Genomic DNA, 54,347 nt, shown 5'->3' with positions numbered 1-54,347 from the left:
TACCTAATTGCTGATCAATTTTCTTACATTGCATAGTTGTTCTAGTGTCATTCCAGAGGATGGCGTTTCGAATTACCGCATTGTTTTTATCAAGCAACACCAATCCATGCATTTGGCCGGAAAAACTAAGCCCTTCAATATCAGCCGGATCCACTCCAGATGAACTGACGAGTTGTTTTAAAGCAGCAATTGTCTTTTCAACCCATTCTTCCGGATTCTGTTCACTGTATCCTGGTTGTTGGTGAATCTGGGGATAATCCTTCGAAACTTCCCCCTTCACAGTTCCTTCCTTATCAACTAGTAACACCTTAACCGAACTCGTACCAAGGTCTATTCCAATAACATATTTCATTGACCGTCTCTCCAAACTATTTTTAAATCTAAAAACTTAAGCGATGTGATTCCATTGCCCTTCCATTTCCTCAAGAGTTTTGCCCTTCGTTTCAGGAACAAATTTCCACACGAAAATAGCAGATAAGACACTCATTAATCCATAGAAACCATATGTCATTGCACCGCTGTATTCCATCATCATTGGATAAGTGGAAGAAATTAGGTAGTTGGCTGCCCACTGTGCTGCTACTGCAATAGCCACCGCACGACCTCGAATTTTATTCGGGAAGATTTCAGAAATAAGCACCCAGCAAATCGGTCCCCAAGACATCATAAATGAAGCAGTGTAAATAATGATAAAAACAAGCGTACTTACGCCAATCACATTGAAATACGCTAAGGTACTTACACCAAACATTCCGATTGCCATCCCAATTGAACCTACCATTAAGAGCGGCTTACGTCCCCATTTATCTACAGTCATAATGGCAACAATGGTAAAAATAACGTTAACTAAGCCCATCATAGTCGTTTGCAACATGGAAGCATCTTTTCCTGCACCCATGCTCTCAAAAATGCGTGGAGCGTAATACAATGCCACGTTAATACCTACGAACTGCTGGAACACCGATAATAAAATCCCAATGATAATAACAGTTTTGCCATAAGCAAACAGCTTTTCCGATGAAACTTCATCCACCGTTTCTTTAATTTGCTTAAGAATCAATTTTGCAGCTTTCATTCCATTGATTTTTGATAAAACCTTCAAAGCTTTATCATCTTGGTTTTTCAAAGATAAGTAACGCGGGGTTTCAGGTACTAGTAAAAGTAACAAACCGAACAAAGCTGCTGGAACACCACATGACAAGAACATGTATCTCCAACCAATGTCATTAACCCATGCCTGGCTTTCACCATTCGCAATCGAAAAATTTACAAAATAAGCAACAAGCATTCCTAGAATAATCATGAATTGGTTGAAAGAAACCAAGCGCCCCCGAACATGTGCTGGAGCCACTTCACCAATGTACATTGGACAAACAGCAGACGCCAATCCGACACCGATCCCACCTAAAATCCGATAAATATTAAACGCCAACAAAAGACCAACTGTTGGTTCACTCTTCTCAAAAAATAAAAACTCAGGGTACGCCGAACCTATTGATGAAACTAAAAAGAAGAGGGAGGCAATGATGAGTGAGTTTTTCCGACCAAACCGGCTAGCGAAATATCCGGAAATGACCCCACCAATAATACATCCAATTAAGGCACTGGAGACAGTTGCCCCATGAATAAACGCACCTAAACCTAAGCTATCAATTAAATATAGTCTTAAAGATTCCTCGGCACCGGAAATCACTGCCGTATCATATCCGAACAACAAGCCACCAATCGCAGCAACTAGGGTAATTCCAAGAAGGTATAATGAATGTGATTTTTGCTCCATAGTCTAATTAAAGGTAGAATTTCATTTTTGATTGACTACAAAACTACAACGCTTTCAATCCATCAAAAAATAAAAATCTACCTTTATCCTCCTTTTATTAATAGTAGTAGAAAATAGGGACCCGCTCTTTTATATTTCTCCATTTAGTTGTTCACGAGTCCATGAGAGGATATTACTAGAATAGAAGATTTAAACCATTTGAACTCCTAAAAGAGTCCATGTAATCCTATTTGAAAACAGAGCATTTGTATCTTTACACCTCTAAGAGGTATTGATTTAAAATGGCTTTTAAGTATTCAGTTTTTCCAGAAACATTTTTGATTTCATTGTTCAATGCATATGCTTCAAGCGTATGGAAATTTGCTTTTCCCTGAACGATGTCTAAGCCAATTCCCTCTGTGAAGCTTGAATAGCGTTTTGCGATAGCGTCTTCAATTACACGGTCTTCGATTAATTTGTGTGCCACCTTCAAACCTCTTGCGAATGCATCCATTCCGGCAATATGTGCATAGAACAAATCTTCTGGTTCAAATGAGGTTCTTCTTACTTTTGCATCGAAGTTTAATCCGCCTTTGCCAAGTCCGCCGTTTTGAAGAATTTCATACATCGCTAATGTAGTAGTATACAAATCGGTAGGGAATTCATCTGTATCCCAGCCAAGTAATGTGTTTCCTTGGTTGGCATCTACTGATCCGAGCATTCCGTTTATTCTAGCTACACGTAATTCATGCTCAAATGTATGTCCGGCAAGGATAGCATGGTTGGCTTCAAGGTTTAATTTGAAATATTCCTCTAGGCCGTATGTTTTTAAGAACGAAATTGTCGTTTGTGCATCCGTATCATATTGGTGAGTGGTTGGCTCTTTTGGTTTTGGTTCAATTAGGAATTGCCCCGTATATCCGATCTCTTTTGCATAATCCACTGCCATGTGCATAAATCGTGCAAGGTTATCAAGCTCTAGCTTAAGATCAGTGTTTAATAATGTTTCATAACCTTCACGACCTCCCCAAAATACATAGTTTTCAGCACCAAGTTCTTTAGCTGTCTCTAAACCTTTTTTTACCTGAGCTGCAGCATAAGCAAAAACGTCTGCATTGCAGGAAGTTGCTGCACCATGTACGAATCGTGGATGGGTGAACATGTTAGCTGTATTCCATAAAAGTTTCGTGTTGCTTGTTTTCATATAGTCTTTAATCATTTCAACGATTGTATCTAAATTTTTATTGGTTTCTCTCAATGTGTTGCCTTCAGGGGCAATATCACGGTCGTGGAAAGTGAAAAATGGAACATCAAGCTTTTCGAATAATTCAAACGCTGCCTCAACTCTTGCTTTTGCTAGGTCCATTCCTTTGTATTTGTCCCAAGGTCGTAACATTGTACCTATTCCGAATGGATCACTACCATCAGCAGTGAATGTATGCCAATAGGCAACTGAAAAACGCAGATGATCCTTCATCGTTTTTCCGCCAATTCGTTCTTCAGGATTGTAGTACTTGAACGCTAATGGATTTTTTGAATCTTTTCCTTCGAAAGGTATCTTGTTTACGCTTCCAAAATAAGTGTTTGCCATTGTCTGAGTCATAGTCTCTTCCTCCTAATAAAAAATCATATAGGTTTTCACAAAAGCTATTCATTTTGAACATTTTCTTCATTGTTTTCAAGTTAGTTTGTTGTTTGGATAAACTAACTTGAATTCATCATATAAAATGTTAGCGCTTTTTTCAAGAGGGAATTTTCAAATTTTTTGTACATATTAAGATAAATTAAGAAAGTTATAGTACAATATTTATAAAAACATTATTACACTTAATTTAATCAAAAAACAAACGGGGTGTTATGGAATGTATATTGCGGACCAGAACTTAGTGAAAAAAATTAACCAAAAAACAGTATTAAATCAAATCCTGGCAAACTCCCCTATTTCAAGAGCACGACTATCTGATATAACCGGATTAAATAAATCAACTGTTTCTTCTCAGGTTAATACCTTAATTGAAAAGAATCTGATTTTTGAAATCGGCCAGGGGCAATCCAGTGGAGGAAGAAAACCGGTCCTTCTCGTATTTAATAAAAATGCAGGATACTCAATTGGTATTGATTTGGGAGTAAATAATATCATTGGGATCTTAACCGATTTAGAAGGAAATGTTGTCCTTGAACAATTTGAGGAATTTAAAAATCCTTCCCCCGAGAAAACGATGGATTTATTATTGTCAATGATTCGGAGATTAATCCAGCAAATGCCAGAGTCCCCATATGGATTAGTTGGGATTGGAGTTTGCGTTCCTGGACTGGTTAATAACGATGAAAAAATTGTTTTCACTCCCAATTTAAAATGGAATGACAAGATAGATTTGAAAGGTCTGATTACGGCGGAATTTAATGTGCCTGTTTTCATTGAAAATGAAGCAAATGCAGGTGCATACGGTGAGAAGGTTTTTGGATCAGCCAAAAATTATGAAAATCTGGTCTATGTCAGTGTCGGAACTGGGATTGGGATTGGAATTATTATGAATAATAATCTTTATCGGGGCGTTAATGGGTTTGCTGGAGAAATGGGCCATATCACCATTGATTTAAACGGTCAGAAATGTAGCTGTGGAAATCGAGGTTGCTGGGAGCTGTATGCTTCAGAAAAGGCATTAATGAAGTCTCTTCCTGAAAAATATAAGGATTTATCAGTTAGGGAAATGATTGGTTTAGCTAATCAAAATGATCCAGAAATTCTTATGGAGCTACAGAATTTCGGTTTCTATTTGGGGATTGGGCTAACAAGTATTTTGAATACGTTTAATCCCGAGGCCATTATTATCCGTAACGAAATCGCCGAGGCGTTGCCAATGGTATTGAACTCAATCAGAAATTCAATTTCTTCACGAATCTATCATCAGTTAGATCACAACTATGAACTGCTGCTCTCAACACTCGGTCAAAATGCACCAGCATTGGGTGCAGCCTCCATTACAATAGAACACTTCTTGGAGACATTTACGGCGTAAAGTGTTCGGCAGATATGTCTAGAAATGCAACCCACCAAAAGTGGTCTTATGACGACTCCTTGGTGGGTTTTTGAAAATCTATGAAAAATTTAAAGAGCCAAAAAAAGACTACCTCTCACTTTATGAGAAGTAGTCTATTGATGATAAAACGTTAGTGACTGGCACTTGTTCTAATAATTCTCATAGAGAACTATTACATCATACCGCCCATATTGCTTTTTACTGTAACATCTTTCACGATAGTTTATAAAATAGCTTAACCATGCGGTTTTTCATGACTTCTATTGTAATATCTTTAACGCTGATTTACCGTTTTTCATGAACTTGCGTTACCCTTTTGTTACCCTGCTGTTACCCGATTGGTTTCCAACCATTTGTAAAAGTCTTTTGCAGCTACCCTTTTGGTATTGCCAATAGTGATTACTGGGAGTAAATTTGATTTAATAATTTGATTCGCTTCGAAATAAGAAATTTGTAAAATTTGCATGATGTGGTTAGCACTTAAAAATTTTGGTACATTTGATTTTATCATAGCTGTACTCTCCCTTTTTCCTGATTGAATCCTTGTATATTTAAAGATATAATTTAACCAAGTATTACAAGGAGGAAATCTATGGCACTCCGCAGAGGGAGATGCCGTTTACCTATACTTCTGGGTGACATGAGTCAGGCAGAGTTTGCCCGTCGGATGAAAGTTGCGGAATCTACAGTTTCGCGTTGGATCTCGGGCGAACGTGATATGCGGTATGAAAATACCGTATTAGCTGCAAGGATACTCAATTGTCACGCCGAAGACTTCTACGAATGGATCGAAGAAGACGAAGGTACACGGCATTAGGTGAAGCTTTTCACCCTCCCGCGGAGTGAATCTTGCCTATATGGCAAGGTTTAATGCAAAAACATTGGTATTAAAGTACTACTTTATATTTACCATAATAGTAGTGACAACGTTGTAGAATTTTGTCGAATTATGAACTTTTTAACATAAAGTTCATATCTCATTAAAAGTTTTTATTTCACACGGGAGTTTTTCGCATAAGCTGAGAAACTCTTTTTTAAATAGCGTTTCCCACCTGTTTTAAAACATTTAGAATAAGAGGAGATACTTGTATTAAAACATATCCTAGTCCAGCATTTTGAATACCACTCCATGCTTTATCTGTTTTACCAAACATAAAGAGGAAACACGATCCTACAATTACGACACTTGCCACCGGAAACGATAAGGCCACTAATATATCAACGACAGGGTCCAATACATGTGCCAACATGGATAAAGTTTGTTCTCCCATCCATTCTTTCGCACTCGCTTCAACTGCTATTGGTGCTGAAGCTGGGATATCTTTAGTCATAGCGAAAGCCTTCATTGTAAATCCTAAAGTACCAACTGCTCCACCACTCACTAAAGGTAAAACTGCCGCACTTGCTAATTTTGTAGTATTTTTTATTCTCCTCCTTTTTAATTCCTTTTCTTTAATTTTATATTCACCCGTCATGAAATCACGAAAATTTATTGCTTTTGATTTAGACATTTTCACACACTCCTCATTTAATGTCATTGGTAGTGTAAACGGCATGCGGTAAACCTTTACATAAATCAATTAATTTCTTCTTTCGAAACTCTGTAGTGGTAAACCAAATTAAAGTTGGTAGGTGTCCTAGTGATTCTTTTATTGCATTGTTTGAAAGTAATTTTCTGTATTTCTCAATCTTATTTCGGTTTTCTTTCATTGTTTGGTCTAAATCGACTTCCAATGCGTAATACTTTCCATTTACACGAAACCAAGCATCACAAATAATTTTTATTTCACCTAAACTTAACTCCACTTCATTTTTCCATTCTCGTGGAAATCCAGCATAAATATAAAAGTCGTTTCGCATTAAGACATGATTTACAAACTTTGTTTTCTTGCGTATTTTTTCTGAATTCACATATTCTCTGCCTTTATTGTTCAAATAATAAATAGTGGAATAATCTTCACGGTAACTAGAAAGATAAGGGGATAATTGTTTGAGGATGCGATTTGTATTGCGGATTGTGCCAAGTCTGTGGATTTTATTTATTTGATCCCGGTTAAGATAATCGAGTTTCTTTAATGATAAAAGAATTCTCTCTTGTCTTTCGTTCAACCGTTTCACTATCCAAGACCTCCTTTTTAATCATGTAAGGTTTTAATAATTCATCAATTAAACTATTTGTGATATAAGGAGTCTGAATAATATTGTGGCCGACATTTTTATAAATTCCTCTACCTGGTATTTCTGGTAAGTTTTCAGCCCCGCTCTTGTCTAATGCAGTCATTGATGCTGTAGCACTATCTAAAACAAAACACAACCTCGCAGGAATATTTCTTTTTATTTGCATTGGAATAGCTTGAGATGATGGATATTGAGTAGCATAAATAACATAATATCCTGCTCCTCTTCCCTTACGAACAATATCCGTTAAAATATCAATCGTGTCCTTGTCATCCATAATATCTGCTGCTTCATCGATCACAATGAAGTGTCTTTTAGGTATATTCGCTTCGGTAACATCTTCAAAACCTTCATCAACAATTTTTTTATAATCATTTTCCATTTTAATTTTAACTTCTTTAAGAATTTCTCTTGCTTCATTCGGATTTACTCCAAAATTTATTACTTGTTTTAGTTTTTTAAAGCGAGCAAAAGCTGATCCCCCCTTTAGATCAATTAATGAAAAGGTTACATCATTGGGTTTTGAAAGGACTAATGATACAATAATGGACTTCATTGTAACGGATTTTCCGAATCCTGTTGCTCCAGCGATAATTAAATGTTTCCGTTTGTCAAAGTCATGATAAAATGCTTCAGTTCGATTAAACCCGAGAATAACTGACCAATCTTGTTTTAACATTTCGTTGGTCCATTCAATTTTTATAGGCATAGGTTTATCGTAAACTCGAATTTTTAATAATCCATCATAAACCATTTCTACTTCTTTTTTATTAGTCAATTTTTTAGTGTAAATTTTTTTAAAACTTTTGATGAAATTTCGGTCAAATTTTATATCTTTTAAGTCTTTTAGTTCGATGACCATTGATTTTGTATTTAAACCAGCTTCAATAGCTTTTTGTTTTGCTAAATAATCTTCGAAACTTCTCCCCAACGGGATTCTATACCTGTATTCTGTTCCCCAGTCATAACTTTTTTTCTTGATCTGCTGCGCAGTTAAGGTGTTATTACCATCTTTAACATTCAAGCCTGCTAAACTAAAAATCTTATTAATTTTTTTTGAATCATCCCCTCCTCCGTTTTTACTCAAATATGCTTTTAATGAAATTGCTCCAAAAATCGTTGTTGTAACAATTTCAAATATCATTCGATATATATCCTCCCTTCCGCGCCACCTCTTTGTTAATTACGAAGTAATTAATTCCATTGATCTGGAATGGATAAAACATCGTCAAAAACCTTGATATATCTACTTCTGGAATATTCTCAAAAAGTATGTTGAGGTGGAAATTGAATTGGTATATTTAAACGGTATTTAGCATGGATTGTCCAATATTCCACTTTTTTGCACTAGGTTTAAAAACGGGATTTTTAGACAAGACTGTTATCAAAACTTGACTAGGGAGAGTGCAAGAAATGTTTGGAGTATTTTTTGGACTCGGAAAAACAAGAAGCAAATTTGGCAAATGGGTTGATAAAAAAGGGTTAACTCAGAAAGAAATTGCCGAAAAAGCAAATGTAGGAAGAACAACAGTTTCAAATATGTGCAGCGATCCTAATTACCGGCCGAGAATTGAAACATGGGTAAAAATCCAACGTGCGTTAAGATCAATGGGATATAATGTGGATAAGGATGACTTCTTCGGAATGTAACAAACCCTTCTCGCTGATTGGAGAAGGGTTTTATTATTCCGGAATATGAAGCCAAAAGAAGTGATTAAATATACCGATGGCTTTTAGGTATTCTTTATCCTTATCATCAAACCTGGTTTCATAAACAGTAAACAAGCCGAAATTTTGTTTAGTTGTAAAAGCACTAACTAAAGGACTCGCAAATGCTCCAAGAATAGGGTGTCCATCACTAGATATTTCCTCTTTTACAAACGAAACATAATCTGCTTTAGAAGGGTTGGATGTAAGAGCGATTAAACTAATTGTGAAAATAAGTATTAAAATAAATTTTTTCTTCATAAAATTCACCTGTCTTTTTTATAAGTATTTACTAGTGGTGATTTTTTTATTCAAAACCTTTCTTAAAAAAGGAGGATTTTCATTACATATGTCGAAATGAAATTATGCCACAAAAGTAAGGAGGAAATACCCGTGAAGAAAGTATTAATTTTATTAATGGTTGCGCTCTTTTTAACAGCATGCACACAAGAGTCAACCGAACCAGTAAACAAACCTAAAGAAGAGGAAAATATCAAAGCTAAAGAAGAACCTAAAAAAGAATCTAAAGAAGAAAAGAATAAGGATGAAGGAAAAAGCGAAAAAGAATCAACTAAAATAGATACCTCTGTATTTGCCTATGCTAAAAAGGTCGATGTTACGGATGCCATTGATATTAATCAACATGTAACAGTGTTTGTAACAATGAGCGAAGAACTTACACCAGGATTGGCCACTCAACACGTATTAAATCAATCGTATGACTTTTTACAACAGGAGGATATTAAAGGAGCCAAAACGGTCACTATTGCAGTTAAACAAGGTGATATTAAAATTGCTCAAATAACTGTTAATAAAGATAATTTTGTTCCTAATGACACCGAACCAATGGCTTCTGTTGTATTAAAAGCAGCAGAAATAGATATGATGAAACCTGAGATTAAAGATTTTATAAACAGCTTGTGAAAGTCCCTATCTTAGGGGCTTTTTATGTAGGAAGCGAGGTAGAAAAATACACTGGATTCGAACCTTTTGGGATTGGTTTTGGTATTTTCGTAAAGGTAAAATTAAATACCGTGTGTTAGATTTTGGGGATACATACTGCGCGTCAGCACATAATGGTAATATTTCAGTTTGGAATTGTTATGGAAGCACACCGGAACAGGCAATAGAAATAGCGAAATACAGAATGACACTAGCAGGAGGAAATCTAAATGAATGTAACGATTGATATACATTTCTCTGCGACTGGAGGTAAGGTACTGAAATCCGGCAGTTTCCCGCTGCGTGGTCGAAAGCCTGAATATATAGCTTATCAATTCTGGAAACAAATTCAAAAAGATCAACCGTTTGAGATACAATTAGAAAACATCATTTTAAACGGAGATCAGGATATCACGGATCTAGTATTGGATTTAGAGCAGCAAGAGCAAAATAAAATCATGAATACTGATTTACCTTTCTAAGCCCAAATACAGGGCTTTTTCTTTTGCCCGCTTTTGACTGAATAATTTTAACAAAATTACTTAAACTACTTTACAGATTGTATATCAAATGATATACTATAATCAAAGATAAAGAAACGGAGGTAATCAAAATGAGAAACAAAATAATCATGGCAAACGCTTGGGAATTTGCTCGCAGAGGTGCTAAAAAGTTCGGCGGTAAAGTAAAAGAGTACTTTGCGGAAGCGTTAAAATTGGCTTGGTCATTATACAAAGCCCAAAAGGAAATAAAAGGCGGACAGATCGCTGGAGTCGCTCCTTGGTTTTTACAAAAAACTTTTAACAATCCAAGTGTTGTACATCAAATCCAACATGAGTCTATTTACAAAATTAAAAAAGCAACAGAAAAAGCTTATCTAATTGAAGCAATTGCAATATTTGAAAACGGAAAACTAGAAGTTAAAAACGAATTTTGGGCACCTAAAAGTGTAGTAGTTGCATAAAAGGTGATGAAATGCCTAAAAAACGAATCGATTTAACAGGAAAAAAATTCGGGCGCTTGACAGTGATCGAAGAATTAGAAGAAAGAAAACAAGGTCGTATTGTATGGCGCTGCCAGTGTGACTGTGGAAATGAATTAAATGTACAAGGAATTTATCTTACTACAGGGCAAACACAGTCTTGTGGTTGTTTAAAAAAAGAATTAGATAATAAAAACTTGCGTGAAGAATACGAAAACAAGCGTATTGATGGTGTTGTCCTCCCTCTTTTTAAAGGGAAGAAACCAAGGAAAGATAGCTCCACTGGATATAGAGGTGTAGCTAAATACTATACACGCAAATCAAAGGAGGTACGTTATAGAGCTTGGATTACGGTTAATGGTAAGCAATATTTCAAGTCAGGATTTAAAACACCAGAAGAAGCCTATTACAACGGGCGTTTAAAATTAGAAGAACTATATTTACCAAAGGAGAATGAAAATGAAAAACGATAGCACATTTGTAGTTAGATTACCAAAAGAGGATCTGGAAAAGTTAAATGAGATACTCAAGAAAAAAGCAATTAACCGGTCAGAATTATTCCGGATTTGGGTAAGAAAATATATCGAAGAAAACGAAAAAAATCAATAAAAAGTGTTGATTTTGTATATCATATGATATACAATAAAGATACAGCAAGGGATTACAAAAAAAATAAAAATTAAAGGAGGAAACAAAAATGGTAAAAGTAATGTATGAAGACATTTTGGTAGGAGAGGTTTTAACAAACCGCAGCTTAACGGTGGATGAAGCATTAGAACTAATCAATTTTAACGAAGAAAAATTTATCACTGACAACGGATTCGATGACATCGATTACAACGATTTTAGATTAGTTTACTAAGTAACTTAGCCCCCTCTCAAGCGAGAAGGGGCTTTTTGTTATGCAAACAATTTTTCAAAAGTATTTTTGCCCACAATCGCATCTTGTGCTAGATTATGAGCCTTTTGGAAAGCCAAAACCGCTGCAGCAGTACCGCTACCGAACACACCATCAATCCCTTTAGGATCATATCCTTTGCAATATAAAACGGCTTGTACAATCCAAGTGATATTCCCTTTTGCTCCTTTTCGGACGGATACACAAGCCGCCTTTGTTTTAGGACCCCAAACACCATCTACAACCAACCTAGCACCGAATTGTTTATTTAACTCGGTCTGTAAGCCTTTTAGGAGTGCTTGTCTTGTTTTAGGACCATATAAACCGTCAGTCTTAATCTTGGCATTATAACGGCTGTTAAGTGTCTCTTGAATTGTAGCAATCACATTATTTTTAGCTGGTACCGGAGCTGGTTTAGGCACTTCCATATTTGGCGACTGATTGAATGTATCGGTGCCATAACCTTTGTAATTGTATTGAAGATGTGGCTGATCCTTAAAACTTTTCCAATCGCCACCCCATTCAAATCCTAGCCATTTTGCTTCTGCAATTGCCTTTTGAATTTCAGCTTTTCCGTACCAATCCCAATGTGTATTTCCTTTATCGTCTACCGGCACAAAATCCAAAGCTTGTCCAACAATATGATAAGAGCGCATCGTTTTAGATGCGCCCTCCCTTACATATTTTTGTTGTGTTTCCTTTGTACGAATAGTTTCGTAGATCAATACATTGATATTATTGTCCACTAAGTATTGATACCATTTAATAGCCGCTGCTTTAGTATGATCTGCTAACTTTTCGAGATTTTCACGGTTTCTTTTATCATAAAATAGAGCCATTTATTATCCTCTCCTTAATTTGATTTTCCTTTTAAAACATTGATTGCATTCTTGATTTGGTCTGGTACAGGCAAACCTGTTCTCCCGGCATTTTCTAAAATCGATAACAACTCATTACCCAAATAAAAAAAGATGATCGCATTTTGAATCATGCTACCATCTCCAATTGCTTTATCGATTAAATGACCAACCGCAACTAAACAAAAAATCATAATCTTTTTAGCAATTCCCTTAAATCCGACTTTGCTACTTAACTTGCCCTCAACTCCGCTAGCAAGTAATCCAGTAACATAATCGATAATGACAAGGGCAAGTAATATTTGTAGCAATACGCTCCACCCCCCGAATAAATAACCAACTACTGCACCTGTGCCAGTAAAAATTGTTTTATAAATGATTTCCCAGCTCATTATTTACCTCCTTGCTTTAATATTAAGAAAAAAAGCACCCCGAAGGATGCTTATATAATTTCTATTCCATTCCTAGCGATTGTTTTATCTGCGTTTTACCAAGTTCAATCAACATATCTATATATATGTCTGCTTCTTCTATCCCTTTTCTTTTAATGAAGTCCTTTGTTTTCTCCCACACACTATTATTCGAAAATGTTTGCAAGAATTCATTACCTTTCCACTCTAATTGTGCAGCAGACAATAGAACTTTGTCTTTAGTTGGAGTTTCTTTAAAAGAAATTAAATTTTCTTTTCTCATAATCTTTAAATGGTAATAATAAAGTTTATCTTCCTCTGAGTCCCATTTAATACTACTTTTGTATTTCCCTTCAGATAATTCAATAATGATTTCCCTAACTAGTTCCATATCTCTCTTCATAAACATATCCCCTTCCAACTATTAATATCGTAGCAATTTAGAAATAGGGGCATCATATATCCCTTTTCTAAAATTGCTTACACTATTAATATCGATTGAAAATTGGAAGTTCGGATATGTTTTAATAAAAAATTCACTTTAAAATTAATTGCCTGGATTCCATGTCCACTTTGTACTGCATAATGTCGATTTCATTAGGCATGTAAAAAAAATAATCATACTGCCTAGAGGGAATAATATTCACCCCAGCATAGGCATCAGTTATATTTCCTAGTTCGTCTGTATCACAGAATACTAAGTATCCCAATATTATCCCTCCTTGTAGATTCCTATTATTCTTGCAAGAGCTTCCGAACCATTTATGCCAGACCACAATTTGACATATAAACCTATTAATTCTCCCGTTGGTACTCCAAGATCAATGGTTAATATCTCTCCGTAATAAGCAATTCCACTATTAGGGTCCGAATGATTAGTAATTTTTTGAGCTAAAACAGTACCAGGGCCCCAATTGACCACTTCAAAACCTATATTGTTTCCAGATGGAGACAACATGCCTACAATCATTTTCAAGTAACGGCTGTCATGTTTAAACATATAAGCTTCGCAAATTTTATGGGTAGTATCACTATTAGACCACCACCATCCATTAATACTTATTTCAGAGTTTCTAAATGGTGGATTATGAGGCATTATCCCAAATTCATTTTGTAGAGCTCCACCTATGATAACTGGATATCCGTCATCTCTTTCCACTCTAATTAGTCCCCTGTGTACATCAATTCCCCCAGCTCCAATATGGACATATGCATTCGGATCTTCCGGTGAGATATACCAATCACCAGTATGATCGCTGTAATGATCACTGTTACGATAAAGTCGTTTAAGTTTCAGCGTTAAATTTCCATCATCATCCGTCAGCTGCTTTAGTGTCTTCGATGTTTGCTGAAAGGATGTCAATACCTTCGTCATGCTAGGTTTATAATTTGCCAAAACTATAGACGGCGATTTATAACTTTCCGGATAATCCGTGTATTCTAAGATTCGGACTGTTGCATCAATACCTAAACCCTCATGAATCAGGAAAATCGTATCGCCTAAATCATATTCATGTACAGGAATGCCTTGCTTTTTTAGCTCAATTACTTCGATATCAATAACAATATTTGGTGTGTCATTCAAGATCTTCTTCAAATGCTCTTTCAAACTGGTTACATTCGTAAATCGTTCATCCTTTACTGGTGGGGCATGGCGAATACCATACACAGACGCATTAGGAGACGTATATTCTACCGTAATATCTTTTCCAAACCCTTTGATATACGTGCTAACATTCGAGCTATCAATATCCTTATACAGTGTTTTGATGTTATGTTTGTATCGAAATTGTGCATCACGGAAGGCGCCAATTTGGTTTTTGAGTGTAACCTCTCGTGGACCTGTTATTTCGTATTCTGCCCCATATCGGTCAAGTATCGTTTTAAACAATTCTAACGCTGTACCATCGCCAAAATTTTCGAATTCTACACTATTAAATGCTCCGTGATTTACCCAAGTCCAATCTGTCACGCTAAACACATGATTGAGCGCTTGAACAATGTTTATTGATCCGGAAATTGTTTCGTATTGATAATCGTCAATAATATCAAAAAATACATGAGGAGCCGTTACTTCTTTAACCGGCGTGTGACCTTTGGTATATTCACGTACTTTCTTAATCCTGAATTCCTGACCATCATATTCCACTACAGATTCTTCTTCCACCAAAGGAAATGAATGTTTGTTACGCTCGGTTTGGAAAACAAAAAAAGAGAGGGTAAATTCACCATTCACCACTCTCTTTCGTTGTATAATTTTGTAATCTGTTAGCATTTCTGTTTGCCCATTTAAATTTGTGACAATCAATTAACCACCTCCCTTAATAAAGCTTCAGCATTGGTCTTTGAGGAATCAGGGTTCTCAAAGCGTTTTTCTCGCTCACCGTTTTGATGACGTATTCCTCGCCGTCAAATTCAACGATGGATTCCGTGTCGACCATACCGAAGGAATGCACGTTTGTTTCGTCGGGTATAACAAAAAAGGTCAACGACTTCTCGCTGTTAACCTTTCTTTTACGGATGAGTCCGCGTATATTCGTTAATAACTCCGTATTGCCTGCGAAATCTGTTATCGTTAGCAAATGCGGTTACACCTCCCGTTCTTAGTGCGCAGTTTGTTCCGATAGCGCTATAGATTAATCAGAGTTGGTTCGTGATAATAAAAGTGCCAGACCCCTGCTTAGTGTCAAATTGCGTGTTATCGACATACATTGTCGTTCCGGACATAGCGTAGAGATTGTACTTCGACCCGAAAGAGATACAAGCGTTTACCCACATCTTCGCACCGCTCTGTTGAGCGACGAAATCGCCGTTCGTGGCATCATCAAGACCGGTCAATGAGTCGAATGCGATACATCCGAGGTTGAGCGACTCTGTTCCGGGTTGAACATCTGCCACGTTCGCTCCCATGTTTTTGTAATATTGACCATTGACGCGAATACCCTGCGCTCCAGCGTGTGCTGTCGATCCATTGTTCGTGTTTGGCGAGAGTGTGTTCGGGATGCCGTTGTAAGCACCTACGCAATCAACTTCGATAAACTTCGGCGCTGTCACGAGCGCTGACGCGCTGTTGTATGCTGTGTAGTTGAATCCGTCTTTGCGGCTATGCAACGCCCGACAGTTTTGGAAAAACGCTTCGTCCGCCCCGTCAATGTTCACCGCGTCACCATCCACATTCAATCCGGTCGAGTGAAGGAAGTCGCAATTTTTCGCATAGACGCTCAATCCGTTCGACGCGTTGATTCGATCCAACCAAAGGTTGCCGTTGTTACCACCAAAAATGGTCAAATTTTCGAGATAAATTTTGACGTTTCCGAGTGAATTATTGACTTTGAAATGTTGTGCCGAGAGTAAAGGTAGTACTTTTTCGGGATTTGGAGAGTTCGAATCTAAGGAGTGAATGAATAGCGTGGTCGCATCCGTGTAGTAAGACCCCGGCAAGGCATCGCACTCCGCTAAGGTATTCTTCTTTTGGTATTTGTAGCCAACCGGGTCGAACGTCAAGTCGATGACTTCCGCAACGTTGGTACGAGCCGTTTGATAAACGTTTGTCTGTCCTGCCGTTTTGGTGTATGTGTGTTTGTCCGATAGAGGAATGATGACTGTACCTTCGCCAATGATGTTCAATGACTTTTGCAAGACCGAGATACTTTGCCAAGAAGAATCGCGGTAATAAATACCCGGCTTCATTTTAATTGTGTCACCGCTCGATGCGGTTTGATATGCCTTTTCGAGCGACTTGAACGGCGCGACTTCTGTACCAGCATTTGTATCTAGACCGTTAACAGGGTCTACCCAATACGTGTTCGTACTGACGTTTTTAAACACTGACACATCGAAATCTGTCGTGAACTTCGTCCCGTTCGTGAAAAGTTTGATTGGCGCACTCTGCCACGCGAATCCAGCAGGAAGCTGATAAGGTTGAAAACCACTCGAATCTAACTCTCTCCGAATTGCTTGTTGATTGCGCTTTCTGTCGGTCGTCACTTTAGAGTCGAGCGCGGTGACGGCGCTCACTTGCGCTTTTTCCGCCAACTGCGCATCGACAGAATCTAACCGATCTCGTAAAACAGGATGTCCACCACGTGCGTCAACGACCTCAGACGGCTGCGGCGTCTTAGTTATTAAATCGTCAACACGCTTTTTCTGCGTTTGTATATCCTTGTCAATATCTTCGAAGTTTTGGTTTAAATCGTTACGAAATACACGGTTAAATAGCGTACCTAGTGTTCGATATTTCCCCACGTATCATCACCGTCCTATAAGTAATAAAATCGAAAGTCGAATTTAACCGTAAAACTTCCGCTCGCCCCTACGACCGTAAAGTCGTTCCAACCCGGCGCAATCGTAATCAGTTTCCGGTTCGTATCGCGAAGAATGGATAAACCGTTTTTAATGGCGCGGACGCCCGTCAACTTGACGACATCACTTGCGTTGGTATTTCCCGTATATTTCCACATGTCGCCTGTTGTCTCGTTTTTGATCGTCAAATCGCTCGACGCCCCAGTAAACGTAATATCAAGCGTCATATTGCGAGGGTTTATCGCAATATCGCCCGCGTTGTACACACGAAATGACGGCGAATTAAACGTATAAATTAAATCGTCAGCCGTTAACCCTTCGCCAAATTGCCATAACTCCGCGTCAAAGGTAAAGGCGTCTTGCGTCGTACCGATAGATTCGGCAAAACCGCTATAAGCGATAAATTCGACGTCAAAAAAGCCGTATAAAAATTGTTGGTCGAGTCCGAATGTGTCCGCCACCTTAACCAGCCACCGCTTGCCTGGATTACGCGACTCGATTACGTAAAATGCCTCATCCGACAGAAACATTCGGAATATCTCATCACGCATTAGCGCATAATCATCGTAGTCCACCGCTTTTGCATAAAAAGAGGCGCTAATCGGGCGCGGGTCATAAACCGTACCCATGTCGATTGCGCCGTGCATACCTTCAACCTGTTCCGTATAGTGGCGGGGCTTCGGCGCTGACACGTTAAAATCACGCGTAAATATGCCTAGCTCCGCTAAATCGTAAGTCGTGCCATTTAGTCGCTGTATAATCGTGTTCATCGCCTACCCCCTATTTCCGTTCATATAAGTTCTTACGGTAAAGTTTTGCGCTTGTCTTGCGTCTAGGTACGGCTCAGTTACTCGTGCAAGCTCGTAGCCGTCGACTTCCCATACGTTGGTGATTACGATTGGTCGACTGTCGGATCGTTGTGTTTGTACGACCTGAACACTATTATTTTTTTTCGCTGCTTCACGTGCATATCGCATAGAAACATCATGAGGAATCACTTGGGCCCCATTAGGTAAGTTCACTAACTCACCACGGCCACCTTCGTTAATGTACGCAAAACCACCTTGCCAATCATCAGTACCATTCGCGAGATAAGGTATCTTTCCAATGCTTACACCAGGTATCTTATTAATTAGCCCAATTGCTGCATTGATTCCACCGATGACGTTATTGATGAAACCTTTAACTTGTCCAACTAATCTTTGAACTGCACTGGAGATTCCAGAAAACACATTAGAAACAAATCCGGTCAAACCTGACCATGCGCCTTGAATCGCAGAAAAAACTCCAGTTATCGCACTTGATACTCGATTCATGACACCCGTTACAATACTAAAAATAGTATTAAACACCCCAGAAACAATCGAACTCAAACCACTGATAACAGAGCTTATCGAGTTAATTGCTGATCCAATAAACGTAACGATATTTCTGAAAATCCCAGAAACTACAGAAAAAACAGTGTTAAAAATTCCGGTTACGACAGCGATAATTGGACGAATTGCTGCAATGATGTTCGCGATAATTCCTGCAACAAATGCAACAATTGGAGCGATAATCGCCATGATCGCATTGATAATTCCACCAAAAAATGCGACAAGTGGTGTAACTGCTGAAATCACATTAGCCACTACATTTACAACCACTGTGATAATACTCATGAAAACAGGTATTAAAGCTTGGACGACTTGCATTATCACGTTAATAATGGCTATAAATGCAGGCGCGACCGTCTGAACAATATTCATAATGGTTGAAATGATGTTTACAATGACCGGCAACAACGAACTAATCAACATACCTATCAAAGGCATTAATTGAGCTGCTGTCTGTGCAATTATGACCACAATTTGTGTGATAATTGGAACCAATTGGTTGATTAATGAAATCAATACTGGCAACACCATTTGAACAATATTCATAAATGCCATTCCTACTTGAATGACCACAGGAATCAATGTTTGCAAAGCACTCATAAACACAGGAATAATCGCTGCAGCAATTTCTCCTAAAGCCGTACCGATAGTTGATACAACCGGGATAAGCATAGAGGAAACCTGTTGAAACGCACTTACAATTTGTGGTCCAAAGTTTTGGAATAACAAGATGACGCCTTTAATAATTGGATTCAACCCTAGAAAAATTGAAGCTAACTGTATGCCGAATCCACTACCGATTCCTCCTGCAGATTGAAACCCTTGAATAATACTTGTAAAAAACGTTTGTACTACAGGCCAGACCGCTTGAACAATGCCGGATATCGTGGAAAATACGGCACTAAGTTTAGAACCAACAGAACTTAATACAGCTCCAAAATCAATGTTTGAAAAAGCATTACTAATCATGTTTCCGATATTCGCAATAATCGGTTGTAGGGCTGACCACCATCCCTGAATGATTGGGATAACCGTGTTAATAACACTGGATATTTTTTCTCCTATTTCTGTAAAGGCAGAAATTACATTGTTTCTAAACGCCTCATTAGTAGCCATTTGGTGACCGAAGACAGCTGCCAATCCAGCTAAAGCAGCAATCACCAAACCAATTGGGCTAATTAAAAAGCCAAATGCCGATACAAGCCCACCAAGTCCGATAGTCATAATACCTAAAACAGTTAATACCGGACCTGCTAACGCTGCAATTCCTGCAGCAAAAGCAATCATCTTCTTTGTTCCATCATCTAAACTATTAAACTTATCTATAACTCCAGTAACCCATTTGGCTATATCCGTGATAAAAGGCGACAACTGACTCATGACGCTGATTGTTGCTGATTCAATAGCACCAGATAGATTTTCAAGTGCCCCACCAATACCAGCTTTCATCTGTTCTGCTGCCGCCGCACTAGCTCCTGCTGAGTTTTCAAGCTCTTTTGTTAATCCTTGCAATTCTTCTTGGCCTGCTTGCAATAAGATCAACATGCCACTAGCTGCTTCTGTACCGAATATAGTGGAAAGTGCTGCGATTTTTTGAGCTTCTGTCATACCAGCCAATGATTTATTCAGATCGCCCACAATTTGATTCAACGGCTTAAAATTACCGTTCGCATCTACAGCACTAAATCCTAGTTCGGCCATAGTTTCAGACGCTTCTCTCGTTGGTCCTGCAAGTCTATTAAATGCCATACGCAAGGTTGTACCAGCCTGAGATCCTTCCATACCTGCATTAACCATTAAACCAGTAGCTGCAGATAACTCCTCCATAGATATGCCTAAACTGTTTGCTGCAGGTGCAGCGTATTTAAAGGAGTAAGAGAGGTCAGTGATACCAGCAGCCGTTTTATTGGCAGTCATAGCCAAGATATCTGCGACTTTATTTGACTTATCAGCAGATAACTGGAACCCATTTAGGGCGCTTGCGACTGTATCTGCCGTCAATGCTAGATTCTCACCAGACGCTTCGGCCGCACTTATGACACCAGGCATAGCAGCTATAACTTGATTCGCGTCATAGCCTTTTGCAGCCATTTCCGTCATCGCTTCAGCCACTTGGGTACTCGATAAGGAAGTACTAGCCCCTAAATCTAATGCTGCTTGTGTCATGGCATCTAATTCTTTGGCGCTGGCCCCAGCAATCGCACCAGCCTTTCTCATAGCAGAGTCAAAATCAGCAGTAGTTTTTATGGCACTCATAAAAGGCATAGTAATTCCAGCTGTTAATGCAGCACCACCTATGGTTGCTTTTTTTCCTAAGTCGCTTATCCGTGCGCCAGCATCTTTTACTTTGCTGGACATATTTTGTAAGGTTTCATTTGCTTGTTGAAACGCCCTTGTAAATCCGGTTGCGTCACCCGTTATTTTTGCAGATAATACATAGTCCGCCATCTATTAACCTCCCTTCTTGGGGGTTTTCATTCCATTTGCTTTATAAATCCGATCTACCCAGTCTTTTCCGTTCTTTTCTTCCATTTCAAGAATGGTTTTAACTGCGTTTTCGTTATATTCCTTATCCGCTTTTTTAGGTGCTTTCGGGAATAAATCAATGAATTTTTTCCCTTTTTTTCGTAAAGCGTTGTTAACTGCGTTAAGAACGGCATTTCTCATCCAGGTTGTTTCGTTAATAAATTTCTGTTCATGACGTTTTCGGATAAACATCTTTTCTGTTTCCGTTAGTTGTTCATATTCGTTTTTTGATATGCCTATTTCAACAACAAAAAAAGCTAGCTCCATTTCGTCTTGAAATGGTTCAGCTAGCTTTTGCATTTTTAAATCATAAGGGGTTAAATCACTTTTCGGTAGCTCGCTTTCAACGAGTTCTACCGGAACATAAAACCCATATCAGCTTGGAATTTTTCTAACACTGCATTATTTGTGATAAGATAACCGTTTTCTTCAACAACTTTTTCAAACATTTCTGCAGCCTTTTTCTGTGGAACTGCTTCGTTTGTTTTTTCCTCCACAAGTCCAAAGGAGAATAGTAATTCTAAAAGGTTATACGGTAATACTCCATTATTCTTTACCATTTCACCTACAACACTTGTTTTGGCTAACATTTCAATGGTTTTTAACTTTTTAGCATTGAATTTTAACGTATAAACGATTCCTTCAACTTCAAACATCTATATCATCCTCCGAATTTATTAAACTTCTGGTGTTTGAGGGGCATCCTCTAAATCTACTAATTCCCCTGTACCTTGTAGGCTAATGCTGTAAGTCACTGCGTCATCATAAGGCGCTTCGATTGGATAACTTTTTACAATAGCTAACCCACCAAACATATCCGTTTTGGCCTTTTGATTAGTTACTTTGATTAAGATTGGATCATCACCATCAAATGCTGCTTTTAACTGTTTATGTGAATCATCTGTACGAACATAAACACCATCATTATCAATAGACCATTCTTTCAAGCCACCTAAAAACTGTTTCCAGCCACCATGCGCGTCTTTTGACGTAACCTCAATGGTATCTTTATCACGGTTAATCGTAAGCCCTTGTTGCCCGGCAATAGCCAATAATTTGCTACCTGTAGAATCCCAAATTGATAACAAAATATCTTTACCTGCAATTGCTTTTGCTAATTGACCAGTTAATTGAGTCTTTAATGTTTCACTCATCTATATCACTCCTCAAATTTTTACTTTTAATCCGTAAAAAACGGTAATTCTTAATGTCATAACCGCCATATCCGTGCCATCTTCTTGCGCTAATATCTGATTTACACCATCGAATTGTTGTAAGGTAACTTCATAGCCACCGTCTAACTCGATGTATTCAGAAAATGCTTCATAGACTGCTGTTGTCATTTCGTCTATGTGAATAGAAGAAGATCCATCCGAAAAGGCATGAATCATAATTTCGAACGAATCACGCGCCATAGTTTTACTGTCATCTGGACGTTGTAGGACTGTAGGAATAGCATAAAACGGAATAGGGGCATTATTTGGCACTTTGTCATAACACCGTTTACCCGTATATTCTTGAATTCGATTGATAACGGCTGCTCGAATAAGAGTAGGGTTTAATCTTTTTAACATCAAATCATTCCCTTAACTTTTTCCTTAAATCCTCTTTGTAAATAGGTCTTTGTGTATCCACATTCTTTTTTAAATAAAATTGTCCTGGCACAAACCCGATGGTCCGGCCCCCTCTTACTAATCGGTGCCCATACTCAACATGCGGCGCATAATGAACCGTATAGCCCATCTCATCACCACGATATTGTGCTGATTTCCTTAATTGCCCACCGCCAGTGTAGTCACCTACAGGAGTACCACCTGGCTTTTGAGAACGTGTATAAATGTCACGGATGTTCTTTTCAGCAACCTCTTTGAAATCAGTAGCACTTTTTTGAATGAGCTTTCTAGCAAGTGGATTAACACCTACCCACTCAAACCTCATAATGACTCACTTCCGTAGCGATTAACGACGATTATTCGCCAACGAGTCGTATCATCACCATTGATTTCGTTAATTAAGTGGTATTTATCCTCGAATTTCACTTTTTCAGCTTGTTCAAGTAATTCCTTCGAACACGGAGTAAGTATTTTGCGATTGTGAATCGTTATTTCCCGAACATCTAAAGCAATTTCTTTGCTTGTCCAGGATGAAAAGAGACCTTCTGACTCTTCAATCTGAACGAATTCTTTAATCGGATTTCCTAGAATGTCTTTTCCGGTTTCTTGTTCGGCATATAAAAAGAGGGGTTTGAACTTCATAAGAACCTCAACACCCCTCTATTAGCGTTCTCTTGTTTTTCCTTCATTTCGAGATAACGTGTAAAATCCGGTTCGTATTCCTTAAGTAGATCATCAACAAAGGAAACGCTAAATGTATCAGCATTTTCACTTTTAATTCCTGCGTGATATTTCCGGTTATACATCGCACAAACGACTTCCACTGCAATGGATTCTAATTCATTTGGAAATTCGGAAACTCCTAATCTAAGATTAATGCGGTCTGTTGCTGTTTGAACCAATTCTTGAAGTAAATCTGGTTTAATTTCCGGAATACGAACCATAACTCGAATATCAATTGCCATAGTTATTCACCGCTTTTCTTTTTAGCAGCTACTTTCTTTTCTTTTGACTCTTGCTTCTTTTTGTTTTCGACTTCCTTGATAAATACCTGTCCTGCTTTATTATTTACCGTTAAAAGCTCCTGAATTCGTTTTTCCGTTGGTTTATAACCATAACGGGGGTAAGAATCCCCCGCATTATAAACATAGCCATTATCCTGTAAATCGGAAAACGACTGGATGACTTTGTACGCCATTAGCTCTTACCCCCTCATTAAACTCCTGCAGGCACTTCCGTACGGAATTTGAATTTCACGATACGAATAGCTTTTGGCTCGTATACTCGGCTCCAGTTGGATCCAGTCTCAATTTCAGTATTTGTTGGGAATGTTTTAGCCACGCTGCCTTCGGTCCATTTCACACCGCGTGGATGAAGAATGAACAATTTACGGTTGATTAGGTAATCTTGACCGGCTGCATTACGTTTGTCTCGATCCACTTCTGTTTCTTTAATGTCAGGATGTGAACCATTACCCAATGCAATTGCTCCACTACCAAATAGATACATTTCACCGATTTTATTAGTTGTATCGTATGGCATAGAGTCATCTACAATAACACGTTTGTTCATAAAGTACGGAACACGAATGTTTTGTTCAGACTCTTGAACGTATTCAATTAATTGACGTTTAGCAAGGTAAGATTCAACAAATGAGTGCATCATCACACCAGTAATAGAATCTTTTGCGTCGCCCATTACTTGGTTTGCGTCAATGAATGTTTCACCAGTAAGCAAAGAAGCATTTCCAGATTCATTGGTAATATCCAATGTTTTTTCTGTCATATTTGAAGCAGCGAAAACACCTTTCAATGTAGCTAATAGGATTTTTTGCATTTCACGATCCCAATAACTTGCCACTAAATCGGCAATAGCACCAGCTGGATCATCACCGGATAAGTATGCAGCTAAATTGTTAGCCCCCCACATATTAGCTCGACCATGTTTACGAGCAACGTCTTTGCTGGCTGTGATTTTCTTAGCTGTTAAGTTTGTATCCTCATCCATTACTTCAGAATCACCAGTTAGGTCATTCCAATATGGCATATTCACAAGTGTATTTGGACCACTTGCCAAACGGTCAAATTCAGCATCATGAACAACAATCCCCGACTTAATTAATTCAGATTTTTCCATCGTCCTTTGAATGACATAAGGTGTAAATACCTCAGGTTGAATTACATCAGCTAATTTTGTAGTCATAAATATTCATCCTCCTAATTATTGATTGGCTTGAGCCTTTAATTGTTTGTATAAATCCGGGTTTTCTTTGTAAAGTTTCGCTTGTTCGGTTAGATTAAAATGAGCTTTGCTAAAAGGGTTTTTAAAATTATTACCGGATGGATTTTTCTTTGGTGGATTTCCAGCTAATGCTTCTTTCACTTTTGCAGCAACTGCTTCATCAAACGCTGATTTAAAAACATTAATGTTTTCAAGCGTTTTTTCTGCATTATCTGCAAGTAAAAAGTCCACAAAGTTTGTTGGTAATTGCTTTTCAGTTAAAACCCCAATGGCGTCAGCTTTTAATTCTTTCCGTTCAAGCTCTTTAAATCGTTTTTCGAGTTCTTCTTCACGCTTGCGCATTTCTTCCTCTTTGCGCTCTTTCTCGGATAGTTTAGCTAGACGTTCAGCTTCTTTCTTTTCTTGCTCTAACTTTTCATGGAATTCTTTTTCCCACTTCGTTCGAGCTGTTTTCAAGGCTTTTTCTAGCTTTTTATCAGACTCACTTTCAATACGTTTTAGCAATTCTTCTTCCGTGAGTTCGATTTTCTTTAGTTCTGTTCCCGGCTCTGGTGGATCCGTTGGATTTGATTCTTGTGGATCGACTCCAGGGTCAGCAGCAAAGTGTTGTAAATCTAACTTTAAAAGAAATTTATTTTTATGTTTCATAGTTTCATAATCCCCTTTCATCCCACACACGCATTTTTGCTTGATTATTTCTTAATACACCGTATAAGCCCCAAAAACGCTCATCAGAGCCCTTTCACAACTTATCGGGTAGTAATGCTCTAATCTTGCTTAAATACCCGTGTACGATTGATTTTTGGCATAAAAAATAGCCCTGTTTAACGTCTATTGGCTAAAGACAATTTTCACCCCTAATCATTCTCAATCGGTACTACAGTTGTCCTACAAAATGTATGAAACGGGGGATAATTTACCCCAACCCTTGCATCCTTAAATTCAAATTTTTGACCGTTTAATCCTCTACATGTAGGACTCGTTCGCCTATCCATCACTGCTGTTATTTCATATCGCTTGATACCAGCGTCCATAAATGCCTGTTTATTTGCTTGGTTCATGACAAAGGCACTTTCCGTCACAATCAATCTCATTGATTCATAGGCAGCAACCTCCATGCGACGCTGAATAATCTTGCTCATTTGTTTATAATCAGCGCCTTGGATTATGGCATCTCTAATTTCGTTATTCAAAGTATTAAGCAACTTTTCTTTGTTCGCCCAAATACGGCTTGAAAAATTTCCGTTATTAATCCATTTCTCGTTTAATGTTTGACTTAAAACCAAATCATTTACATTAAAAAATGAAGGAGCATTATCTAGCCCCTTCATGGTGGATAAATACCCCCTCTCATAGGCTTCTTTTAATAGCTTTTCAAAGCCTTCCTGTTCAAAAACTCCTAGTTCCACCATCTTCATACGAATGGACAAGTGTAAACCTTCTAATCTATTTAACTGATAAATGGACTCACGAACAGGCATAAGGTGCATATATTGAGGGAATCTTTTAGCGAATTCCTCATAATCCTTATAGAGCAGATCACGTTCTGCTGGTGCTAAATTAAGAACCAGCTGGCGGTATTCGATGACATTATCTAAACCGTATTTTTGATAATAGGCAGCAATTTCTCTTTCAATGCTGTTTTCTAGTCGATGGTATTCTTTACGAAGTTCCTTATTTAGTTGGTTGTTCTTTTTATCCTGGGCTGCATAAAGCTGTTCCATTCGTTTTTCCCAGTAGGTTTTGCTAGCCATGATTATTCAACCTTTTCATATGTCTTTTCAAATATATCGGGTTTACATGGATAGATTTCACCGTTTACACCTTGAATGATGTAATCTCCACCATTTCCGCGCATAACTCCTTCTAGCGTTTCGATTTCACAATACGCTTCATCAATAGAATATCTTTTGTAATCACAATTTCTAAGAATGATTTTGTTTTCTATTACTTTTTTCATAAACCAATCAGGCATTGGATCAACATAGAATTTAAATGCTTCGATTACAACAGGTTTTTTACGATACTTCGACATCTCATTCACCACCCGTCATAAAATCCCCATCTTCATTTGTCGGAAAAGCACCCATTCGATCCTGTTCTTCTTTTTGGATACGTTCCAGTTCTTGTTTCGGATTATCAACAAATGATAAAACGGATAGCTGAGTTTCTTTAGAAACAATTCCTGATAATTTCCCAGCAGTATCTGCCTCATCGGAAATATTTCTCGGAATGTTCCTAGTGAACGAATAATTTAAATTTCGCCATTCATCCGGTTGTACTTTTCGTTGTGTGCCCAGTATGTTAAAAACCATTTTAAAGCGCCTATTCATACCGGAAACAAATTTCCTTTCCTTCATGGCAGCTAAGTTCTTCATTGGCTGGAGTTTAAATTCTAGGGACACTCCTGAAGCATTTCCAAATGACTCATCATTAATATTTGCGACCATTGAAATCTGATAGATCAGCCGTTCAATACGGTCTAGTAAATTCTCTTGTGTAGTATCCCCGTTAGGCTTTTCCATAAATTCCGCAATGATTTTATCAGCTTCAGAACCATACAAATTGAGTATTCGATTGTCACGGATATATTTTAGCCCTTGTTCATCAAGCTCTACACCTAATAATTTCATGTAGGCATCAGCAAAATAATCCACATCGTTAGCTTTCTCTGATAATGCCTTGTCATAAGCATTAATGAGTGTCTCTACCTGTTCAAATACTGATTGTCTTTCCTCATTTTCGATATATTCAATAACCGGTACATCACCGTAGTAATGTGGTTGCTGATCGGTTAAAGTTAATCCTTCTTTGTCTCCTGTGATTCGAAACTGAGAATTCTTAGTGAAGACTTGACCTGATATTCCATCATCTGTAGTACGGTAACGAACTGCAAATAATGGTTTCTGGGCAATGGTATCGTCATACACGATAAACATATCTAATGGACTGTTATAGGTGCAGCATGTTTCCGAATCCTCGTTTTGATAGATCAATTCGAAAGCATGTCCATAAATACTAGCCATTTTACTTAATTCTGCTTGGTTGTCATCCATATCATTACGGGTCATGAACTCGTCTACAACATCATTTACATTTTGGTCATCATGACTCACCTTTACCGGAATACCGATAAAATAGCCATTAAATGTATCCGTAATGTATTTAGCAAAGTTCACTACAAGCCTATTGTCTGGCTTATATTCCGGCTTATCTTCCTGTGATAGAATAGCGTGATTTCCCTCGTATAAATCCTTTAATTTTTGATATCGAGGAAGCAGCGCTTGATGTTGCTCGATGAAGTCCTGGACGACTTCTCCTGTAATTTCATCCTCTGCCGGAAAAATAAATGGATCCATCTACAAACCTCCTTCTTCGTAATGTTATTGCTATAAAGAGCCTTTGAAAGTCTTGATTTTCGCTTTGCCCCTCATTTCATCCTCTAAACTGTACCTTGTAGCGTCAATACTATGATTATCCTTATCTGGATAAGTACCTTTCAGATTACCGTTAATATCTCGTTCAATTTCATATTGAGTGAATTCTCTTGCTGTATTCGGACAACGCTCTGGATCAATGATAATTTCATTCAAATCTTGTAGCCATTTTATTCCATGCTCCACGCTACCTGGTCCTTTCTTGGCTCCTCTTATTCTCAAACCAAGGTCATTAAACTCTGCGATGGTTCTCGGTTCTGCAGAGTCACCTGTAATCCAATCATTCATAGGATTAAACATTTTAATTTTGTCTACAGCTTCCTTGTTTTTAAGGCCTGCTTGATGAATTTCAACAAAAATAAAAAGACGCCCTCGCGCCTTATCGTAGTAATTCTCAGTATAATGCAATGGATCGGCAGCAAAACCAAAGTCCAATCCACGCCTAATTTTATCGAATCTGGCAATCTCATCATCTGTGATTCTACGTTGTGTGATATTCGTAAACACTTCTGCACCAGTTCCAGTAACAATCCCTAGATATTCATGCTCATATTTTTTCGGGTTTGATTTCTTCAAATGTTCAGCGTCATTGATAAATTGTTCACCAAGCCATTCTTTCGGAACGCTTCTATAATCACTGGAATGAACAAGTGTATCTTGTCTGAATTTCTGTTGTTCTACTTCGGTATTCACCCAGTTATTTTGTGATTGTGGTGGGTTATACGTGTAAAACACTTGAATATCGGGTCCACCACGAACCAACGACTGGTTAATTGTCCGAATTTCTTGCATGTTGTGAAATTCATCTACTTCTTCGTACCAGATAAACTTAGCGTATCCTCGACGAAACTTACTAGATTTAACTTTCTTTGGCTTGTCCGCACCTTTAAAAATAATTTTTTGTCCTGTTGGCTTATAAGTTATGCTTAAAGGATTCAATGAAGCGTGCCATAAATGGCTAACATTGAGCTTATCGATTGCCCAAAGCATTTGTTCATAAACGGATTCACGTAACGTTTCTTTGACTTTACGTAGAATAACTGCGTTTGCATCTGGATCACTCATCATCCCCATGATGATTTCTACAGATACAAACGAGGATTTTGTGGATCCACGACCACCTTTTAACCAATAATGGCCATATTGTTTATTTCGAATTGCATGGTGAACTTCATAAAATGATGGTGCAATAACATTGGTTAGCTTAATGTTCATTTTCATCACTTCTAGGAATGTCGTCGATTATCTGTACGACATCCATAGAACCGTTGATTTCTAGTTTGTCTTTAAACATTCCAAGGTGTTTACCCAACAATTCCAATGCTCTGTTTTTGTCATAGAGTCGAACTTCTCGCTCTACAATGTCTCCATTTTCTCCTGGAATCGTTTTTACTTTTACGCTTGCGATTGCTGCTAAATCATCTTCTGATGCGTCTCCGGAAATTGTGGCTTCTTCAAAATCGATAACATTCGCCGGATTAACTAACGCAATACGTGCCAATTCTCTTAAAACTCGTTCTGCGTTAATTCCTGTACGTTTTGAACGTTCTGCTAACGCTTTGTCTATACGCGCACGTATGTCTGGTTTTGTAAGGTTTTCTGCTCCAATTGCTCTCGCACTATCTGGACTATATCCAGCTCTGATTGCAGCTTGAGTTGCATTTAAATCAATAAGGTATTCTTCAACAAAACGCTTTTGCTTAGCTGTTAATTTTGCCATTTACATACACCTCACTCCTTATGCTAGTTGCTAAGCGTTCAATATTCGCTCTAAACTAAGCCTAGATGTTTCTAGCTAAATTACACTCAGTTTGCAGCGAACATTAAAAAGAAAAGACGATACCAACTATTTGGTACCGTCTATCAACTAATCGTGCGTTACTTATCAGAATCAACGCAACTTCCAACCAAGGTTTTGAGCTATTTATCCTCCAGCTCGAAGAGGTGGAACAGCCAGGAAATCTCTTCCGCGCCGTCCTCCCTCCCAGTTTACTTAAAAAATTTTAAAAATACTAATTTGTCACTTCTGTAACATTTGGAACATTTGTATCAGCCATTTGCTCGATAATACTTTCTCTTAATCTAGAAATATGAGTGTGAGACAAACCCATGTGTAAAGAAATCCAGCGAAAACTTTTCCCTTCAAGTAGCCAATGCAGCACTTCCAGTTCCCGGTCATCCGTAATCTTGTGCATTCTTTCTTGAATGACTCTAACCTTTTTTTCGTATTCAAATATCTTTTTCCAACGTTTTTCTCTCCGAATATACTCTTGGTAAACAGGATCCGATGTACTCCCCTTTGGTTTTGGCATATCGCTATTTTCATATGGTCTAACAATTTTTTCACCAGCTTCAGCCATTGATTCCCGCAATAGCTTAATAGAATTTAACATCCAATGATAATCCTTTAGGATGACGCTTATTTGCTTTTTAGTATAAGTCATTATTTGTGTCATGACCCCACCTTCTTTGGGCTCCCTTTTTCCCTCGCCATTTATAATCCACTTTAAAAGTTTTTGGTGGTTCTATCGGCCGTATTGGGTGTTTCTTGATGTATTCCTGCCTTTGTTCTTCGGTCATGCACCATACTTTCACTTCGCCGTGCAATTACTGACACTCCTTCTGATTTTAATCGAATTGTCCATCAATAAATAATTTCTCTAATTTCGAATTCCTCTATTTCTGTTACATCTTCAATATCTTCGACTTCTTGGTTTCCGTTAACATCTTCGTGAATATATACAATCATTTCAACTTCTGCCTTTACTTTAGCTTTATATCTTTTCCCCATATTAAAAACTTCTCCTTCACATTTTCTTTCAACTCAATTAAGAATCTCCCACATAAAAAACAGTGTAATTACTCCTGCTATTGCAATTTCTAAAAGGACAGCAGCCAAACCTTTATTCATTCGGTTCCACCTCATCCAGGTTGTAAGCGAATTTGCAATTCTTACAATCAAACCCTGACTCAGGAACATAATTATCTTCAAACACTTCATACAGCTCACATGTATTCCAGTCCTTTGTGCAGCTATTACATTTCACAGCCATGATTTCGCTGCACCAGCTATAAAATTGTTCCCTTGGCATGACCGCATTCTGTAACTTATCATTAATATCCCGTTCCATTTTTTTGAGTGTGTAATCATCAACAAGTTTAAAATCAAATTTCATTAACCGTTTCTTTATTACTTCTTGCTCTTTTGGACTCAATCTGTTGTAAACGGAAGCTAAAAACTTTCTCAGAAAGGTTTCTGCTGTTTTTAGATTCTTGTGTTCCTCTTTAGTGATGTTTCCCCTTTTGGACCATTCTTCTAAAATGCTGCTCATTCTTGGTCCATCTACTCCACTATTTCTTAAACCGTCCATCATCTGAACAACTGACTGCAACACCATAAACTGATTCTTTTCATTGGCATTCAAGTAATCTCTCATTTTAGAATCCCTGCTTTCACCCAAATATTGCGCCAGGCTAATTCCAATGCTTTCTTTTCGATCTCCTTCTGACGTTGCTTCATTTCTTTCTTCAATCGTCTTTTTTGCTTTGCCTTATTTGCCACTGCGACCACCACCTAATTTCGGTATGTTATTGCCACCCATTCGCTTACAATCAAATCCAAAACGGCTTGAACACTTTTTAAAGAGTGAGCAGCGCTGAAAACACACTGCCCATCTATCTTCATGCTTTATCCATGCTGATCTGTCGTCTGCGATTATCACCTTTGGCTCCAGATTTCTTCACAGCCTTTCGTAACTTCCGATTTTTCTTCAACTGATCTAGCTCAATCCATCCCCCGTCTATCTTGCTGTATGTAATCAATGAGAGTTTGTGAGGGTATTTCTTTTCAAAGAGTTTTCGCTTAAGTTTAAATGCCTCAGTCTCCATCCCTTTTATGTCAATTACTTCTATGCTGCCGTCCAAATGATGCACTTCAAAATCTGCTAAGTAGTCAATCCTTCTAAATTTCTTTCCGTCCTTTTCAAATGCTTCCTGGAGCAAATACCTTGGTTGTAATCGAAAAAATAATATTTGTTCATTTTCCTGCAACCATTTCAATTGCTGGTAATAACGTGCTTCTAGTTGACTATCGAATATATGATTATCTAACTCTACTTTTTTTGAATTATATTTACTCATACTGTCACCCTATATACTTTGTCTGAATATGCCGCTTTGCCTTTGTACCGTGTCTCCTTTTGACTGGCTGCTTTTTCTTTTCTCGCCTGTAACTCGAAGGCTGCCCGATATTTGTAATGGATCGGGCAAACCTCCTGCAAAATAGTAAATAGCTGCTGCTTGGTTGCTTTCGTGAAATCCATCAATACCCGCCATCCTGTCTATCATGATTCTTCTGATTCTTAGCAAGGTATGCCTGCTCAATTTCTTTCCAAGTGAATCCAAGCATATCTGCAAGCCCTATATAAGCACTCCAGGCTTCGGAATATACCTCTGGACTAAAATGTATGTGCAAGATAGTAAACACGTTGTATAGCCCTATAAATTGTTCTGTGAGCGTTTCTTTTTTGATTGGCTTGATCTTCAATTCCTCGATGTTGTTTTCTAAGCCGATGGATAGAAGAAAGTGTAAACCGTCCGAAAACTCCTCCAAGATCACAGCTTTTTCACTGGCCGGCTTGTTACTCCAATATTTAAAGCAGCGTGTTTCATTTGCTAGTTCCCCTAGTTCTACAAGCAGAGCCAAGACTTTTTCCTTATGCCGACTCTCTCCTTCTTTTCGTGGGTGTTCCGCTTCAATATGTGCATCTAACTCGCTTTGTAACATGAATAACTTTCCTAGATTCATAGTTTTCCCTCTTTTCGCATATGCTGGATTTTATTTTTTACTTGTTCTCTGGTCTTCCCTAACATTTGGGCCAAATTACTGTAGGTTCCGTATTTAACCTTCCCACGGTAATAGGCATTTTTATCTTTCAGGTACCGCTGGATTAATAACTCCTGTTCATCTGTCCATCCGTAATCCGTCTTTGGAAAAGCTAGGTTTTGATCTATCAGCCCCAATTGATTGAATATCTCAAGGGCAAATTGCTTCGTATCCCCGGCGCAAAGGATAAAATCATCCTCGTCAGTCTGGTAAGTGTAAAACTCTTGACATAAAGTAGTGCAGCCACAGATTTTTCGCTGACGTTTTGGAGACAGTTTGGTTAAATCGCCTTTCGTGATGTACGGGATCACCCTAATCCCTCCTCATCTAAACCAACGGTGTTCAGGATGTTCTATGTCCACTTGTCGCATTTCAGCAAGGACCAATTCATATTTAAGAGTTTCGTAATCTAGTTCATGAACAGACTTTCCTGTTTGAGATTTCGAGATTCCTAAATCCAGTAACCGTTCGATTAAAAAATTCCGTTTCATCTCTTGGTGAAGTTGCTTCTTGTCCGTTTTCATTTGCTTCACCTCTTTATCGTACTATGCACTAATTAACTCCTCGTTCTCATAAACATTTCCAATTATTTCCAGTACATCCCAATTGATAAAATCGTCAAAATAATTTTCTTCCCCTTGTACTGGATTTAGAAACTTTAACCCAAACGAACCATCTTTATAGATGACATACATTAATTCCTCGTCACAATTATCAATATCTCCCTCGTAAATCTCTTTCCCGTTTTTGTCTTTAAGACCTATATACTGCATAATCACTAATATTTCTTTTGCGATTTTCGGAGGATATTTATCTTCTGACCCATCTTCAAAAACACAGTCAACCCATCCGTTTGCGTACAGAGTGACATCATATGACATAACTTTTCTGATTTTATTCCACGCTCTGAACTTTAGCTCTTTCATTTTCTACACCCCTTACCACACAATTTGTTTCTACTCTTCATCATCATCTAACCGAACAACCACAATATAATTTTTTGGCCTTTTCCTTTTTGCCAACCGCCTTTGATAAGATGGTGTTAAGTAAAACTTAAAAGAGTTAACCGAGCAGCCTAACCGATCCGCGCATTCCTCTGCTGTGCCGATAAATCGAAATTCGTCACCGCGATAAACCGCATATTCCGTGTTATCTATCTTTCTAGGCATACTTACTCTCCAACTTATCGGAATAACATGATGAACAAAGACCAGGCACAGTAAATCCGTTCGGCTTCTCACAGGCTGGACAGATTTTAGAATCTGTCAGCCACGTTCTTTTACAATCACCGCATTCCATTTTGACTTGCTTCTTTTTTCTGAGGGCTATCGCATAGGCAGGGCCTCCGCAATTTGGACACTTATTCATCCGGACATTTCCCCTTTCAGTAGGGCCAGCTCCTGGGCTAGTTTTAAATTTTCCTCATAGACCCTCCATGTGGTTTTAGCTTTAAATACTTGAATTTGATTGCGTAATTTTTGGTTATCTTCAAACAGTCTATCTATTTCCTTTTGTTGTATCTCCACGGTCTTGATCAGCCAATCGATTTCACTTAAATCCATCCGTCCGAGTTTAAAGTTATGTTTGATGGTTTGGATATTCATTTCACAGCCTCCATTTGCAAAATGTTTAATAACTCCTGGCGCCACACTTCATCCGATTCCGTACCACATAAAGGACAGCAGCTTGTCTTATAACCGAAACTGCTAATCTCATGGATTACGTGGGTTCCGTTACATAACTGACACATAAATTCACCTACTTAATGATTTTCTTTTCCCGTTGATCATCGGTGAATAAATCTATAAATCTGGTATTTTCCATCATTCGAGAAAAGGCTCTCTGGCCGACTACTTTAGCCAATGAAGGCTCGTCCAAATTTGTTGTCCAAATATTAGGTAAACCCATTCTCGCTTCGATGATTTCTGTCCAGGTTCGAACCGTCCAACTGACATCATCTAATTTGACTGTCTCCACACCCACATCATCAATGACTAGTAAATCAAGCTTTTTCATCTCATCGAAAACCCTGTCCGCTGATCCATTATCAAAAGTCGCTTTGATCTTGTTAAATAGTTCTACTGCTGTTATAAATCCAACCTTAAAACCTCTTGCCTTTAATGTTCTGGCTGTTGCTTTAGAAAGATGAGTTTTGCCCGTTCCAGTACTCCCCATTATCAATAGGTTTTTTTCTCGCAAACATTTCTGACTAAAAGCCCCTACATAATTCATGGTTTTTTGCTTTGCATCTTTTACTAGGTCATTGACGGGTTCAAAGTTTTTAAATCCTGCTGTCTCCTGGTCTGAAATAAAGTACCAATTCGAAATAAGTAGATTGAGACGTTTTTCATTTAATTCCGCTGTCACTTGCCTACTTAATTCTTTTGTGCCGCAACTGTTGCACTGTTGAGCTGCTGTTATTTGTTGCAGCATTCCATCCAATTCAAATTCCCAACCATCAATGGTGTCTTCTTGGCATTGGGAACATTGATATTTTTTTAGTTTGATAGCATCTAAACCGACTTTTCCTTTAAGATCTGGCCGGATATGAAATAACATGTTTTTCATCCGATTAGGCCCAAGTAAATTCGATATGCTTAAAATGGTAGTTCCTCCTCCATTCTTCTCATTGCTTCTTCTTCCTCTGGAGTCATTGGTTTAATGGCTGCCTGTCGTTTTTTACTTTCTTCACCTTGCTCGAAGAGAGAACGTTTTTGAGTTGTGTAATACTTCGGTAATTTCTGTCTGTTGAATTTCTCCTGTTCGTAAGCTCTCACTCTATCTAATGAATCCAGCCTGTTATTCGCCCATTCCCTTAACAGGTATTCAACAAACGCATAGGTCCGTTTATTTTTGTCATCAGCAATATTGATCGCTTCGATGATAATGTCTGTTTGTCCGTTAAAATCATCCACCCATTGATAAAGATTTTCTGCTTGTCTTGGTGATAACCGACACAACAAATTTTCAAAATGCACTACAGGATTTAGGGTTTCTGTAGTAGTAGTAGTAGAATTATTAATTGTATTAATAATAGATGTATTAATATCCTCGGCGTTTTCACCTATAGGGGTATAGTTATTTTCACCTATACCCTCTAGTTGTTTTCGCCTATACCCTATAGTTGTGATCACCCTTTTTTCGACCTGTTTAGTACCTGGTTTATAAAGCAATGTCACTTCTACATATCCTTTGTTAGATAGGCTGGAAATGAGTTTGGAAACTCGATCTTTGCTAATTTTAAAGAATTTTGCAAAATACTCATTGGAAGCAAAACATTCTCTGTTTTGGGATAGGCTATCTATTTCAGCAAGAAGTAATTTTTCAGTCCATCCCAAATCCTCGGCCAACCAAATTTCTTTAGGTATCCAGATGCCCTTAAACGCTCTTTCCATTTGATTTACCTCTTCTAGTTTTTTAACTTTCTAGGTATAAATCTTGTCCGTTCATGATAGAATAGGAATAACAGTATTTTTCTTTTTGATCCCGATGTTGGCGCATCGGGGTTTTTCTTCGGAATGTGAATTAATTTTTGATAACCTTATCTATATTTTTAAATTCCAGTGCAAAGTAGCTGTGGTGCCAACCGCAATCTACAGTCGTTTCTTTAACATCAAACCCAAAACTTTTGTACTTTTCTATAATTCTTTTATGAACAACTTCTCTATTTTCTTCGGATAACTCATTGGTATACCAAAGGTCATAAAATGGTGTTTTCCTGCTACCATCTGGTGTATATTTTCCTGTACAAATATCAAAAGTAGTTTTTCCTGATAATGCGTTTGTTTTTATAGATTCATCTATATACTTTTCTAATTTTTCCTCATATCGCTTTCTTGCACTTTCATTTAACCAATCTTTTAACTCCTCTTTAGTAACCAACACTTTATTCTCCTTTCGTTATTTCACAATTTCGTTCAACCCCGCCGTTCACACACGGCAAACCCATTCTCGATGCGTTTTACTATGTAGTTTGGGTAACGTTGCATGTACTGTAGTACAAGCTTTTTTAGATGTTCTTTATCCTCCGCCTCCTTCCAAATCCATTGAGGAAGGAGGACTTTGTGTGTTGTATTATTGTTCAGCAGCATTATGCAAATTCTCTTTCTGCTTGTAATTCGTTTAGTTTGTTAGTCCAATATTCGACTTTTGCCTTTGCATATTTGATTTCATATTCATGACGCAATTTTTCTTGTTCTTCTTCAATTGATTCAAGGTACTCAATAGTTTTCTTAACTTCTTCTTTTCCAGTGTGAAACCAGTAGCTGTTGTAAATCTCAAGGATTTCTTTCAGACACTCCAAGGGTGTATACTCTTCTGGGCTAAACTCACAATCTTTTTCCAGATCAACCAGGAATGAAGATGAAATTCCTAATTCATTTCTTTGATCCGTTGTTAAGTGTGGAAACAAAAATACATATTGAGCTGATTTTTCATTTGGGTTTAGCAAGTTATAATGGCCTTCATGTCTGTAAAAATAAACATGATTTTTTTGAGGTTTTTTAAACATGAATCAACTCTCCAATCTCCATAGTGTCTTTCAATATCTTGGTAGAACGACAGTAATCACACTTTTCGCAGCGACGAGGTTCTTCTTTTCCTGATTTCACTGCTAAAACCCGTTCCATTTTCATTTCCAGGTATTCATATTCAAATTCGAACCGAGATTCATCAAAGTGTAAAACTGCTTTGTTTGGATAATTTTCCTTTGTTACGGCAACTATATAAGGTGTGTAGGTATAACCTAAATTTTCTTGCAATACTCGCCTATACACTGCCATTTGGAGCACGTAATCCCACGCCTCTACAAAAGATACCCATTCATCGTATTTTGTGCTCCAATACCTTTTGTGAAGGTCCTGTGTGGTCTTTAAATCTGTGAAGGTTCTTCGCTGATGATTAATAGAATCCACTTTGATTTTCCATTCAACTCCGAAAAGATGGGCTGTGTAGATCTGCTCCTTCTCCCCTTCTAGGGCAAACATGGCAAACTTATCGTTTTTTATAACCTCAATCATTCTGTCGGCGCATTCAAACTCGGAATACTTACCTCCACGAGCTTTAAAAATAGAACCGCTATTTTCTTCAATAAACTGCTGGAAAGCTTCTTCACTTTCGAAAGCTGCATGAACATATGAACCTACTAACAAGGCATTTGAGGATGGCTCAACATATACCCCTCTCAATTTCGCTAACGATTTGGCTTCACATTCAACAAAGCCTTTAAATTGGCTGACGGACATATATTTCAAGTTCATTTCGTTACTGTGGTAATTCGCTTGGTTCAAAGTCAAAGATGGTGTTCCCATCGTTTTCTTCCTCCTTTACAGCTGGCTTTTCAGACCTTTCCTCTGCATTTTCCGAATGATTAAACGCTTCTGAAAGCCCGCTGCTGGATTTCTTCACCGTGTTCTTATCGAACCAATCTTCCACCTTACTCATGCCGTCTTTTAGCGAATTGAAAATTTTGATAAGGTCTAGGTAATCCACTTCGGTAAAGGCATCCGCATTGTAACCGAAGCGATTTTCTATCATTTCTTGAGTGACTTTGTAGTTTTCTTTGAATGCTTTTAACGCATTGGAAATACGATCTTTTAACGGACCTTTAGAATTTCCTCTTAACGTCTCCTCACATTGTTTGACCGCACTTTCTATGATGTCTCCAGGTATCACAGCCAAGATACAAGAACGCAATCGGCGTGCTCCGTCATTAGCGACTTTTTCATAAATGTCACGTGGATCATCCAGTTTTTTGATATTCCCTTTGGCTTTGTAAGAATGCTTTACTGTAAAAACCTTTGTTTGCCGAGTATTGGTTTCTAAATCCCATGCATATGCCATAACAACGGATTCACCTTCACGCTGTTCCAATTCCTTAATTCCGAAATCGATGTTGCCCCAATTTTGAGCAATAACCTCCGCTAATCGGATAGAAGGGCCTGAAACCTTGGTACCTCCTCTCGGATACTGATATACAGCTGTCTGAGCTAATGCTGGACGCTTACAGGCATCCAAAATTCGTTGCTCCGCTTGGAATACGTTACGAGGAAACTGGCGTGCCATAAAGATAGCTCCCTTGACTTCTTCCATTTCACGGTTGCTTGCTGCCAATGCCAGAGTATTAGGTTGTTGATATTGTGGCTGATATTGATTTTCGAAAGCATTAGTTAAACTGTTCATACAATTTCCTCCTCTTTTTTATCTTCATTAGATTCACCTGGAACATAAGAACACCAAACAGTTACATCGTCAGTTTTTACACGAAAACTATCTGCGTATTTTTGATTTTCATAATGCTTAACATTAGATGTATTTAAGGCATCCATAAATTGAACAGCTACCTCATATGCTTCTTCTTTTGAAACTGGGGTATTATTTCCGTCATTGTGATATTGCATAAAATGGATATAAATGTCGGCTCCTTGATCAATTGCCAGTGATAATAACTGCAGCAATTTTTCTTTGTTCATTTTCATCCCCTCCCGAATGTGGTATACTAATAATGGTCAATTTTTTCTTAATCGAATTTTCACATGGGCCCTGCGTTCCTGACTGCGCAGGGTTTTAATCTGCCTTCTTGTAGACAAAACCAAGTCTTTCAATCAAGTAATCTTCTAAATTCTCTTCAAGGATGACTTCACCGTATGGATCTTCTATGATAGAATCTCCAAATTTGATTTCATCACCCATTGCATCGATTCCCCAGTGGTTAGATTGTTCTTTTTCTGGGTATCCAGTGCGATTGACTTTGGTTATTAGTGGATGTTCCAACATGTCCATTTTTTCACCTCCTTTCATTGTTTCTTTCTGTAAAACTTCCATAAATGACACCGACAATAAAGCAGATCATCATTAATCCAAATACGGAATATGGGTTCATTAGGCTTATACCTCGCTTTGAATTAAATCTTTTACTCGACGCTGCCATTTCAATTGATAAGTCATTTTTCCGTCTGGTAGTTGAATAGGTTCAGAGCTGCTGTATTTCTTACCTTCAACTGTTGCAACCCATTCTCCACCAACTCTCCATTGAAATCCGGCTTTTTGAAGAAGTTTATTAACCTTTTTCCCTGATAAGGCTGGTTCAAACATCTTTCCGATCTGAGTTGGAGTGACAAGCTGCATCATGAATTCATCGGTCATTCGCTTCTCAATTTTGTTTTCAATCTGTTCAATTCGACTCGAGTGTTTTTGTGTCTCGATTTCTAATACCTTTAATTTTCGTTCTTGCTCTACAAATTGCTGGGCATATATGAGTAACATTTCAGCCTGGGATTTCGGCTGTGATATCTGTTTTTGGAGTTCTTCTTTCATTCTTTTGAACTCTTGAATAAACTTAACCTTCATCTTCATTGCCTCTGGTGTTATGTATGAAAATGCTACTAACGTGAAGGCTTCTTCTGTTAAATAGTATTTTTTGTACCATTGCTTGTTTTGTGGGTGTTGGTATTGGGTCTGCTGAAAGTTCAGCACCCCCCACTCTGTTTCCCCGGCTTCATTGAGTTTGCTGATCTGATTTTCGATATCAGCTAAAACATTGCGATGTTCTTTTCCGAAAACCGCTGCAACCGTTAAGCTGTCTGTAACAACACGATCATTTTCGATGAAAACCAGATTATTCATGACAATCCTCCTCCGGCAGGATTTCTTGAAGAGCTTTAATGATTTCTTTTACTTCTTCAATGCTTGCATTAACCTCCAGGATGTTGTTCGCCTTATAAAATGCATGACCTGGCTTTGATTTTTCTTCGTCATAAATAAAATCATTAAATCGGAATAAGATAAGATCTGAATCTGGATTTCTATCAATTTGAAGACCGAATTCTTCCCCAGTTAAAGTAATGCTTTTGAACATGTTTTCCTCTCCTATGCACTTCATTTATTTTTTATGAATACTTTTCATCATCAAATTTCGCCAATCAGCGAAAAAGAGAAAGCCGATCAGGTATTAAACAACCTCTTTCTCCCGGCTATTCAACCAAGCTATTAAACTATCTTTTTTCACTCTTTTAGAAAGCCCAATTTGAATACAAGGTATACCTCCCTGAGAAGGAGATAACTGTAAAAGTTCGTAAACTCGTCTGCGTGAAATATGTAAGTATTCTGAGATGTGCGCAGCAGTCATAATTTCTGGATAATCTTCTAATTTCATACTCATTACCACCTTTTTAATTTTTGGTTTATTAGCCCGCAGTTTTAATTAATTCATAAAGTGATTTAGGTAAAATTTCTTTGGCTGCTGCAATCCTAAATTGATCAATGTCTAAATCCAAAATTTCAGCCAAAGCAATATTAATTTCATCCCTTGCAGGTGGGATTTTTCCATTTTGCAATTTGCTGATAACAGACTTATCAAGGCAAATATCCTTTTTAGCCAAACGAAAAGATATTTGTGTAAGTGATAAACCTTTCTTTTCGATACCTTTTTTTAATAGGTCATGGTATTGCATACATTCACCCCCTACTTATGACTCAGTGACGAAAAATTCTACTGTTGATTTTTTCGTCACATCTTTCACCATCATCATACCAACTGCTGTTTCAAGATGTCAATGACGGAAAAATCATTTATTCAAAAAAACGTTGAATTTTTGTTCAACGTTATGTTAATATTAAACCTGTAGAAAATAACTAAATAGAAATGATAGGGAGTAAATTGAATTTATAAATTGCATATGGAAACCAACGAAGGGAGAGAACTATGAATTACTCGGAGTTAGTTGATTCTTACATTAAGGAAAGTGGCATGAGTTTAGGTGAAATAGCAGAAAAGATGAAAAAGGAAAAAGGAGTGAAGGTAGATAGGACTTATCTTTCAAAGTTAAGAAACAACCCAAAATATGCAGCGACAGAAGAAATTAACCAGGCTCTTGCTGAAGTAACTGGAGGAGATCCACTGCGCCTTGTATGGGCTGGTTTAATATATGGTTCCCATCCGAGTGTTAGGGATATTCTTATGCTAATTGATGATGAAGTGATTATTAAGGCATTGAGTCTAATGAAGAAATATAACTACTTTAATTTATCGGAAGAGGAACAAGAAAAATTTGAAAATGAACCAGATGTTATTGATTTTTGGAACTCATTATCAAGCTCTATGGAAAGAAAAGAAAAACAAAAAATATCATCCAACGAATCAGAATTGGTTAACGAAACACTTGCAATTTATAGTTGTGATTCCATGATAAAAATACCAGTTCTGGGAAGTATTCAAGCTGGACAACCTATTGAAATGATAGAAAATAATGAGGGGTACACCTTAGTTGATCCTTTTGTTTTACGCGGAAAACAAGGTTTTGCTCTTAGAGTAAAAGGGGATAGCATGATTGGTGATCGAATACACGACGGTGACATTGTAATTGTTGCAAAACAAGAAGAAGTACAACCACACGAAATTGCAGTAGTTGCAGTAAACGGTGATCACGCCACTCTAAAAAGAGTAAAACGTCACGGTGATATGTGCATGCTTATCCCATCAAATCCAACAATGGAACCTCAATTAGTCCCGGCTGAGAGTGTTCATATCATTGGAAAAGTAGTTGAGGTAAAATTCTGGCCAAAATAGGAGGAGGTAATTTTGAAAGGACATTATTATAAGCCACATTGTAAATGTGTTGATGCTAAAGGTGAAAGTAAAAGAACCAAAAAATGCTCCTGTGGAGCAAAATGGGCATATATCATAGATATCGGTACAGATCCGAAAACAGGAAAAAGAAAACAGAAAAAGAAAGGAGGATTTAATACAAAAACTGAGGCACAGGAAGCTGCTGCTCTCTTAATAGCAGAGTTAACCCAAGGAACCTATGTAGAAGAAAAAAATGTTACATTTGAGCAATTCGCATATGAATGGTTAGAAATATACAAAACATCTGGAAAACCAAAAAAGCCCGGGACTATCCGGATCCGTAAGCATGAAATTCAAAGATTATCGGACTATTTTGCAAAGATAAAACTAAAGGATATTACACGACAAAAATACCAAGATGCACTTAATGATTTAAAAAAGCGAGGATTTGCTGAAAACACTCTAGACGGTGCACATCGTACTGGAAGAATGATTTTTAAGAAAGCTGTAGAAATGGAGTTAATTAAAAAGGATCCAACTGAGTTTGCTTATGTACCTAAAGATGTTAAATCTGTTGAGGAATTGGAAAAAAGAGAGGAAATCCCAAACTATTTAGAAAAGGAAGAGCTTGCACTATTTTTAAAAACAGCAAAAGAAAAAGGGTTAGAACGGGATTATCCAATATTTATGTTGCTTGCATATACAGGGATGCGTGTTGGAGAATTGTGCGCTCTTAAATGGAAGGATATTGATTTTGAGGAAGGGACCATTTCCATTACAAAAACCACTTACAATCCAAGTAATAATATAAAAAAATATCAGCTGGTTCCTCCAAAAACAAAAACTGCTATACGGAAAATTGATGTGGATCCATCAGTTATAGCTATACTTGAAAAGCATAAGGCAGAACAAAATAAAGTAATCATGAAATATCGAAAGACGTATCATAACGAAGATTTTGTCTTTGCAAAAATGGATGAAGCTAAACCAGAGTATCTAGGATACCCAGAATTAATTAAAACAATAGAGAATAGAATGAGACGATTATTAAAACTATCGGGACTTAATCAAGAGTTAACCCCACACTCTTTACGTCATACCCACACCTCACTATTAGCTGAGGCTGGAGTAGGGTTAGAACAAATCATGGAACGTCTTGGTCATAAAGATGATGATACAACAAAACATGTTTATTTACACATGACAAAGGAAATGAAAAAAGAGGCTTCCAGGAAGTTTGCACGCCTCATGGAAAACCTCTAATTTTTTTGTTACCCGATGTTACCCTTTTGTTACCCTAAGAGTAACATCGGTTAGAGAAAGCTTGATGTAATAGGATTTTTAGCTCCTAATTACATCATACCGCCCATGCCACCCATTCCGCTCATGTCAGGCATGCCGCCTTTGTTTTCTTCAGGCTTGTCTGCAACAACTGCTTCAGTTGTTAAGAACATAGCCGCTACAGAAGCTGCGTTTTGAAGAGCAGAACGAGTAACTTTTGTTGGGTCAACGATACCAGCTTCGATCATGTTTACCCACTCGCCAGTTGCTGCGTTGAAACCTACGCCAACTTCTTCGCGTTTTAAGCGTTCAACGACAACAGAACCTTCAAGGCCAGCATTTTCAACGATCGTACGAACTGGAGCTTCCATCGCACGTAATACGATGTTCACACCTGTTGCTACATCGCCTTCTTCTTGAAGTTGAGCCACTTTGTTGTAAACATTTAGAAGAGCAACGCCACCACCGGATACAATACCTTCTTCAACAGCCGCACGAGTTGAGTTTAATGCGTCTTCGATGCGAAGCTTGCGCTCTTTTAATTCTGTTTCAGTTGCAGCACCAACTTTGATTACCGCAACGCCACCAGCTAATTTAGCAAGACGTTCTTGTAATTTTTCACGATCGAATTCAGAAGTAGTTTCTTCTAATTGAACGCGGATTTGGTTTACACGAGCTTGGATTGCTTCAGCGTCACCAGCACCTTCAACGATCGTTGTGTTTTCTTTTGTAACAACAACTTTACCAGCGCGTCCTAGTTGAGCGATTGTTGTAGATTTAAGTTCACGACCAAGGTCTTCAGTGATTACTTCACCACCAGTTAATGTAGCGATGTCTTCAAGCATTGCTTTACGACGGTCACCAAAGCCTGGAGCCTTAACAGCTACTGCATTGAATGTACCGCGAAGCTTGTTCAATACTAGAGTAGCAAGTGCTTCACCTTCAATATCTTCAGCAATTAAAAGTAATGGTTTACCTTGTTGTACAACTTGCTCAAGAACTGGAAGAATTTCTTGAATGTTTGAGATCTTCTTATCAGTGATTAAAATGTATGGATTTTCTAAAACAGCTTCCATTTTGTCTGTGTTAGTTACCATGTATGGAGAAGCGTAACCACGATCAAATTGCATACCTTCAACTACATCTAACTCAGTAGTGAAGCCTTTAGATTCTTCGATTGTGATAACACCGTCGTTACCAACACGTTCCATTGCTTCAGCGATTAATTGGCCAACTTCTTCGTCAGCAGCAGAGATTGAAGCAACTTGTGCGATTGAAGATTTACCTTCGATTGGCTTGGAGATTGCTTTTAATTCTTCAACAGCAGTAGCTACTGCTTTTTCAATACCTTTGCGGATGCCCATTGGGTTCGCACCAGCAGTAACGTTCTTTAAGCCTTCGCGGATCATTGCTTGAGCAAGAACAGTTGCAGTTGTTGTACCGTCACCGGCAACATCGTTTGTTTTGCTTGCAACTTCAGCAACAAGCTTTGCACCCATGTTTTCAAATGCATCTTCTAATTCGATTTCTTTTGCAATTGTTACACCATCGTTAGTGATAAGTGGAGAACCAAATTTTTTCTCAAGAACCACGTTACGTCCTTTAGGTCCAAGAGTTACTTTTACTGCATTTGCAAGTGTATCTACACCGCGAAGCATCGCACGGCGAGCGTCTTCACTAAACTTAATCTCTTTAGCCATGTTAAAGAACCTCCTCGTATATTAGAAACTTGTTATTTTTTAAGTCTTAAATCTTACTCTACTACAGCAAGAATATCACTTTCACGTAAAATTAAGTATTCAGTACCTTGGTATTTCACTTCAGTACCTGCGTATTTTGAGAAGATGATGCGATCGCCTACAGAAACTTCAACAGCTACGCGCTCACCGTTGTCAAGCACGCGGCCAGTACCTACAGCTACAACTTTTCCTTCCTGAGGCTTTTCTTTTGCTGTATCAGGTAAAACGATACCGCTTGCAGTTTTTTCTTCTGTTTCAACTAGTTCGATGATAATGCGATCACCTAATGGTCTTAACACTAAAAACAACCTCCTCAAATCTATGTGCTCATAATTCATTGTTAGCACTCACACTCAATGAGTGCTAACACAATTATTATAATAAAGAATCTAAAAATCTTTTGCAAGTATCATGTTTAAATTTTTTTGAAAAAGTATGTATTTTTTTTCCACCCTACTATCGTATGTAAATAATTGAATATTTATTTCGCTTTTTTAAAACGTATTCTACATTGAAACTAAATGACTTTTAACGTTAGAATGGTAATAAAATAATAGAACTAAAGGAGACATACTATTGAAAAAGGAATATTGGATTATTTTAATTGTGTATATTTGTATGCATCTATCCAACTTAGTAGCGATTCCTTTATTGATGATTAGCTTTAAATTTACGGGTGTGGATCCGGGATTAGCTACTCCTATTTGGCTCATCGCTAGTTTTACTATTGCGCTTATCATTATTTTATTTATATTAAGAAAAGAAATAAGAACTGGAGGGAAAAGTGAAAGAAGCTTATCAGCGGGGAGCTTGATCAAGTGGGCCATTTTAGGATTTTTTCTCGCCTTATTTGCCCAGTATGCAGCTGCTATAATAGAAAATCTTCTCGGTATTGAAATGGGCTCTGAAAATACCCAGCAAATATTAGGCATTATTGAAACCTTTCCACTTGCCGTCCTAGTTACCAGTATTATTGGGCCGATTTTAGAAGAGATTGTTTTTCGAAAAATTATTTTCGGAGCTTTACATAAAAGGTTTCATTTCTTTATCGCAGCATTAATTAGTTCTGTTATTTTTGCTATCGTTCATATGGAGCCAGTACATATTCTCATTTATTCTTCAATGGGCTTTTCATTTGCTTATCTATATGTAAAAACTAAAACCATTCTTGTACCGATTTTTGCCCATGTATCGATGAATACATTGGTCGTATTGGTGCAGTCTGTTTACAAAGAAGACATTGAGCGACTGCTTAAAGAGGCAGAAGCGGTTCAAAACTTTATCGGAGGATTCTTCTAATGAGACGTTCACCTTTGTTTTCCGGATTAATCTACTTCCTACTTGGAAGCTTATTTACCTATTTTGCAATTGAGGATGTCCAAAATAATGGCTGGGGTTTTTTCAGCTATCTCTTGGTCATCCTCGCCACTTTTGATTTTGGCTCCGGCCTAAAAATGATCCACTTTCATTTTAAATATAAGGATCAGCTCAAAAAATAAGGTGACAGGCACCGTGTAAAAAATTTACATTGTGCCTATCACCTTTTTCTTTTGATTAAGGCATGATCTTGTTTATTCCTAGGAGAATTCTATCAATTTAAAGAAAAGGACTTTTCACTTTAATAGTGAAAAGCCCTTTTAATGTTATTCCTCTATTTCCTCATTATTTGGATAATGCTTTAAAAAATATACTAATGACTGTAGCTCGATGGCCAAATCGATGTGATGAACGCGAATTGACGGAGGGACATTTAACCTCGCAGGGGTGAAATTCAAGATCCCTTTGACATTCGTTTTTACAATTTGATCAGTAATAACTTGTGCCACATTTGCAGGTACGGTTAAAATGACTACCTGGATATTTTCCTCCATCAAAATTCGTTCCAACTCATCCATGGAGTAAACCGGAACTTCTCCTATAGATGTACCAATTTTTGCAGGATCTACATCAAAGGCACACTCAATTTTTGTATTATTATTTTTTAAAAAATTATAATGTAAAAATGCAGTACCAAGGTTCCCTACCCCTATTAAGGCAACCTTTGTTAATTCATCCTGGTCAAGCGTTTTTCGGAAAAAACTGAGCAGATAATTGACATTGTAACCATATCCTTTTTTCCCCAAAGCGCCAAAATAAGAAAAATCTCTTCTTATTGTAGCTGAATCAACCTTTACCGCTTCACTAAGTTCGGCCGAAGAGACCCTTTGTTTCCCTGACGAATGCAGGTTTTTGATGAAACGATAATATAAGGGTAGCCTCTTGGCCGTTGCCTGCGGTATTTTCGTCGTTTCATTTGTCATATACTCCTTCACCCCGCACAAATTATTCATTACATTTCTCTTTTAAAATCACCATTTTTCCCGCCAGTTTTCTCTACCAAAAAAGTCGGTCCAATTACCATACCTTTATCTACTGCTTTACACATATCATAAATAGTTAAAGCACAAACAGAAGCAGCTGTGAGCGCTTCCATCTCTACACCTGTACTTCCTTTTGTTTTAACTAATGCTTCGATATGCAAAGTATATTGTCCGTTCACTATTTGTCCCCAAGAAAAACTAATATCGACACCTGTTAAGGGAATTGGGTGGCACATTGGAATAATATCCCATGTTTTTTTGGCTGCCATAATAGCCGCTACTTGAGCCACAGCCAGAACATCGCCTTTTTTCATTTCATTGTTTACTATTTTATCATAAATTTCCTTGCTAACAGTGATACTGGAACAAGCGATGGCCGTTCGTGCCGTTTCCGGCTTTTCGCTGACGTCCACCATCTTTGCTCTGCCTTGTTCATTAAAGTGAGTAAATTCAGCCATATAAAAAAAGCCTCCCATAAAATCATACAATATTTTGACCGATATGTGTGCGTAAGTTTGAACGCATGATGACATTTTTTTACTTTATTGATGACCAATCGGGAATACGGTACACTATTCCTATGTATAGAGGTGAAAATAATGATTTTATTACAAGTTAATCAACTACAAAAATATTATGGTGCTGACCTTATTTTATCGAATATAAAGCTAGAATTACAATCCCGGGACCGTGTCGCCCTTGTTGGCCGAAACGGCGCGGGAAAATCAACTTTGCTTAAGATTATCGCCGGCCAGCTCAGTTATGACGGCGGGGAAATCATTAAACCAAAGGATGTCACTATTGGCTATTTAGCCCAAAACACTGGACTAGAATCCAATTTATCCATTTGGGAGGAAATGCTGACTGTATTTGAAGAGCTTCGCACGATGGAAAAGTCCTTGCGAAGACTTGAAGAGCAAATGTCTGACCCAAGTGTTTTTGAGGATCAAGAAAAATATGAAAAAATCCTAAAAGAATATGACCAGCTTCAAGTAACATTTAAAGAGCAGGGTGGCTATCAATATGAAGCCGAAATACGGTCTGTCCTTCACGGTTTAAGCTTTCCAGATTCGTCTGTCATGATCTCCAGTTTAAGCGGTGGCCAAAAAACACGCCTCGCCTTGGGGAAACTACTATTAACAAAACCAGACATTTTAATTTTGGACGAGCCGACCAACCATCTTGATATTGAAACACTTTCCTGGCTAGAGCAATACTTACAGGGTTATGATGGTGCGATATTAATTGTCTCTCACGACCGATATTTTTTAGATAAAATCGTTACTCAAGTATATGAAATTTCCCGCACACAAATCCAACGCTACATTGGCAATTATAGCTCATATCTAGAGCAAAAGGCGGCCAATTATGAACGGGAAATGAAGCTCTATGAAAAGCAACAGGAAGAAATAGCGGCCTTAAAGGACTTTATCCAGCGGAACTTAGCACGGGCCTCTACGACAAAACGTGCCCAAAGCCGCCGAAAAAAGCTAGAGAAAATGGAAATTATGGACCGTCCATTAGGAGACGAAAAATCTGCTTCCTTTTCATTTGAAATTGACAAACAAAGTGGCAATGACGTATTAGCTGTAGATTCACTAGCCATTGGGTATAACGGGAAAAAAGTTTCTGAGAATATTTCCTTTCGGGTATATCGAGGAGACAGTATTGCCGTCGTCGGTCCTAACGGTATAGGTAAGTCTACATTATTAAAAACGCTCCTAAAAAAACTTCCTGCCCTATCCGGAGAGGTTCGCTATGGGACAAATCTCTCCATTGGTTATTACGATCAAGAACATGCCAACTTAACCTCAAATAAGCGTGTGTTAAATGAGCTCTGGGATGAATACCCGCTAATGACGGAAAAGGAGATCCGAACTGTTTTAGGGAATTTCTTATTTTCCGGTGATGATGTTTTAAAAAATGTCTCTTCTTTAAGTGGCGGTGAAAAAGCGAGATTGGCTCTAGCCAAGCTTATGTTGAAAAAGGCAAACTTGCTAATATTGGACGAACCGACCAACCATTTGGATATTGACAGTAAGGAAGTTCTTGAAAATGCCTTAATCGATTATCCGGGAACAATTGTGTTTGTTTCCCATGACAGATATTTCATTAATCGAATTGCAACCAAAATACTGGAGCTAAGCCCTGAAGGCAGCACGGAATATCTTGGGGATTATGATTATTATGTAGAGAAAAAACTAGAGCAAGAAGAACTTGCAGCTCTCTCTCAAAAAGCTTCACAAAAAAATGAGGTGGATACCGCTGATTCATCCGCAAAAAGGAATTATAAGCAAGATAAAGAATCGAAAAAACTAGAACGTCAACGTAAGCGAAAATTAGAGGAAATAGAGTTACGAATTGAAGAGCTTGAGGAGCTAATACAAGATTTAGAACAGCAATTATGCCAACCTGAAATCTTTCAAGATCATGAAAAAGTATTGGAGATTAACATAAAAAATGAAAAAGCAAAAGCGGAACTCGAACAGTTAATGGAAGAATGGGCAACGTTAGCCGAATAATGTGGATAACCGGGTCTGAAAGGGCCCGGTTCTTTATTTTACGTAGACCAAAAGCCCCGTTTCTTCCACAGACTTATTCACATCTAAAAATCTTTTATTTCAATTATCCATAGGGCTTATCCACTATATCCACAACAAAAATCGTATTTATCCACAATATCAACAAAATTTATAAACTTATCAACAAATAAAGAAAATTTTGATTTATCTTTCCAAACTTTATCCACAACTTAAGTAAATTTTATAAAAATTTTGCTCCCAATTAAACAGTTCATTAGTCTCATAACTTTCCATATATAGTAAGATATAAACCATTTTAATTAATTAATCGTTTGATTAGTTTTTCAATTTGTTTAATCAAACGTTTGATTAACTCTTTAACATACTTACTCCAAATTTCAAATAAATGTTAGAAGCTATTTTCTGTCATGAAAAAAACCCTTCCACATAGGAAGGGTCAAGTATTATAAATTTCAATGTCCAGACCTGGAATAGCGTTAAGTGACAGATCTGCTCTGATTCCTTTTTCAAACATAACACTGCCAGCCGCAGCGATCATGGCCGCATTATCAGTACAAAGTGATAATGGAGGAATCACTAACTCAATCTTTCCATCAGAGAAGGTTTTTTCAAGGGCACTTCTAAGTCCCTTATTTGCAGCCACACCACCTGCAACCAGTAATTGCTTCACTCCATATTCCTCAACAGCCTTTTTGGTTTTAGTTACTAAAACATCGATAACACTTTCCTGAAAACTGGCTGCTAGATCCTCGGGAGCAATTGTCTCCCCTCGCTGAGCGGCATTATGAACGGTATTAATAACAGCTGATTTTAATCCACTAAAGCTAAAATCATAAGAACCTTCCTCAAGCCAGGCACGTGGCAAATCAATTACCGGACATCCTTCATGTGCTAGGCGGTCAATATGAGGACCTCCAGGGTAAGGCAAGTTTAATGTTCTTGCTACCTTATCATAAGCTTCTCCAGCAGCATCATCACGCGTTTCCCCTATTACCTCAAAATGGCCATGCTCTTTCATATAAACCAGCTCCGTATGACCGCCTGAGACTACTAACGCTAAAAGTGGAAACTTTAGCTCGGTCACTAATCGGTTAGCATAAATGTGACCAGCAATATGGTGTACAGGTACAAGTGGTTTATTATGGGCAAATGCAAGCGCCTTTGCTGCATTTACACCTATCAATAGGGCGCCCACTAATCCAGGCCCCTCCGTTACTGCAATGGCATCTATTTCTGCAAAGGTAATATTTGCCTGCTTTAAGGCCTCTTCCATCACGATTGTTATTTGTTCTACATGATGTCGTGAAGCAATTTCTGGTACCACTCCACCAAAACGTTTATGGCTTTCTATTTGTGACGCGACAACATTGGCCACAATTTCACGACCATTTTTTATAATTGCTACCGCTGTCTCGTCACAACTTGTTTCAATTCCTAATATCCATTGATCCTTTTTCATAAATTCACCCACATCACTAAGGCATCCTCTTGATTATCTGAATAATAATTTTTCCGAATGCCCCCATTTTGAAAACCAAGTTTTCGATAAAGAGATTGTGCAACCTCGTTCGTTACCCTAACCTCAAGCGTCATGCTCTTAGCTCCCATTTCACGGGCAACTGCCATAAGTTTTCGCATCATTGCCTCTCCCAATTTTCTGCCTCTATACTCAGGAAGAATCGCCACATTGGTCACATGTGCCTCATCAATAACCAGCCACATTCCGCTATAACCAATAACTCGATGATCTTGTTCAAGAACGATATAAACAGCAAACTTATTATTGTATAATTCATTATAAAACGCTTCAATACTCCACGGGGTGGTAAAGGAGGCCTTTTCAACCTCATAAACTTGGTTGATATCCTCTTCCCTCATGTAACGAAAAACATATGTACCATTCATTTGTCTCTATCCTTATCCATTTAATGTTTTCCCATTGGCCTCCAACCATTTTGCTTCAGCTTCCGCTAATCGGATATAATTCGGTACAAAAGAATGGACATCCTCTCCAGGTTTATCCTTTCCGAGCAAAGCAAGTTCAGAAGGACGCGGATTATGCTCTGTTATGCTGGCAAACTTGGCTTTAGGCCCTAAAATTTCAGCAATCTTATTTTGATGAATTGACAAGTCATTTCCTACAAATAAAATCGGTTTGCTACATTCCGTTAATTTTGTTGACCAATCTACCAACATAGCTAGCTGATCTTGTTTCACTACTTTAAGCCGGCCACCCTCAAACTGATATAAACCAGTATAGACTTGACCTCTTCTGGCATCAAAAATGGGAGAAATATACCCATCAAAGTAGCGACCCGTTCCTGCTGCTAATATTTCAAGACTAGAAATACCCACTAGAGGAATATTTAATGTCCATGCTAAAGTTTTGGCAATCGTAACACCAATTCTAACACCTGTGTAAGATCCAGGGCCTTTTGCCACGACAATCTTCCTTAAATCCGCAGGTGTCTTCTCACAGTCTCTCATTAACATTTGAATCGCAGGCATAACTCGTATGGAGTGATTCTTTTTTAAATTGGTTATGTATTCGCCAAGCACTTGATGATCCTCTAAAAGCGCAACCCCTAAAGCATAATTTGAAGTGTCTATTGCTAAAACTGTCATGAAAAAATCTCCTTACATAATTGCTGGTATCGTTCTCCCTTCGGTTCCAAAACCAGCCTTCTATTATCTTCTTCCACACGATAGATAAATATAGTCAATAATTCCTCAGGCAGCTGTTCTTCAATTAAGTGTGCCCATTCCACTACTGTTACACCATCACCTTCAAAGTATTCATCAAAACCTAAGTCCTCCATGGAATCGGCCACACGATAAACATCCATATGATATAGTGGCAATCTACCTCTATACTCTTTAATAATCGTAAAAGTCGGGCTGTTTACTGTCCTTTTAATCTCCAAACCTTTTGCTAACCCTTTTGTGAAAGTTGTTTTGCCCGCACCTAAATCGCCCTCTAAAGCGATCACATCTCCAGGCTTGAGAAACCTAGCTAATTTCTCAGCAAATTGGGCAGTTTCCTCAGAGTTTTTTGTTTTATACTCATATTGCTGCATTCAATCACCTTTTTACTTTTCCAAATATATATCTTCATTTTACCTTAATTACGCGTAAAAAAAACCTTAGGATGCTCTCCTAAGGTGTATATTTCATATGTAAACTAATAATAAAAAAGCCGAAACACTGTTTCGAACTTGTTTACTCATATTAATGGCGGTCTGGACGGGACTCGAACCCGCGACCTCCTGCGTGACAGGCAGGCATTCTAACCAACTGAACTACCAGACCATATTGCGGGGGCAGGATTTGAACCTGCGACCTTCGGGTTATGAGCCCGACGAGCTACCGGACTGCTCCACCCCGCGGCAATATTAATAATATAGTTTTAACCATGCTTATAGTTTGCATGGACTGTCCCGACTTCAGAAAGCATGCTCAAGCAGCAACTCAGTCGGTACAACTCGCGGATTATTCAATGAAGTAACGCTTGTTGCTCCACCCCGCGATAATACTATTATTTAAATTAAACAGCCCGGCAGCGTCCTACTCTCACAGGGGCTTTCGCCCCAACTACCATCGGCGCTGAGAAGCTTAACTTCCGTGTTCGGTATGGGAACGGGTGTGACCTTCTCGCCATTGCCACCGGACCTATTCAATTGAGGTTCATTCCCTCAAAACTAGATA

78 protein-coding genes, 2 tRNA genes and 1 rRNA gene (1 of these 81 running past the window's edge) are annotated in these 54,347 nt (G+C 38.0%); 14 read left to right on the top strand and 67 right to left on the bottom strand.

Features of this window, described 5'->3' with window-relative positions; all coding sequences use genetic code 11:
- The 3 genes from xylB to xylA form a co-directional block, all read right to left on the bottom strand.
- Positions 1-352, bottom strand: partial view of a xylulokinase gene (gene xylB / locus GZA11_RS07500; RefSeq protein ID WP_163183364.1) — the 5' portion only. The gene continues 1,145 nt to the left of window position 1, outside the view; the window shows 352 of its 1,497 coding nt (coding positions 1-352); it begins with the start codon at positions 350-352; its stop codon lies off the left edge, out of view.
- A gap of 36 nt (positions 353-388) precedes the next feature.
- Positions 389-1,780: a D-xylose transporter XylE gene (gene xylE / locus GZA11_RS07495; protein ID WP_163183363.1), complete on the bottom strand. Its 1,392-nt coding sequence runs from the start codon at positions 1,778-1,780 to the stop codon at positions 389-391.
- A gap of 253 nt (positions 1,781-2,033) precedes the next feature.
- Positions 2,034-3,362 (bottom strand): xylose isomerase, encoded by a 1,329-nt coding sequence (gene xylA, locus GZA11_RS07490; protein WP_163183362.1) that lies wholly within the window; start codon positions 3,360-3,362, stop codon positions 2,034-2,036.
- 259 nt (positions 3,363-3,621) lie between these two features.
- Between xylA and GZA11_RS07485 the strand changes: the two genes are divergently transcribed.
- A complete protein-coding gene (locus tag GZA11_RS07485; RefSeq protein WP_163183361.1) occupies positions 3,622-4,779 on the top strand; it encodes an ROK family transcriptional regulator in 1,158 nt (385 codons plus the stop codon).
- Positions 4,780-5,119: 340 nt separating this feature from the next.
- On the opposite strand, the gene GZA11_RS07480 is transcribed toward GZA11_RS07485, so the two are convergent.
- Positions 5,120-5,311, bottom strand: a complete 192-nt coding sequence (locus GZA11_RS07480; RefSeq protein ID WP_163183360.1) for a helix-turn-helix domain-containing protein — start codon at positions 5,309-5,311, stop codon at positions 5,120-5,122.
- 81 nt (positions 5,312-5,392) lie between these two features.
- On the opposite strand from GZA11_RS07480, the gene GZA11_RS17040 reads away from it, so the two are divergent.
- Positions 5,393-5,617 (top strand): helix-turn-helix domain-containing protein, encoded by a 225-nt coding sequence (locus tag GZA11_RS17040; protein WP_163183359.1) that lies wholly within the window; start codon positions 5,393-5,395, stop codon positions 5,615-5,617.
- Between the two features lie 217 nt (positions 5,618-5,834).
- Here GZA11_RS17040 and GZA11_RS07470 read toward each other — a convergent pair whose 3' ends face one another.
- From GZA11_RS07470 to GZA11_RS07460, 3 genes are read right to left on the bottom strand one after another with little or no spacing between them, the layout of a single operon-like run.
- The gene (locus GZA11_RS07470) at positions 5,835-6,311 is read right to left on the bottom strand and encodes a hypothetical protein (RefSeq protein ID WP_163183358.1); all 477 of its coding nucleotides are present in this window, start codon (positions 6,309-6,311) and stop codon (positions 5,835-5,837) included.
- 13 nt (positions 6,312-6,324) lie between these two features.
- Entirely contained in the window at positions 6,325-6,918 is a 594-nt protein-coding gene (locus GZA11_RS07465; protein WP_163183357.1) for a replication-relaxation family protein, read from the bottom strand.
- The gene (locus tag GZA11_RS07460) at positions 6,854-8,122 is read right to left on the bottom strand and encodes an FtsK/SpoIIIE domain-containing protein (RefSeq protein ID WP_163183356.1); all 1,269 of its coding nucleotides are present in this window, start codon (positions 8,120-8,122) and stop codon (positions 6,854-6,856) included. Before GZA11_RS07460 ends, GZA11_RS07465 begins: the two co-directional genes overlap by 65 nt.
- A 269-nt stretch (positions 8,123-8,391) precedes the next feature.
- Between GZA11_RS07460 and GZA11_RS07455 the strand changes: the two genes are divergently transcribed.
- A complete protein-coding gene (locus GZA11_RS07455; RefSeq protein WP_163183355.1) occupies positions 8,392-8,628 on the top strand; it encodes a helix-turn-helix transcriptional regulator in 237 nt (78 codons plus the stop codon).
- Between the two features lie 33 nt (positions 8,629-8,661).
- On the opposite strand, the gene GZA11_RS07450 is transcribed toward GZA11_RS07455, so the two are convergent.
- Positions 8,662-8,946: a DUF4359 domain-containing protein gene (locus GZA11_RS07450; RefSeq protein ID WP_163183354.1), complete on the bottom strand. Its 285-nt coding sequence runs from the start codon at positions 8,944-8,946 to the stop codon at positions 8,662-8,664.
- A 132-nt stretch (positions 8,947-9,078) separates the two neighbouring features.
- On the opposite strand from GZA11_RS07450, the gene GZA11_RS07445 reads away from it, so the two are divergent.
- The 6 genes from GZA11_RS07445 to GZA11_RS07420 all read left to right on the top strand — a co-directional run bounded on the left by GZA11_RS07445 (position 9,079) and on the right by GZA11_RS07420 (position 11,471).
- On the top strand, positions 9,079-9,609 hold the full coding sequence (locus GZA11_RS07445; RefSeq protein WP_163183353.1) for a hypothetical protein: 531 nt from the start codon (positions 9,079-9,081) through the stop codon (positions 9,607-9,609).
- A gap of 248 nt (positions 9,610-9,857) precedes the next feature.
- A complete protein-coding gene (locus GZA11_RS07440) occupies positions 9,858-10,109 on the top strand; it encodes a hypothetical protein (protein WP_163183352.1) in 252 nt (83 codons plus the stop codon).
- A 131-nt stretch (positions 10,110-10,240) separates the two neighbouring features.
- Entirely contained in the window at positions 10,241-10,591 is a 351-nt protein-coding gene (locus GZA11_RS07435; protein WP_163183351.1) for a hypothetical protein, read from the top strand.
- Positions 10,592-10,602: 11 nt separating this feature from the next.
- Positions 10,603-11,082: a hypothetical protein gene (locus GZA11_RS07430; protein WP_163183350.1), complete on the top strand. Its 480-nt coding sequence runs from the start codon at positions 10,603-10,605 to the stop codon at positions 11,080-11,082.
- Positions 11,069-11,218, top strand: coding sequence for a ribbon-helix-helix protein, CopG family (locus tag GZA11_RS07425; RefSeq protein ID WP_163183349.1), 150 nt, complete (start codon positions 11,069-11,071; stop codon positions 11,216-11,218). The genes GZA11_RS07430 and GZA11_RS07425 overlap by 14 nt, the downstream gene beginning before the upstream one ends.
- A gap of 88 nt (positions 11,219-11,306) precedes the next feature.
- Entirely contained in the window at positions 11,307-11,471 is a 165-nt protein-coding gene (locus GZA11_RS07420) for a hypothetical protein (protein ID WP_163183348.1), read from the top strand.
- 38 nt (positions 11,472-11,509) lie between these two features.
- Here GZA11_RS07420 and GZA11_RS07415 read toward each other — a convergent pair whose 3' ends face one another.
- The 48 genes from GZA11_RS07415 to GZA11_RS07185 form a co-directional block, all read right to left on the bottom strand.
- Positions 11,510-12,346 carry a peptidoglycan-binding protein gene (locus GZA11_RS07415; RefSeq protein ID WP_163183347.1) on the bottom strand — a complete coding sequence of 279 codons (837 nt, stop codon included), beginning with the start codon at positions 12,344-12,346 and terminating at the stop codon, positions 11,510-11,512.
- 14 nt (positions 12,347-12,360) lie between these two features.
- Positions 12,361-12,756 (bottom strand): phage holin family protein, encoded by a 396-nt coding sequence (locus GZA11_RS07410; protein WP_204317752.1) that lies wholly within the window; start codon positions 12,754-12,756, stop codon positions 12,361-12,363.
- A gap of 61 nt (positions 12,757-12,817) precedes the next feature.
- On the bottom strand, positions 12,818-13,177 hold the full coding sequence (locus GZA11_RS07405) for a DUF2513 domain-containing protein (RefSeq protein WP_163183346.1): 360 nt from the start codon (positions 13,175-13,177) through the stop codon (positions 12,818-12,820).
- Between the two features lie 133 nt (positions 13,178-13,310).
- A complete protein-coding gene (locus GZA11_RS07400; protein WP_163183345.1) occupies positions 13,311-13,484 on the bottom strand; it encodes a hypothetical protein in 174 nt (57 codons plus the stop codon).
- A gap of 2 nt (positions 13,485-13,486) precedes the next feature.
- The gene (locus tag GZA11_RS07395; protein ID WP_163183344.1) at positions 13,487-15,082 is read right to left on the bottom strand and encodes a phage tail protein; all 1,596 of its coding nucleotides are present in this window, start codon (positions 15,080-15,082) and stop codon (positions 13,487-13,489) included.
- A 13-nt stretch (positions 15,083-15,095) separates the two neighbouring features.
- A complete protein-coding gene (locus tag GZA11_RS07390; RefSeq protein ID WP_163183343.1) occupies positions 15,096-15,356 on the bottom strand; it encodes a hypothetical protein in 261 nt (86 codons plus the stop codon).
- 58 nt (positions 15,357-15,414) lie between these two features.
- Complete coding sequence (locus tag GZA11_RS07385; RefSeq protein ID WP_163183342.1) at positions 15,415-17,019, bottom strand: DUF1565 domain-containing protein; 1,605 nt, start codon at positions 17,017-17,019, stop codon at positions 15,415-15,417.
- A gap of 14 nt (positions 17,020-17,033) precedes the next feature.
- Positions 17,034-17,846: a phage tail family protein gene (locus GZA11_RS07380; protein WP_163183341.1), complete on the bottom strand. Its 813-nt coding sequence runs from the start codon at positions 17,844-17,846 to the stop codon at positions 17,034-17,036.
- Between the two features lie 3 nt (positions 17,847-17,849).
- The gene (locus tag GZA11_RS07375; protein WP_163183340.1) at positions 17,850-20,900 is read right to left on the bottom strand and encodes a phage tail tape measure protein; all 3,051 of its coding nucleotides are present in this window, start codon (positions 20,898-20,900) and stop codon (positions 17,850-17,852) included.
- Positions 20,901-20,903: 3 nt separating this feature from the next.
- On the bottom strand, positions 20,904-21,278 hold the full coding sequence (locus tag GZA11_RS07370; RefSeq protein WP_235924911.1) for a phenylalanine racemase: 375 nt from the start codon (positions 21,276-21,278) through the stop codon (positions 20,904-20,906).
- 53 nt (positions 21,279-21,331) lie between these two features.
- Positions 21,332-21,634, bottom strand: coding sequence for a segregation and condensation protein B (locus GZA11_RS07365; RefSeq protein ID WP_163183339.1), 303 nt, complete (start codon positions 21,632-21,634; stop codon positions 21,332-21,334).
- Between the two features lie 21 nt (positions 21,635-21,655).
- Positions 21,656-22,132: a phage major tail protein, TP901-1 family gene (locus GZA11_RS07360; RefSeq protein WP_163183338.1), complete on the bottom strand. Its 477-nt coding sequence runs from the start codon at positions 22,130-22,132 to the stop codon at positions 21,656-21,658.
- Positions 22,133-22,144: 12 nt separating this feature from the next.
- Positions 22,145-22,552, bottom strand: a complete 408-nt coding sequence (locus tag GZA11_RS07355) for a DUF5072 family protein (RefSeq protein ID WP_163183337.1) — start codon at positions 22,550-22,552, stop codon at positions 22,145-22,147.
- A gap of 4 nt (positions 22,553-22,556) precedes the next feature.
- On the bottom strand, positions 22,557-22,916 hold the full coding sequence (locus GZA11_RS07350; protein WP_163183336.1) for a hypothetical protein: 360 nt from the start codon (positions 22,914-22,916) through the stop codon (positions 22,557-22,559).
- Positions 22,913-23,233 carry a hypothetical protein gene (locus GZA11_RS07345; protein WP_163183335.1) on the bottom strand — a complete coding sequence of 107 codons (321 nt, stop codon included), beginning with the start codon at positions 23,231-23,233 and terminating at the stop codon, positions 22,913-22,915. The genes GZA11_RS07350 and GZA11_RS07345 overlap by 4 nt, the downstream gene beginning before the upstream one ends.
- Positions 23,230-23,556: a phage head-tail connector protein gene (locus GZA11_RS07340; RefSeq protein ID WP_163183334.1), complete on the bottom strand. Its 327-nt coding sequence runs from the start codon at positions 23,554-23,556 to the stop codon at positions 23,230-23,232. Before GZA11_RS07340 ends, GZA11_RS07345 begins: the two co-directional genes overlap by 4 nt.
- 2 nt (positions 23,557-23,558) lie before the next feature.
- Positions 23,559-23,789, bottom strand: coding sequence for a hypothetical protein (locus tag GZA11_RS07335; RefSeq protein ID WP_163183333.1), 231 nt, complete (start codon positions 23,787-23,789; stop codon positions 23,559-23,561).
- A 17-nt stretch (positions 23,790-23,806) separates the two neighbouring features.
- Complete coding sequence (locus GZA11_RS07330; protein WP_163183332.1) at positions 23,807-24,793, bottom strand: major capsid protein; 987 nt, start codon at positions 24,791-24,793, stop codon at positions 23,807-23,809.
- Between the two features lie 18 nt (positions 24,794-24,811).
- Entirely contained in the window at positions 24,812-25,480 is a 669-nt protein-coding gene (locus tag GZA11_RS07325; RefSeq protein ID WP_163183331.1) for a DUF4355 domain-containing protein, read from the bottom strand.
- 209 nt (positions 25,481-25,689) lie between these two features.
- Positions 25,690-26,586: a minor capsid protein gene (locus GZA11_RS07320; protein ID WP_163183330.1), complete on the bottom strand. Its 897-nt coding sequence runs from the start codon at positions 26,584-26,586 to the stop codon at positions 25,690-25,692.
- Between the two features lie 2 nt (positions 26,587-26,588).
- Entirely contained in the window at positions 26,589-26,867 is a 279-nt protein-coding gene (locus GZA11_RS07315; RefSeq protein WP_163183329.1) for a hypothetical protein, read from the bottom strand.
- A gap of 1 nt (position 26,868) precedes the next feature.
- The gene (locus GZA11_RS07310; protein WP_163183328.1) at positions 26,869-28,191 is read right to left on the bottom strand and encodes a phage portal protein; all 1,323 of its coding nucleotides are present in this window, start codon (positions 28,189-28,191) and stop codon (positions 26,869-26,871) included.
- A gap of 30 nt (positions 28,192-28,221) precedes the next feature.
- The gene (locus tag GZA11_RS07305; RefSeq protein WP_204317751.1) at positions 28,222-29,484 is read right to left on the bottom strand and encodes a PBSX family phage terminase large subunit; all 1,263 of its coding nucleotides are present in this window, start codon (positions 29,482-29,484) and stop codon (positions 28,222-28,224) included.
- Positions 29,474-29,989, bottom strand: a complete 516-nt coding sequence (locus GZA11_RS07300) for a terminase small subunit (RefSeq protein WP_163183326.1) — start codon at positions 29,987-29,989, stop codon at positions 29,474-29,476. The genes GZA11_RS07305 and GZA11_RS07300 overlap by 11 nt, the downstream gene beginning before the upstream one ends.
- 292 nt (positions 29,990-30,281) lie before the next feature.
- Positions 30,282-30,725, bottom strand: coding sequence for a helix-turn-helix transcriptional regulator (locus GZA11_RS07295; RefSeq protein WP_235924909.1), 444 nt, complete (start codon positions 30,723-30,725; stop codon positions 30,282-30,284).
- A gap of 188 nt (positions 30,726-30,913) precedes the next feature.
- Entirely contained in the window at positions 30,914-31,060 is a 147-nt protein-coding gene (locus GZA11_RS16465; RefSeq protein WP_204317750.1) for a hypothetical protein, read from the bottom strand.
- Positions 31,061-31,172: 112 nt separating this feature from the next.
- On the bottom strand, positions 31,173-31,706 hold the full coding sequence (locus GZA11_RS07290; protein ID WP_163183325.1) for a DUF5651 domain-containing protein: 534 nt from the start codon (positions 31,704-31,706) through the stop codon (positions 31,173-31,175).
- Positions 31,703-31,831: a DUF3983 domain-containing protein gene (locus GZA11_RS07285; protein ID WP_268926762.1), complete on the bottom strand. Its 129-nt coding sequence runs from the start codon at positions 31,829-31,831 to the stop codon at positions 31,703-31,705. The genes GZA11_RS07290 and GZA11_RS07285 overlap by 4 nt, the downstream gene beginning before the upstream one ends.
- A gap of 119 nt (positions 31,832-31,950) precedes the next feature.
- Complete coding sequence (locus GZA11_RS07280; RefSeq protein ID WP_163183324.1) at positions 31,951-32,409, bottom strand: DUF1064 domain-containing protein; 459 nt, start codon at positions 32,407-32,409, stop codon at positions 31,951-31,953.
- Positions 32,406-32,591 carry a hypothetical protein gene (locus GZA11_RS07275; protein WP_163183323.1) on the bottom strand — a complete coding sequence of 62 codons (186 nt, stop codon included), beginning with the start codon at positions 32,589-32,591 and terminating at the stop codon, positions 32,406-32,408. Before GZA11_RS07275 ends, GZA11_RS07280 begins: the two co-directional genes overlap by 4 nt.
- On the bottom strand, positions 32,591-33,076 hold the full coding sequence (locus tag GZA11_RS07270) for a dUTP diphosphatase (protein WP_163183322.1): 486 nt from the start codon (positions 33,074-33,076) through the stop codon (positions 32,591-32,593). The genes GZA11_RS07275 and GZA11_RS07270 overlap by 1 nt, the downstream gene beginning before the upstream one ends.
- Entirely contained in the window at positions 33,073-33,465 is a 393-nt protein-coding gene (locus GZA11_RS07265; protein WP_163183321.1) for a hypothetical protein, read from the bottom strand. Before GZA11_RS07265 ends, GZA11_RS07270 begins: the two co-directional genes overlap by 4 nt.
- A 12-nt stretch (positions 33,466-33,477) precedes the next feature.
- On the bottom strand, positions 33,478-33,678 hold the full coding sequence (locus GZA11_RS07260) for a hypothetical protein (protein WP_163183320.1): 201 nt from the start codon (positions 33,676-33,678) through the stop codon (positions 33,478-33,480).
- Between the two features lie 21 nt (positions 33,679-33,699).
- Positions 33,700-34,080, bottom strand: a complete 381-nt coding sequence (locus GZA11_RS07255) for a YopX family protein (protein ID WP_163183319.1) — start codon at positions 34,078-34,080, stop codon at positions 33,700-33,702.
- 30 nt (positions 34,081-34,110) lie between these two features.
- On the bottom strand, positions 34,111-34,323 hold the full coding sequence (locus GZA11_RS07250; protein WP_163183318.1) for a hypothetical protein: 213 nt from the start codon (positions 34,321-34,323) through the stop codon (positions 34,111-34,113).
- A gap of 195 nt (positions 34,324-34,518) precedes the next feature.
- Entirely contained in the window at positions 34,519-34,758 is a 240-nt protein-coding gene (locus GZA11_RS07245; protein WP_163183317.1) for a hypothetical protein, read from the bottom strand.
- 154 nt (positions 34,759-34,912) lie between these two features.
- Positions 34,913-35,713, bottom strand: a complete 801-nt coding sequence (locus GZA11_RS07240) for an ATP-binding protein (RefSeq protein WP_163183316.1) — start codon at positions 35,711-35,713, stop codon at positions 34,913-34,915.
- 38 nt (positions 35,714-35,751) lie between these two features.
- Positions 35,752-36,549, bottom strand: a complete 798-nt coding sequence (locus tag GZA11_RS07235) for a DnaD domain protein (RefSeq protein WP_163183315.1) — start codon at positions 36,547-36,549, stop codon at positions 35,752-35,754.
- A gap of 130 nt (positions 36,550-36,679) precedes the next feature.
- On the bottom strand, positions 36,680-37,036 hold the full coding sequence (locus tag GZA11_RS07230) for a hypothetical protein (RefSeq protein ID WP_163183314.1): 357 nt from the start codon (positions 37,034-37,036) through the stop codon (positions 36,680-36,682).
- Positions 37,037-37,244: 208 nt separating this feature from the next.
- Positions 37,245-37,664, bottom strand: a complete 420-nt coding sequence (locus GZA11_RS07225; protein WP_163183313.1) for a hypothetical protein — start codon at positions 37,662-37,664, stop codon at positions 37,245-37,247.
- Positions 37,657-38,463 (bottom strand): PD-(D/E)XK nuclease-like domain-containing protein, encoded by an 807-nt coding sequence (locus GZA11_RS07220; RefSeq protein WP_235924907.1) that lies wholly within the window; start codon positions 38,461-38,463, stop codon positions 37,657-37,659. Before GZA11_RS07220 ends, GZA11_RS07225 begins: the two co-directional genes overlap by 8 nt.
- Positions 38,417-39,334 (bottom strand): hypothetical protein, encoded by a 918-nt coding sequence (locus GZA11_RS07215; RefSeq protein WP_204317749.1) that lies wholly within the window; start codon positions 39,332-39,334, stop codon positions 38,417-38,419. Before GZA11_RS07215 ends, GZA11_RS07220 begins: the two co-directional genes overlap by 47 nt.
- Positions 39,331-39,624 (bottom strand): hypothetical protein, encoded by a 294-nt coding sequence (locus tag GZA11_RS07210; protein ID WP_163183312.1) that lies wholly within the window; start codon positions 39,622-39,624, stop codon positions 39,331-39,333. The genes GZA11_RS07215 and GZA11_RS07210 overlap by 4 nt, the downstream gene beginning before the upstream one ends.
- Positions 39,625-39,718: 94 nt before the next feature.
- Positions 39,719-39,934 (bottom strand): YqaI family protein, encoded by a 216-nt coding sequence (locus tag GZA11_RS07205; protein ID WP_163183311.1) that lies wholly within the window; start codon positions 39,932-39,934, stop codon positions 39,719-39,721.
- 105 nt (positions 39,935-40,039) lie between these two features.
- Positions 40,040-40,777, bottom strand: a complete 738-nt coding sequence (locus GZA11_RS07200; RefSeq protein ID WP_163183310.1) for a Rha family transcriptional regulator — start codon at positions 40,775-40,777, stop codon at positions 40,040-40,042.
- Positions 40,770-41,009, bottom strand: coding sequence for a hypothetical protein (locus GZA11_RS07195; RefSeq protein WP_163183309.1), 240 nt, complete (start codon positions 41,007-41,009; stop codon positions 40,770-40,772). The genes GZA11_RS07200 and GZA11_RS07195 overlap by 8 nt, the downstream gene beginning before the upstream one ends.
- A 93-nt stretch (positions 41,010-41,102) precedes the next feature.
- Positions 41,103-41,306, bottom strand: a complete 204-nt coding sequence (locus GZA11_RS07190) for a helix-turn-helix domain-containing protein (protein ID WP_235924905.1) — start codon at positions 41,304-41,306, stop codon at positions 41,103-41,105.
- 31 nt (positions 41,307-41,337) lie between these two features.
- Positions 41,338-41,604 carry a helix-turn-helix domain-containing protein gene (locus GZA11_RS07185; protein WP_163183307.1) on the bottom strand — a complete coding sequence of 89 codons (267 nt, stop codon included), beginning with the start codon at positions 41,602-41,604 and terminating at the stop codon, positions 41,338-41,340.
- A 251-nt stretch (positions 41,605-41,855) separates the two neighbouring features.
- On the opposite strand from GZA11_RS07185, the gene GZA11_RS07180 reads away from it, so the two are divergent.
- Positions 41,856-42,719: a LexA family protein gene (locus tag GZA11_RS07180; protein WP_163183306.1), complete on the top strand. Its 864-nt coding sequence runs from the start codon at positions 41,856-41,858 to the stop codon at positions 42,717-42,719.
- Between the two features lie 12 nt (positions 42,720-42,731).
- Entirely contained in the window at positions 42,732-43,982 is a 1,251-nt protein-coding gene (locus GZA11_RS07175) for a tyrosine-type recombinase/integrase (protein WP_163183305.1), read from the top strand.
- Between the two features lie 89 nt (positions 43,983-44,071).
- On the opposite strand, the gene groL is transcribed toward GZA11_RS07175, so the two are convergent.
- Both groL and groES read right to left on the bottom strand, forming a co-directional pair.
- Positions 44,072-45,700 (bottom strand): chaperonin GroEL, encoded by a 1,629-nt coding sequence (groL, locus tag GZA11_RS07170; protein WP_038538793.1) that lies wholly within the window; start codon positions 45,698-45,700, stop codon positions 44,072-44,074.
- A gap of 53 nt (positions 45,701-45,753) precedes the next feature.
- A complete protein-coding gene (groES, locus tag GZA11_RS07165) occupies positions 45,754-46,038 on the bottom strand; it encodes a co-chaperone GroES (RefSeq protein ID WP_038538790.1) in 285 nt (94 codons plus the stop codon).
- 277 nt (positions 46,039-46,315) lie between these two features.
- Between groES and GZA11_RS07160 the strand changes: the two genes are divergently transcribed.
- Together GZA11_RS07160 and GZA11_RS07155 are read left to right on the top strand one after the other, a co-directional pair.
- A complete protein-coding gene (locus GZA11_RS07160; RefSeq protein WP_163183304.1) occupies positions 46,316-47,038 on the top strand; it encodes a CPBP family intramembrane glutamic endopeptidase in 723 nt (240 codons plus the stop codon).
- On the top strand, positions 47,038-47,238 hold the full coding sequence (locus tag GZA11_RS07155; protein WP_038538783.1) for a YdiK family protein: 201 nt from the start codon (positions 47,038-47,040) through the stop codon (positions 47,236-47,238). The genes GZA11_RS07160 and GZA11_RS07155 overlap by 1 nt, the downstream gene beginning before the upstream one ends.
- A 144-nt stretch (positions 47,239-47,382) precedes the next feature.
- Here GZA11_RS07155 and GZA11_RS07150 read toward each other — a convergent pair whose 3' ends face one another.
- The gene (locus tag GZA11_RS07150; RefSeq protein ID WP_038542034.1) at positions 47,383-48,039 is read right to left on the bottom strand and encodes a redox-sensing transcriptional repressor Rex; all 657 of its coding nucleotides are present in this window, start codon (positions 48,037-48,039) and stop codon (positions 47,383-47,385) included.
- 29 nt (positions 48,040-48,068) lie between these two features.
- Entirely contained in the window at positions 48,069-48,557 is a 489-nt protein-coding gene (moaC, locus tag GZA11_RS07145; protein ID WP_163183303.1) for a cyclic pyranopterin monophosphate synthase MoaC, read from the bottom strand.
- Positions 48,558-48,698: 141 nt separating this feature from the next.
- Between moaC and GZA11_RS07140 the strand changes: the two genes are divergently transcribed.
- The gene (locus GZA11_RS07140) at positions 48,699-50,621 is read left to right on the top strand and encodes an ABC-F family ATP-binding cassette domain-containing protein (protein ID WP_038538779.1); all 1,923 of its coding nucleotides are present in this window, start codon (positions 48,699-48,701) and stop codon (positions 50,619-50,621) included.
- Between the two features lie 457 nt (positions 50,622-51,078).
- Here the strand turns inward: GZA11_RS07140 and tsaD are convergent, their stop codons facing one another.
- The 7 genes from tsaD to rrf form a co-directional block, all read right to left on the bottom strand.
- Complete coding sequence (gene tsaD / locus GZA11_RS07135; protein WP_038542032.1) at positions 51,079-52,101, bottom strand: tRNA (adenosine(37)-N6)-threonylcarbamoyltransferase complex transferase subunit TsaD; 1,023 nt, start codon at positions 52,099-52,101, stop codon at positions 51,079-51,081.
- Positions 52,098-52,547, bottom strand: a complete 450-nt coding sequence (gene rimI, locus GZA11_RS07130; protein WP_038538776.1) for a ribosomal protein S18-alanine N-acetyltransferase — start codon at positions 52,545-52,547, stop codon at positions 52,098-52,100. The genes tsaD and rimI overlap by 4 nt, the downstream gene beginning before the upstream one ends.
- Before the next feature lie 12 nt (positions 52,548-52,559).
- Positions 52,560-53,267, bottom strand: a complete 708-nt coding sequence (tsaB, locus tag GZA11_RS07125; protein WP_038538773.1) for a tRNA (adenosine(37)-N6)-threonylcarbamoyltransferase complex dimerization subunit type 1 TsaB — start codon at positions 53,265-53,267, stop codon at positions 52,560-52,562.
- Positions 53,264-53,719, bottom strand: coding sequence for a tRNA (adenosine(37)-N6)-threonylcarbamoyltransferase complex ATPase subunit type 1 TsaE (gene tsaE, locus GZA11_RS07120; RefSeq protein WP_038538770.1), 456 nt, complete (start codon positions 53,717-53,719; stop codon positions 53,264-53,266). The genes tsaB and tsaE overlap by 4 nt, the downstream gene beginning before the upstream one ends.
- A 155-nt stretch (positions 53,720-53,874) precedes the next feature.
- Positions 53,875-53,951, bottom strand: a tRNA-Asp gene (locus tag GZA11_RS07115).
- A 3-nt stretch (positions 53,952-53,954) separates the two neighbouring features.
- Positions 53,955-54,028 (bottom strand) — tRNA-Met (locus GZA11_RS07110).
- A 165-nt stretch (positions 54,029-54,193) separates the two neighbouring features.
- Positions 54,194-54,310, bottom strand: a 5S ribosomal RNA gene (rrf, locus tag GZA11_RS07105).
- Positions 54,311-54,347: the final 37 nt, after the last annotated feature.

The sequence above is a fragment of the Neobacillus sedimentimangrovi genome (assembly GCF_010614825.1).
GTDB lineage: Bacteria > Bacillota > Bacilli > Bacillales > Cytobacillaceae > Neobacillus > Neobacillus thermocopriae.
The sequence above is the reverse complement of the archived record's forward strand: the minus strand, read 5'-3'. Positions and strand labels throughout refer to the sequence as shown.

Bases quoted from the DNA above. Each gene is read 5' to 3' on its own strand.
- moaC (WP_163183303.1), bottom strand. From the start codon at position 48,557: ATGGCTGAATTTACTCACTTTAATGAACAAGGCAGAGCAAAGATGGTG.
- GZA11_RS07355 (WP_163183337.1), bottom strand. From the start codon at position 22,552: ATGTTAAAAAGATTAAACCCTACTCTTATTCGAGCAGCCGTTATCAAT.
- GZA11_RS17040 (WP_163183359.1), top strand. From the start codon at position 5,393: ATGGCACTCCGCAGAGGGAGATGCCGTTTACCTATACTTCTGGGTGAC.
- GZA11_RS07300 (WP_163183326.1), bottom strand. From the start codon at position 29,989: ATGGCAAAATTAACAGCTAAGCAAAAGCGTTTTGTTGAAGAATACCTT.
- xylE (WP_163183363.1), bottom strand. From the start codon at position 1,780: ATGGAGCAAAAATCACATTCATTATACCTTCTTGGAATTACCCTAGTT.
- GZA11_RS07345 (WP_163183335.1), bottom strand. From the start codon at position 23,233: ATGAAGTTCAAACCCCTCTTTTTATATGCCGAACAAGAAACCGGAAAA.
- GZA11_RS07210 (WP_163183312.1), bottom strand. From the start codon at position 39,624: ATGAACAAAGAAAAATTGCTGCAGTTATTATCACTGGCAATTGATCAA.
- GZA11_RS07225 (WP_163183313.1), bottom strand. From the start codon at position 37,664: ATGTTTAAAAAACCTCAAAAAAATCATGTTTATTTTTACAGACATGAA.
- GZA11_RS07280 (WP_163183324.1), bottom strand. From the start codon at position 32,409: ATGAGTAAATATAATTCAAAAAAAGTAGAGTTAGATAATCATATATTC.
- GZA11_RS07155 (WP_038538783.1), top strand. From the start codon at position 47,038: ATGAGACGTTCACCTTTGTTTTCCGGATTAATCTACTTCCTACTTGGA.
- GZA11_RS07235 (WP_163183315.1), bottom strand. From the start codon at position 36,549: ATGGAAAGAGCGTTTAAGGGCATCTGGATACCTAAAGAAATTTGGTTG.
- GZA11_RS07150 (WP_038542034.1), bottom strand. From the start codon at position 48,039: ATGACAAATGAAACGACGAAAATACCGCAGGCAACGGCCAAGAGGCTA.
- GZA11_RS07240 (WP_163183316.1), bottom strand. From the start codon at position 35,713: ATGTTATTTCATATCCGGCCAGATCTTAAAGGAAAAGTCGGTTTAGAT.
- GZA11_RS07485 (WP_163183361.1), top strand. From the start codon at position 3,622: ATGTATATTGCGGACCAGAACTTAGTGAAAAAAATTAACCAAAAAACA.
- GZA11_RS07260 (WP_163183320.1), bottom strand. From the start codon at position 33,678: ATGAAAACGGACAAGAAGCAACTTCACCAAGAGATGAAACGGAATTTT.
- tsaD (WP_038542032.1), bottom strand. From the start codon at position 52,101: ATGAAAAAGGATCAATGGATATTAGGAATTGAAACAAGTTGTGACGAG.
- GZA11_RS07470 (WP_163183358.1), bottom strand. From the start codon at position 6,311: ATGTCTAAATCAAAAGCAATAAATTTTCGTGATTTCATGACGGGTGAA.
- GZA11_RS07275 (WP_163183323.1), bottom strand. From the start codon at position 32,591: ATGGATTTCACGAAAGCAACCAAGCAGCAGCTATTTACTATTTTGCAG.
- GZA11_RS07250 (WP_163183318.1), bottom strand. From the start codon at position 34,323: ATGCCTAGAAAGATAGATAACACGGAATATGCGGTTTATCGCGGTGAC.
- GZA11_RS07460 (WP_163183356.1), bottom strand. From the start codon at position 8,122: ATGATATTTGAAATTGTTACAACAACGATTTTTGGAGCAATTTCATTA.
- GZA11_RS07410 (WP_204317752.1), bottom strand. From the start codon at position 12,756: ATGAGCTGGGAAATCATTTATAAAACAATTTTTACTGGCACAGGTGCA.
- GZA11_RS07205 (WP_163183311.1), bottom strand. From the start codon at position 39,934: ATGGACATGTTGGAACATCCACTAATAACCAAAGTCAATCGCACTGGA.
- GZA11_RS07220 (WP_235924907.1), bottom strand. From the start codon at position 38,463: ATGGGAACACCATCTTTGACTTTGAACCAAGCGAATTACCACAGTAAC.
- GZA11_RS07380 (WP_163183341.1), bottom strand. From the start codon at position 17,846: ATGAACACGATTATACAGCGACTAAATGGCACGACTTACGATTTAGCG.
- xylA (WP_163183362.1), bottom strand. From the start codon at position 3,362: ATGACTCAGACAATGGCAAACACTTATTTTGGAAGCGTAAACAAGATA.
- GZA11_RS07255 (WP_163183319.1), bottom strand. From the start codon at position 34,080: ATGAAAGAGCTAAAGTTCAGAGCGTGGAATAAAATCAGAAAAGTTATG.
- GZA11_RS07350 (WP_163183336.1), bottom strand. From the start codon at position 22,916: ATGAGGTTTGAGTGGGTAGGTGTTAATCCACTTGCTAGAAAGCTCATT.
- GZA11_RS07365 (WP_163183339.1), bottom strand. From the start codon at position 21,634: ATGTTTGAAGTTGAAGGAATCGTTTATACGTTAAAATTCAATGCTAAA.
- GZA11_RS07335 (WP_163183333.1), bottom strand. From the start codon at position 23,789: ATGGCGTACAAAGTCATCCAGTCGTTTTCCGATTTACAGGATAATGGC.
- GZA11_RS07185 (WP_163183307.1), bottom strand. From the start codon at position 41,604: ATGCAATACCATGACCTATTAAAAAAAGGTATCGAAAAGAAAGGTTTA.
- GZA11_RS07180 (WP_163183306.1), top strand. From the start codon at position 41,856: ATGAATTACTCGGAGTTAGTTGATTCTTACATTAAGGAAAGTGGCATG.
- GZA11_RS07405 (WP_163183346.1), bottom strand. From the start codon at position 13,177: ATGAAGAGAGATATGGAACTAGTTAGGGAAATCATTATTGAATTATCT.
- GZA11_RS07375 (WP_163183340.1), bottom strand. From the start codon at position 20,900: ATGGCGGACTATGTATTATCTGCAAAAATAACGGGTGACGCAACCGGA.
- GZA11_RS07310 (WP_163183328.1), bottom strand. From the start codon at position 28,191: ATGGATCCATTTATTTTTCCGGCAGAGGATGAAATTACAGGAGAAGTC.
- GZA11_RS07295 (WP_235924909.1), bottom strand. From the start codon at position 30,725: ATGACACAAATAATGACTTATACTAAAAAGCAAATAAGCGTCATCCTA.
- GZA11_RS07455 (WP_163183355.1), top strand. From the start codon at position 8,392: ATGTTTGGAGTATTTTTTGGACTCGGAAAAACAAGAAGCAAATTTGGC.
- tsaB (WP_038538773.1), bottom strand. From the start codon at position 53,267: ATGACAGTTTTAGCAATAGACACTTCAAATTATGCTTTAGGGGTTGCG.
- GZA11_RS07450 (WP_163183354.1), bottom strand. From the start codon at position 8,946: ATGAAGAAAAAATTTATTTTAATACTTATTTTCACAATTAGTTTAATC.
- GZA11_RS07435 (WP_163183351.1), top strand. From the start codon at position 10,241: ATGAGAAACAAAATAATCATGGCAAACGCTTGGGAATTTGCTCGCAGA.
- GZA11_RS07290 (WP_163183325.1), bottom strand. From the start codon at position 31,706: ATGAGAGATTACTTGAATGCCAATGAAAAGAATCAGTTTATGGTGTTG.
- GZA11_RS16465 (WP_204317750.1), bottom strand. From the start codon at position 31,060: ATGGGGAAAAGATATAAAGCTAAAGTAAAGGCAGAAGTTGAAATGATT.
- GZA11_RS07140 (WP_038538779.1), top strand. From the start codon at position 48,699: ATGATTTTATTACAAGTTAATCAACTACAAAAATATTATGGTGCTGAC.
- groL (WP_038538793.1), bottom strand. From the start codon at position 45,700: ATGGCTAAAGAGATTAAGTTTAGTGAAGACGCTCGCCGTGCGATGCTT.
- GZA11_RS07330 (WP_163183332.1), bottom strand. From the start codon at position 24,793: ATGACTACAAAATTAGCTGATGTAATTCAACCTGAGGTATTTACACCT.
- GZA11_RS07315 (WP_163183329.1), bottom strand. From the start codon at position 26,867: ATGTCGAAGTATCGTAAAAAACCTGTTGTAATCGAAGCATTTAAATTC.
- GZA11_RS07325 (WP_163183331.1), bottom strand. From the start codon at position 25,480: ATGAAACATAAAAATAAATTTCTTTTAAAGTTAGATTTACAACACTTT.
- GZA11_RS07440 (WP_163183352.1), top strand. From the start codon at position 9,858: ATGAATGTAACGATTGATATACATTTCTCTGCGACTGGAGGTAAGGTA.
- GZA11_RS07415 (WP_163183347.1), bottom strand. From the start codon at position 12,346: ATGGCTCTATTTTATGATAAAAGAAACCGTGAAAATCTCGAAAAGTTA.
- GZA11_RS07305 (WP_204317751.1), bottom strand. From the start codon at position 29,484: ATGAACATTAAGCTAACCAATGTTATTGCACCATCATTTTATGAAGTT.
- GZA11_RS07340 (WP_163183334.1), bottom strand. From the start codon at position 23,556: ATGGCAATTGATATTCGAGTTATGGTTCGTATTCCGGAAATTAAACCA.
- GZA11_RS07200 (WP_163183310.1), bottom strand. From the start codon at position 40,777: ATGAATAATCTGGTTTTCATCGAAAATGATCGTGTTGTTACAGACAGC.
- GZA11_RS07190 (WP_235924905.1), bottom strand. From the start codon at position 41,306: ATGAAATTAGAAGATTATCCAGAAATTATGACTGCTGCGCACATCTCA.
- GZA11_RS07320 (WP_163183330.1), bottom strand. From the start codon at position 26,586: ATGGCTAGCAAAACCTACTGGGAAAAACGAATGGAACAGCTTTATGCA.
- GZA11_RS07420 (WP_163183348.1), top strand. From the start codon at position 11,307: ATGGTAAAAGTAATGTATGAAGACATTTTGGTAGGAGAGGTTTTAACA.
- GZA11_RS07360 (WP_163183338.1), bottom strand. From the start codon at position 22,132: ATGAGTGAAACATTAAAGACTCAATTAACTGGTCAATTAGCAAAAGCA.
- GZA11_RS07480 (WP_163183360.1), bottom strand. From the start codon at position 5,311: ATGATAAAATCAAATGTACCAAAATTTTTAAGTGCTAACCACATCATG.
- GZA11_RS07215 (WP_204317749.1), bottom strand. From the start codon at position 39,334: ATGAACAGTTTAACTAATGCTTTCGAAAATCAATATCAGCCACAATAT.
- GZA11_RS07425 (WP_163183349.1), top strand. From the start codon at position 11,069: ATGAAAAACGATAGCACATTTGTAGTTAGATTACCAAAAGAGGATCTG.
- rimI (WP_038538776.1), bottom strand. From the start codon at position 52,547: ATGAATGGTACATATGTTTTTCGTTACATGAGGGAAGAGGATATCAAC.
- GZA11_RS07195 (WP_163183309.1), bottom strand. From the start codon at position 41,009: ATGTTCAAAAGCATTACTTTAACTGGGGAAGAATTCGGTCTTCAAATT.
- GZA11_RS07245 (WP_163183317.1), bottom strand. From the start codon at position 34,758: ATGAATATCCAAACCATCAAACATAACTTTAAACTCGGACGGATGGAT.
- GZA11_RS07270 (WP_163183322.1), bottom strand. From the start codon at position 33,076: ATGAATCTAGGAAAGTTATTCATGTTACAAAGCGAGTTAGATGCACAT.
- tsaE (WP_038538770.1), bottom strand. From the start codon at position 53,719: ATGCAGCAATATGAGTATAAAACAAAAAACTCTGAGGAAACTGCCCAA.
- GZA11_RS07430 (WP_163183350.1), top strand. From the start codon at position 10,603: ATGCCTAAAAAACGAATCGATTTAACAGGAAAAAAATTCGGGCGCTTG.
- GZA11_RS07370 (WP_235924911.1), bottom strand. From the start codon at position 21,278: ATGCAAAAGCTAGCTGAACCATTTCAAGACGAAATGGAGCTAGCTTTT.